Raw genomic sequence first — 43,005 nt, 5'->3', positions numbered from 1 at the left:
GTTAATTGATGTAAATCCCCGCAAGGGGACGGAAATTTTCAATGAAAACCTTACTTGCAGTATTTTGGTTTTGCTGAAATGCTCAAGCCTGCACTGTTCAGCAAAAGGGGATACAGGTTATCTGTTTTGTAATTTACTTCACGTTACTTGAATTGCGATTTCTAAATTTTCTTCTTGATATCAGATAAAGGAAGGCGTATGTTTGCCGTCCTTCATTAAAAGTGGATATAGTCTGTGCTTGCTTGTTCTGCTTCTTTATTCCAGTTTAGCTGGAAATCAACGGATGTTTTGCTTTTATCCAATTGTTGGAAGGATTTGTTGCTGCATGTTCTGTTGACGTTCCCTTTATTTTGGAAAGCAATATATTTTAATACTCCTGTTTTGACACGTGTTTCATTTATTTTTAATAATAATAGGTTTTATATCAGGTTCTTTTTGTTTTAGATTCATTTCACTTAAGCATTGCTTTATTATAAAAATTTTATTGTTTTACCCACAGCATTTTCGCATAATGAATAAACAGACAGATGTCGATAACATATATAGTAGATAGATTATTAACGGGCAAGGAAGCTGCTTGACATCAGAAGAAACCAGTAAATTACAAAAGAATAGATTTTCGAAGGAGGAAAAAATCATGTATTGTGATGCCTCATATCGTAAACTGTTACATCAGTTTATTAAAAGTAATTGTTCCGACAGGAACCAGATAAGCCAGTTCTTTTTAAACAATGTTTCACAAATCGCAGAGAAATTGAGAATTGGCAGAGTTGTGTTAAATCAGCAAGCCGTTCTGTATTCTGTAATGGAAGGTTGTGAAGCTGAAGAAGGTACGGAATTTGAATTCGGTTTAGAAAAAGGAGAAGTGAAGAAGATAAGTGTCTGGCCTGTAAAAGGATGTGTATGGACGGAAGAAGAAAAGTCTAATGTAGAACTTTTAGCAGAGACCATTTTCATTATGGGGGGGTACGTAAGACTTTTGGAAATGGTTTGTACCGCAGAAGTTACAGATACTTTGACAGGAATATCAAATGACACAGGAATTCACATTCATGCTGCAAAATTGCATGCAGCAGGAAAACTGACAAAGTATGCCTGTTTGTTTATCAACCTGAAGAATTTTAAATTTATTAACAAACAGGTTGCATTTGACGGAGGAAATAAGGCACTGAAGCAGTTTGGCGAGGCTATTGTGAAAATGGCCAACGAAGAGGATGAGTTTGCAGGCAGATTAGGTGGAGATAATTTCTTCGTTTTAGTTAAAAAAGAACGTGTGAATCAGATTGTTGAGGAGATTTTCTGCATTAAGGCATTTATTCCGATCAAGGAAAAAGAAGTTGTGATTCAGATGGAGTCTAGAGTGGGGTGTGCAGGAATCCAAGAGGGGGAAGGAGTTTCTGATACTATTAACAAAGCTTCCGTTGCCTTATTGTTTGCAAGGAAAAACGGAAGGGATTTTATGGAATTTGAACCATATATGCTGGATATAACATTACGTGCAAAAAGAGTGTCAAGCAGTTTTAATGATGCCATAGCGAAGCAGGAATTTGAGGCATATTACCAGCCAAAAGTAAATACAGAGAGTCTGGAAATATGTGGTACAGAGGCTTTGGTAAGGTGGTTTCACAATGGAAAGATGATTCCGCCAATGGAGTTTATTCCAATTTTGGAACAAGAAGGAACCATTTGCCAGTTAGATTTTTACATGTTAAATATGGCTTGCGTTCACATTCGCAGATGGATGGACGAGGGCATAGAGCCGGTTAGGGTTTCGGTGAATTTTTCAAAGAACCACTTGAATAATCCAAGACTGGTAAAGGAAATTGTTGCTGTTATAAATAAAAATAATATTCCGCCTAAGTTTATTGAGATAGAGTTGACGGAAATGTCAGATTATAACGATTATAAGGTGATGGAGGATTTTGTGGATCAGCTTAAATTTCATGGAATCGCAACTTCCATAGATGATTTTGGGACTGGATCTTCTTCCATGACATTGTTAAGAGATTTAAATGTAGATACCGTTAAGCTGGACAGGAGCTTTGTTGTAAATCTGGAAAAAGAGGAGCAAAAAGATCGTGTGATGATTGAGTCGGTTGCTTCGCTTGTGAAGGCGTTTGGCATGGAAGTTCTTGTGGAAGGGGTTGAAACAGAAGAACAGTTCCGTTATTTAAAAAGTGTTGGCTGTGATGTGATTCAAGGCTATTTCTTTGACAAACCAATGCCAGAGAAGGAATTTACAAGAAAATTAAAAGAAGAACGATGTTATATAATGGAATATGCCAGATAATAAAAAGAGATACTTTTTGCATTATAGTAGAAAGTGTCTCTTTTTAGTTTTTTTATGCGAGATTCAATCCCCTCTTGCATTCTTAGTCCTATATGGGTAAAATAGTGAAATAGAATTACAGTTTAACTAGAACGGATGAGTGTATGAAAAAAGAAATCGTAATTGTCGGAGGCGGTGCGTCAGGACTTATGGCTGCTATTACATGCCTAAGGCAAGGAAAAAAGGTGCTGATTCTGGAACAGAAGGATAAAGTGGGAAAGAAGATTCTTGCCACAGGCAATGGAAAATGTAATTTCACCAATATCTTTCAAGAGGACAGCTGTTACCGAAGCAGTCAGGCAGCATTTCCAGGGAAAGCCCTGCAGCAGTTTGGTGCCGAAGATACCGTTCGGTTTTTTGAGGATTTAGGAGTGCTGGTAAAGGAGCGCAATGGTTACCTGTATCCGTACTCGGGACAAGCATCTACCATATTAGATGCCTTATATTATGAAGCGAAACGTCTAGGCGTGGAGATAGAGTGTGGTATAAAAGTGGACCACATAAAGAAAGAAAAGGGGGCATTTAAGCTTCAATATGGAGGCAAAACCATGGAGGCGGAAACGGTGATTCTGTCAGCGGGAGGCAAGGCTTCTAAAGCCCTGGGTTCCGACGGAAGCGGGTTTGGACTTGCCAAAGAATTAGGTCATCATACTACAAAGCTATGTCCGTCATTGACAGGCTTAAAGGTGAAAGAGAATTTTTGCAAGGCATTGGCGGGAGTCAGGACCGATGCGGCAGTTTCCTTATTTATAGAGGATTCCTATGTCACAAAGGATGTAGGTGAGCTTCAGCTTACCAGTTATGGAGTATCGGGGATTCCAGTATTCCAGATATGCCGTTTTGCAGGAATGGCTTTATTAGAGAAAAAAGAAGTGGAAGTGAAGGTAGATTTCTTCCCTAACTGGAAGGAAAAACAGCTTCGTAAACTGGTATTTCGCCAGAAAGAACGCTTTGGCAAAGAGGCTGCCCAGATTGTACTGGCTGGGCTTCTTAACAAAAAGGTTCTGCTTGTGCTGTTAAAGCAGGCAGGAATTCAGCCAGAAACCATTCTTAACAAGGTTTCCGATGAGAAGCTGTTAAGTTTGTGTAAGAATGCCAAAGCATTGGCATTTCATGTAATAGAGACCAATGGATTTGAGAATGCACAGGTATGTGCAGGTGGCATTGACACAAGGGAAGTCAATGGAGATACCATGGAGTCAAAATTAGTGAAGAGACTGTATTTTGCAGGGGAAATCTTAGATGTGGATGGAATCTGCGGGGGATATAATTTGCAATGGGCATGGGCAAGCGGTTTTGTAGCTGGCAGCCATGCGGCGAAACGGTAGCAGTTTGGTTTGCAGGAAAAAATTACGGAGGCAGATATGTTAAAAATATCCCAATTAAAGCTGGATGTAAGAAAGTTGCCAGTGAATAAAGAAACGAGAAAAGTGGAGTATGGGAAAGAGAGGGAGCTTCTTTATAAGGAACTTCTGAAAATACTTCGGATTCCGGAAAGGGATCTGCTGGATTTCCATATTGTGAAGAAGTCCATTGATGCTAGAAAGAAAGAAGAGATTAAATATATTTATGTACTTGCAGCTAAGGTGAAGAAAGAAAAACAGATTCTTCGGAAACTGAAAAATCCAAATGTATGTATATATGAAAGAAAACAGTATGCATTTACTCCAGAGGGAACGAAAAAGCTTTCCCATCCGCCAGTGATTATCGGGATGGGACCGGCTGGACTGTTCTGTGCGTTGGAACTTGCCAAGGCTGGCATGAAGCCTGTTGTTTTTGAACGAGGCAAGGCAGTGGAAGAACGGCTGCAGGATGTGGAGCGTTTCTGGCAGACAGGGGAGCTTAATACAGAAAGCAATGTGCAGTTTGGAGAAGGCGGGGCAGGAACTTTCTCCGATGGAAAATTAAATACTGCGGTAAAAGATCCGACGGGGCGTATCCAGAAGGTGTTAAATACCTTTGTGGAGTATGGCGCTCCAGAAGAAGTGAAATATTTAAATAAACCACATATAGGAACAAACCGTTTGCAAGGCATTGTAAAAAACATGCGGGAAGAAATCATTTCCCTTGGGGGACAGGTGCATTTTTCTTCGAAAATGACAGACATTCTCATTGAGGATGGCAAGGTGACAGGTGTGGAAATCAATGACAAGGAGACCGTTCCATGTGAAGTGTTAGTTCTGGCTTTGGGACATAGTGCCAGAGATACGTTTTCACTAATTCTTGAGAAAGGACTTAACATGGAGAAGAAGGCATTTGCCATTGGGGTCCGTGTGGAACATCCTCAAGAAGCGATTAATAAGTCTCAGTATGGTTCGGAGTACGATTTGCTGCCAACGGCGGATTATAAAGTCACCTGTCAGGCATCCAATGGCAGGGGCGTGTATTCTTTCTGTATGTGCCCAGGTGGTTACGTGGTCAATTCTTCTTCGGAAGATGGAAGATGCGTAGTCAATGGAATGAGCAATTATGAGAGAAATTCAGCCAATTCCAACAGTGCCCTGATCGTTACCGTAACGCCAGATGATTTTGAGAACGATTCTGTGTTAGCAGGAGTCTGGTTCCAGCGGAAATGGGAAGAGGCGGCATACCAAGCAGGAGGAGGAAAAGTTCCTGTCCAGCTATATGGTGATTTTAAAGAGAACCGTGTCAGTACAGAGTTTAAGAGTGTGAAGCCATGCATTAAGGGTGAGACGGCATTTGCCAATGTAAGAGAATGCCTGCCACCATATGTAGGGGAAGCCATTATAGAGGGCATGGGAGCCTTTGATAAGAAAATCAAAGGTTATGACAATCCAGATGCCATTATTTCAGGAGTAGAGACTAGAACATCTTCTCCAGTGCGCATTACCAGAAATGAAGCTTTGGAAAGCAGTATTCAGGGAATTTTTCCTTGTGGTGAGGGTGCTGGTTACGCAGGAGGAATTACGTCAGCTGCGGTGGATGGAATTAAGGTGTATGAGGCGATACGGATGCAGTTTTGTAACTAGGATGAGGTACTAAGTATAAAGAAAGTGAAGGATACGTATGAATCGAGAATTGTTAAAGGATAAGAAAAGAATTGTTGTAAAGATTGGTTCTTCTACCATTACTCATGAAGCAACCAATAACTTAAATCTGATTAAGATGGAGAAATTAGTCCGTGTTCTGGCGGATTTGTCCAATCAGGGAAAAGAGGTCGTTGTAGTATCATCAGGAGCTGTCGCAGTAGGGAGACAGGCGGTTGGCATGAAAAAACGTCCGACAGAGGTAAAGGAAAAACAAGCTTGTGCAGCGGTAGGGCAGGCAAAACTGATGATGGTTTACCAGAAATTATTTAGTGAATACAACCAGTTGACTGCTCAGGTTCTTATGACAAAGTACACGATGATTAACGATATCAGCCGTCAGAATGCCAGAGCTACTTTCGAGGAATTGCTGGCTATGGGGGTAATTCCTATTGTAAATGAAAATGATACGGTATCAACAGATGAAGTAAAGATTGGGGACAATGATACCCTGTCTGCTATTGTATCTGCATTAATTGGGGCGGATCTGCTTATTCTGATGTCAGATATAGATGGTTTGTATACCGATGACCCTTATAAGAATCCAGATGCTGAATTTATTGATTATGTAGAGCGGATTACTCCCAAATTGGAAAGCATGGGAAAGGATTCTGCAAGTGATGTAGGAACTGGCGGCATGGCAACTAAAATTTCTGCTGCAAAGATTGCTACGGATTCCGGTGCGGATATGGTCATTGCCAATGGAGAGGACATCCGGAATATTAGCAGAATCATGCAAGGAGAGCAGATTGGAACACTGTTTAAAGCTCATAAAGATGAGGCATTTAAATTGATGGATTATTTAAAAACAGAGCAATACAGCGATTAAAGGAGATTAGTAAATCATGGATCAGGCAAAAATTAACCGTATCAATGAATTATATAAAAAATCAAAAAAGGAAGGCTTAACACCAGCGGAGAAGGAAGAGCAGGCTAAACTTCGCCAGGAATATCTAGCGGCAGTCCGTAAAAATATCAGAGGGACGTTAGACAATGTGTCTGTGTTAAATCCAGATGGTTCTGTAACAGAGCTTGCTAAAGTGGCTAAGAAAAATAGAAAGCAGAAAAGCCAGAAGTTAAAGCATTAAATGGAATGCATTTTATAAATAAAAGGGATGGGGTTTGGATGGAGAAACGTACTGCAAGGGAATTTGTCCGGAGGAAAAAGAAACAGATGACTATGGAAGAAGTGGAGGAAAAGAGTTCACAGATTCTTAGCCGTCTGCAGAAGGAGACAGTATTTTTAGAGGCAGAGGTTTTGTACTGCTATGTTTCCTATAATCAGGAAGTCAGAACGAAACCTTTGATTGAAGCTGCATTAGAGGCGGGGAAAAGAGTTGCCGTTCCGAAAGTCATTGGGCAGGAAATGGAGTTTATCTATCTGAGTTCCTTGAAAGAGTTAAGCATTGGCTATCAAGGAATTGAAGAACCTGCAGGAACTTTGGTTGCGGCGGAAAAAAAAGTGCTTATGATTATGCCTGGACTTGCCTTTGACAAAGCGGGAAACCGTGTTGGATATGGAGGCGGTTTTTACGACCGTTATCTTAATAAGAATCAGGACAAAGACTTTGTAAAGCTTGCTTTGGCATTTGATTTCCAGATAGTGGATAGCCTTACGGCAGAAGCATGCGATGAGCCAGTAGATGCAATTCTTTCCGAGTGCCAATATATACGGTTATAATGGGACTTTATGCAACATAAAATGTATAAAAAGCATTTGGTGTTTGTATGGAGAATGTAAATTGGGATCAACTGTTTTATTATGAAGATCTGGTAGCATATGCAAAATACCTGGCATGTCATTATTCGGATTTGGTGCAGTATGAGTCCATTGGACGCAGTTGGGATAATCGTGATATTTTCCTTTTGAAAGTGGGAAAAGGAAGGGATAATGTAATTGTAACTGGAGGTGTACATGGCAGGGAGTCAGTCAATCCAATGGTATTATTATGTATGGCAGAATACTACTGCGAAGAATTTCGTCCCTGCTTAGACCTTGTCTCCGTTTATGTGGTGCCAGTTCTGAATCCAGATGGCTATGCTATTGCCATTCAGGGATTTGATAGTATAAAATGCGAAAAGAACCGGAGAATGTGCGAGTTAAAACACATTCCTTATTATCTTTGGAAATACAATGGGCGGGCAGTAGACATAAACCGCAATTTTCCTTGTGTAAGCTGGAAGAAGAAAGATGTCAATGATGTGGCGGGCAGTGAACCGGAAACCATTGCCCTGATGGAACTGTTTCAAAATGTTTCCTCTATCGGCTACATAGACTATCATTCCAGAGGAAAACAGATTTATTACCATAGAAAGAGCATGTCAGAAGACTATAACCGAGATCAGTTCGGTTATGCCTGTTTGCTAAATGCCATGACAGATTATGAACTGGTTCCCCCTAAGAGGGAAATTGAAGAAAATGATTCTGGCGGCAATACGGTCCACTATTACTCGGAGCAGTTCTGCCTGCCTGCCATAACCATTGAAACGGTAGATGAGCTGGCGTGTTTTCCGCTTAGTCCTCATTACCAGAGGGAAACTTATGAGGAAATTAAATTAACGCCATTTGTGTTTTGCAAGGATAGATAGGAAACTGTGTGGAACCTCTGAAATGATTGTAAGGATGATTTTGGAGGTTCTTGTTTTATGTAGTGGAATATGGCGGTTGATGTATAATGGAATTTAAAGTATAATCAATGCAGAAATATTTGTGTTTAATGGAGGAATATTATGCGAAGGAAGTTTTTAGGGGTACTTATATCTATTTTGTTTATTATACAAATGCCGATAGAATTGAGAATCAATGCAAAAATGAATTATAGTATGCAAAAAAAGGAAGAAGTATTTTGTGATCAGACAAAAGATGAAGAAGGGCGTATTTTAAACGAAATTCATACAGATGGTGTAGCTATAGAGTACAACTGGAAAGAAGATCAGATATCAAGTTTAGTAAGCACGGAAGGTTGTAAGAGTATATACATGAATCAAGGTAATGGAGAAATTATTGAACGTAGTTATTTCAATAATAAGAAAATTTGTGATAAAAAATTTCACAGTAAAAATATTTTATCTAATTCAAATGTCCAATACATATCTACGAAGCAAAAATTGAAGGAATATAATTCAAAAGTGAAATAGATGGCTTGTACTACGAGTAATTATTATGTTAATGGAATTCGAATGAATTCTATTATGTCTAATTCAGCTCTGCTCACGCAGAGTATGACAGAATCTGAAATACAGGCATTTTTAAAACAGAAAGGATCCATTTTAAAAAATACTATTTCAATTTATGTTAAGAATTCTGACGGGAAAGTTTATGATACAGGACGGGATATTAAACCTTCTAAGGTAATTTATAATGCCGCAAAGAATCATGGGATTAATCCTAAAGTTTTGCTGGTTATACTTCAACGCGAACAAGGTCTAATTACAAGTGCAAATGCAAGTGAGAAATCAAGAGCTATGTATTTTGCAATGGGATATGGTGCTACGGATAATGGGGATAAGGTAAAGTATACAGGATTCGATACTCAAGTTGAAGGTGTAGCAGCTTTGTTAAAAAAACTGTGGATAGAAGCACCAGCGTCTGCAACATTAACAGTCAATGGTGGAATAAATCATACTAGAAATGGAGAAACTTATCCAGGAAGAATTGTAGTTGATACTTTTTCTGCATATGCTTTATATAAATATTGTCCTTGGGTTTTTTATACATTAGATACAACCACGATTTCAGGAGGACAGTATCTGTTTCTCAAAATTTATAAAGGATGGTGGAGTACATGGTCATAATACAGCGAAAAATAAAAAGAATTTTTTTCTGCATTGCAATACTTAATATCCTTGTTTGTACCGCATGTGGAAATAAAAGTATGCCACAAGCAGAGCAGATAACATATGACGAAGAAAAATCTTCGGAAGGTAATATAAAAACAAATCAGGAAGAACTTAAAAAGTTATTTCAAAAATGGAAGACGTCAGAGATTCCTGACGAAGAAAAAGAATCTATTATTACCAAGTTTACATACTATTTAAAGAACAGCAGAATAAAAAATGAAAAGGATTTAAAGGAAATATCAGATAGCTTTCGCATAAATAGAATAAAGCAGATAATAATAATTGAATACACAGAAGCACAGGAAATCTATGGAGAAAGTGGAAAAATGAGTTATGCATGGGTAATTCATAATGATTCTGTAAGTCAGATTTTTGATTGTGACAGTAAGTATATAGATGGCATTATACAAGATGAAAATGACGAAAATATATTTTACCTATACGGAATGGATTATTTAATGACAAGTTGTTCGGGCGTATTTGTATCAAGAATTGTGCTAAATGAAGATGCAATAAAATTTGATAAAGATATTATTGAGTTCGATAAAAAGAATGGTTTTAGCAAATGTGAAGGAGTTCTATATGGAAAAAGCCATCTTGTAATACAAGAAGGTAATTCGAAAGGAACAAAAATGATTGTAAAAGAGCTGAATGGCAAAGATTCTTTGGAATTAGATTTAACCGAAAAACACATTTTCAAAGGAGCGTTTTAAGATTTAAGGATTCTATATTGACTAAATCCCCCCTTTCCAGTAAAATATAACCCGTTGAATGAATTAGAGAGGATAATGTGATATGAATCGCAACATTACAGATATAGAAAACAGTAACCAGACGGAAAGACAGTTATATTTTATGGAAATGTGCAAGGAATGGGCTGCGAAACAGCAGGAAAAGCTAGGCCGTCCATTAACTGCTTGTGTGAATACATTCGGCTGCCAGATGAATGCTCATGACTCGGAGAAAATTATCGGCATTCTTGAAAAGATTGGCTATACTATGATAGAAGACGAAAAGGCAGATTTTGTTATTTACAATACCTGTACTGTTCGTGAAAATGCCAACTTAAAGGTCTATGGAAGACTAGGGTATTTAAAAAAATTAAAATCCCAGAATCCACATATGATGATTGCTTTATGTGGATGTATGATGCAGGAAACAGCAGTTGTTGAGAAAATCAAAAAAAGCTATAAATTCGTGGATATTATCTTTGGAACCCATAACATTTTCAAGCTTGCAGAGTTAATGCAGGCACGTATTGATTCCAAAGGCATGATTATTGACATATGGAAAGATACTGCCGAGATTGTAGAAGACCTTCCAAGTGAACGTAAGCATAAATTCAAAGCTGGCGTAAATATTATGTATGGATGCAACAACTTCTGTACGTACTGTATTGTTCCTTATGTTAGAGGCAGGGAAAGAAGCCGTAATCCTAAGGACATTATTCGTGAGATTGAAGCATTGGTGGCAGATGGTGTTGTAGAAATTATGTTACTGGGACAGAATGTGAATTCCTATGGCAAGAATTTAGAACATCCTGTGACATTTGCACAGCTGTTACAGGAGATTGAAAAAATTGAAGGATTGGAAAGAATCCGTTTCATGACTTCCCATCCAAAGGATTTATCCGATGAGTTAATTGCAGTAATGCGTGATTCCAAAAAAATCTGTAATCACCTTCACCTTCCCGTACAGTGTGGCAGCAGCAGGCTTTTAAAGATTATGAACCGCCGTTATACAAAAGAGCAGTATTTAGAACTTGTGGACAAGATTAAAAAAGCAGTTCCAAATATCTCTCTTACAACAGATATTATTGTCGGTTTCCCAGGGGAGACAGAAGAGGATTTTCAGGAAACATTGGATGTGGTTCGCAAAGTCCGTTACGAAAGTGCATACACATTTATTTATTCTAAGAGAACAGGTACTCCGGCAGCGAAAATGGAAGAACAGGTTCCAGAAGATGTAATCAAGGACCGTTTTGACCGTCTGCTAAAAGAAATCCAGACTATTTCTGCGGAACTTTCAGGACGTGATACTGGTAAAGTGGAAAAAGTATTGGTAGAGGAAATCAATTCACAGGATCCAGACTTTGTAACAGGTCGTTTGACTAACAATGTTTTAGTGCATTTCAAAGGTTCTAGTGATTTAATCGGTAAAATTGCAAATGTAAGACTTGCTGAGTCAAAAGGTTTCTATTACATGGGGGAATTAGCAGAAGAAGAGCAGTAAGAAAAAATACAGGTTTTCTTTTCATAAGGGTAGAGAAAACCTGTATTTTATTTTATAATATTACATAATTATACTAAATACATAAAAACACTATGAAAAGTGGAAAAATATTGAATGAAACATAAAGAGTTGTTATAATAATAAGAGGAGTATTGGAGAATAGTAAGAAGAGTCTGCGAACACAATAATATGGGGGAATAAGAGACATGAGGGGAGATAGAATGTATTATGCTGAAAATAGCTATCTGCGACAATGAACCAGTGATTATTTCCTTAATTGAAACTTTTTTGAAAGAGTTAAGTGAAGAATATGGACTTGTATTGGATGTGAGAACGTTTACAAAAGGAGAACAGCTTTGTAAAAGCAAAGAACAGTATGAAATAATTTTTCTGGACATCGGTTTGGAAGGTGAAAATGGAATTGAAGTTGCTGAAAAAATCCGATTTCTGGATATGGAAGTGAAAATTGTTTTTGTCACTGCTTTTCGTGATTTTATGAAAGATGCTTTTCGTATTCATGCCTTTGATTACATAGAAAAACCAGTTACCAAAAGCAAGATGGAAAATGTTCTATTAGAAGTATTAAAATATAGAGGGGTTAATGGAAACTGCCTGTTATCGTTACGGACCAATTCAGGAATCATAAAGAAAAAATTAGAGAATATACAGTATTTTGAATATAGTAACCGAGACGTATTGCTTTATGATAGTGAAAACCAGATAGAACGGCTTCCTAGAGAAAAGATTTCGAGTATTGCAGAACGGATGAAAATTTATTATTTCGAAGTTTCTCATAAGAGTTTTGTAGTAAACCTCTATCATGTGGAAGGGATAAAGAATTACACTGTTTATATGAAAAGCGGTATTGCGCTGCCTCTGTCACAGCGTTATTCCAAAGGGTTTCGCAAAAGCATGCATGATTATCTGAATAGGAGTATTTGAAGATGTGTAATATGGAAGGGCTAATGTTCTTTTTTTCAAATTTAGTTTGGTATTATGCTGCTTTCTCTCTTTTGGGCCATTTGCTGTGCAGTACCAATGAAAAGAAGTATCCAGACCATTTGTTCTGGTATACTGGAGGATTCTTTTTTTGTGTTGGAGTGATGGTAGGCATATGTGCGATTCCATACAGGTTTCAAGGATGTGCCAATATATGCTTGTGCTATCTTTATGCATATTTGTTTTTCAGGGATCATAAGTTTCGGAATTGCCTGACAGGAATCTGTTTTGGTGCAGTATCTACTTTGATTCATTATGGTTTTGAATGGGGTGTCAGAAGCTGGATATTACAATATGATACTGTCTGGAATGGACAGCCGAATTATACACATCCGATTTTTGCCACATGCGCAGTTGTCGTATTGTTTATCCTGTATCGCATCGTGTTAATGGTTTATTTTTTGTTTAATGGCAGAGAACTGAATATGTTTGGTGTGTTTAATTTTACTGTGACGATATTTTATAGTGGATTATTTATTTACTTTATTCTTGTGGTGAGAAACTATGTGTATCTGTTTGTTGACAATCAGATACTGATACTGGTCCTTTTATTGGGGCTTGTTATGATCAATGCTTATGCGTTGTCTTATGGAACAAGCTTATCGCAGAATTCAATATTGCGTTACAGGTTAAGGAAGGCGGAAGAAAAGAATCAGCTTACTTATGAATACTACAAAAACATGGAAAATCAGATACATGAGTGCAGAAGCATACTTCATGATGTAAAAAACCATGTACAGGTTCTGGAAGGAATGTACCATAGCGGCAATCTTGGTATTGCCAATGAGTATGCAGGAACTTTGGCAGGAGAGATAGAGGCCATTTATCCAAGGTGTTATTCTAGTAACAAAATGGTAGATATCATTTTACAGGATAAAGAGAAAAAAGCTCTGCAGAGCAATACCCGCATACATTATGAAGTGGAAGATGTGGACTGGGGGTTTATGTCAGATTATCATCTGTCGACTATATTATGCAATCTCTTTGATAATGCCATTACAGGCTGCACAAAGCTGCCAGAAGATATGAGGGAGATTACGTGCAAGATAAGAAAAGTAAACGGATTTCTTATCCTGAAGATGTCTAATCCGATAGATCCAGTTCATGTGAAGGAAATGGAGAAGAAGAACTTAAAGCATCGATTGAAAACAGGTACAGGTTTATGTAATGTACGCAAGGTAGTTGGGCTTTATGAAGGGGAATTTTCGACTGTAATAAATGACAATTTGTTTGCTGTTTCGGTATCTTTTAGTATTTAAACTATGTTTTGCGTGAAAAAACTGTATGTTATGCAAAGTGTATTGAAAAAAAACGCATTTGACAATATAATTAGTTTATATTAATAAAAAAACGGTTTGATGGAAGATTCTGAGAGATTGAGGGGTCTCTTGTATTTTGTATTTATCATTGCTCTGATAGTTCAAAAGCAGGATTGGATATTAAAGCTGTAATAGCAGTGCTTTCGGATAAATTCGAAAGCACTGTTTTATTTTGATTTTGATGGCAAAGTCTGAGTTCCTTCGAGTACATTCCAGTTGCGAAAGTCTGAGAAACTCACACTTTGTTCTTCTTTACAAAAAAGGTCTCTCTAGTTTATAAGAATTTTACGAAAATGCAAATTTAAAGTATGTTTGCCCTTTCAATTGTGTTATAATAATATGATGAAAACGAATTAGCAGAGAGAGATTACATTATGTTTAAAATTTCAAAAGACTCAATTAAACGTTTAGCGACAGATGAAGCGACTTATTTTCGCGGGCTGCGCTATTATAAAAGCAATGCAGTATCCAATGTAACGTGGTCAAAAGCACGTCAGCAGTACCGTGCTACAGTGAAAGGCAGCAATCAGTATATCGTTACAATTGAAGAGGACAAAAATTCGAAACAGTTAAAATTTAATTGCAACTGTCCAGCACATATTAAATATGATGGAGCCTGCAAACACGTAATTGCTGCACTTTTGTTTATTACGAACTATATGGAGCGGAGTGAAACCAGGAAGCCGGAAAATGAAGAAGAGAAGAGTTTATATCAGATCGTAGAGTATTTTAATAATCAGTACAAGACTCCAGCATTGGGAGAGACGTTTCATATCGAAGTGAAACTGCATTTTCCTAGTATTTTAAAAGGAAAAGATTCAAAACTGTTCTTGTCTCTAAGGGCAGGAAGCAGCAGGTTTTACAAAGTCCAGAATGTAAAGAAATTTCTACATGCTTATTCCAACGGTGAAAATATAGCCCTTGGCAAGGAATTTAGGTTTGTGGCAGGAGAAAGCCGTTTTTCAAAGAGTTCCCAACCGGTTATGACGTATCTTCAGGAAATTTATGAGATACAGGAAGCGCTAGGCAAGGTTTATTATAATAATTTGTTTAACAAGGCAGAAATGGCGATTACCAAAAACATGCTGTTTCATTTGCTTGGATATATGGGAAAAGAAGAATTTCAGATTGAGCTTGGGGATGACCTTTATGAAGGCGTAACTTTTGTAAAAGGCAATCCGCCAATTGGATTCCAGCTAGAATCCCATGAGGAATCCATTCAGATTGAATTAATGGATAAAACACCGGTAAAACCTTTGTCTGAGGACGGAAGCCTTCTTTTGCATGATAATGTGCTTTATATGCCTAGTAAAGAGTTTATTGCCAACTACCTGCCGTTCTTTAATTGTATGAATAAAAACAAAGAGAGACTTGTTTTCCAGGGAGAATTAAAGGACAGGTTTATTGATTCTGTCTTGCCCAGGATCCACGAGACAATGGAAATCAATGTTCTGGAAAGTTTGAAGGATAACTATATTAATGAAGATTTGAAAATCAGGATTTATCTTGATAAATATAGAAATTATGTAAAGGCATTACTGAAATTCCAGTATGGTGATTATGAAATCAATCCCCTTATTAATGATTTGCCAGCTGGGATTATTCTTGTGCGCCAGAAAGAAGCAGAAGAAGAGTGCTTGGATTTATTGGACAATCTGCATTTTGAACCATATAAAGATTTCTTTTTGTTAAAGAAAGATGGGGACATTTATGAATTTTTAAGCCACGATATTTACATGCTCAATGAAAAATATGAGGTATATCATTCTGAGGACTTGAAGAAAATCCGTATATCCAGTAATAGTCCGATTCATACAGCAATACATTTTAATGGGGATGTGAAACTGCTGGAAATGAATGTGTCCTATGATGTAGTGCCAAAAGAGGAACTGAAGGCATTTTTTGAGGCTTTGAAGCAGAAGAAAAAATACCATCGCCTAAAGGACGGAAGTTTTGTTAATCTGGACGGAGAGGACGTTAATCAGATTGCACAGCTTCTTGAACGGTTAGATGTGGAAGAGCATAATATTGATGAGTCAGGTGGAATTAATCTGCCTGCTTACCAGGCGTTGTATCTGGATAAGATTATGGATGATTTTAAAGGAATTGAATATGAAAGGTCTTTGGCCTATGAAAATCTGCTAGAGGAGATTATGACGCCAAAACAGGCTCATATCCAAGTGCCAGAAACGGTTCAGGCTAAGCTTAGGCCTTATCAGGCTGTAGGGTATAAGTGGATGTATTCCCTTTCGCAGAATCGGTTAGGTGGAATTCTTGCAGATGATATGGGACTTGGGAAAACACTTCAAGCTATTACGTATATAGCGGCATGTCTGGAACAGGACAAAGATGCAGTATTTTTAGTAGTTTCCCCAACCTCTCTTGTATATAACTGGCAGGAAGAATTTGAAAAGTTTGCTCCCCAGGTAACGGCGGTTATTGTAGAAGGTACTCCAGAAGAACGTATGGAACAGATTGCTCGTGCGAAAGAGAATCATGTAATGATTACTTCTTATCCATTGATACGAAGAGATATTGAACATTATGTAAAACACAAATTCCATACCATGTTTATTGATGAGGCCCAGTTTATAAAAAATCCTAGCTCCCAGAATGCCAAATCTGTAAAACAGGTTGTGGCAAAGCAGAAATTTGCTTTAACTGGAACACCGATTGAAAATTCTCTGTCCGAGTTATGGTCTTTATTTGATTTTATTCTGCCAGATTATTTATACAGCCACTCAAAGTTTGTAGAGCGGTTTGAAAAACCGATTGTAAAGGAAGGCAGCAAAGAAGTGCTGGAGGATCTGGGAAAGCACATTGAGCCATTTATCTTGCGCCGAATGAAGAAGGAAGTGCTGACGGAACTTCCAGATAAGATTGAAAGCAAAATGATGGCAGAAATGACAGAGGAGCAGGAGAAAGTGTATCAGGCATATCTGCAGAATATTCGTCAGGAGCTTACTGCTGAAATTAAGGAAAAAGGATTTGAAAAGAGCAAAATGCAGATTCTGGCTGCTTTAACGAGACTGCGTCAGATATGCTGTCATCCTTCTACCTTTATTGATAATTACTATGGGGAGAGTGGAAAGCTTAAACTGTTAAGCCAGATTTTAAATGATATTCTGGAAAATGGCCATAGAGTATTGATTTTCTCTCAGTTTACAAGTATGCTGGAGATTATCGCAGAGGAGTTAAAGAAACAGGAGATAGAGTACTTTTATCTATCAGGAAATACCAAGATACAAGATCGAAAAGATTATGTTGCCAGATTTAATGACGGAGAGGGAAGTGTGTTCCTGATTTCCTTAAAGGCTGGCGGAACAGGCTTAAATCTGGTGGGAGCCGATGTGGTCATTCATTATGATCCGTGGTGGAATCCGGCTGTTGAAGAACAGGCCGCAGATCGTGTGTACAGAATTGGCCAGAAAAAATCGGTGCAGGTAATTCGGCTGCTTACCAAGAATACTATTGAAGAAAAAATTGATAAATTGCAAAAGCGTAAAAAAGAATTGTCGGATTCAGTGATTAAATCTAAGGAAGTATTTATTAATCAGCTTAGCAGAGAGGAATTGGAGGAATTATTTTTATGAGACGGATTTTATTTGTCGTAAATCCGAAATCAGGAAAGGCCGCTGTGAAAAACAATGTGCTAGGGATTGTTGATATTTTTACGAAACATGAGTGTTTAACAACTTTGTATGTTACCCAGCGAGGAAAAGAAGCTACGGAGATTGTAGAAAAACTGGGAATGAATTATGATCTGATTGTGTGTTCTGGAGGAGATGGAACACTTGATGAGGTGGTAGATGGTGTCATGAATCTGGAAAGAAAAGTGCCAATTGGCTATATTCCTAGTGGAAGTACCAACGATTTTGCAAAGAGTATGGGGATTCCATTTGATCATATAGAAGCTGCTAAAGCCATTATGGATGGAAAAGAATTTCAATGTGATGTAGGTCTGTTTAATGGAGCTTATTTTATTTATGTGGCAGCATTTGGTGCATTTACGGAGGTATCGTATTCTACCCCGCAGCAGACGAAAAACATGTTTGGACATTTGGCTTATATTCTGGAAGGTGCCAGGAGTCTGGCAAGCATTAAGTCTTATCACGTAACAGTAACCTGTAAGGATTCTGAGACAAAGCAGAAACTGCATATTGAGGATGACATTCTTCTGGGAATGGTAACCAATGCTCTTACGGTTGGCGGCATGAAGCGTTATAAGGAAGAGGAAGTTCTGTTTGATGATGGGTATTTTGAGGTTATTCTGATTCGCATGCCAAAGAATATGATTGAGCTTAATGGAATATTAGGTGCACTGCTGACCAATGATTATAATTCTGAATGCATGTATTATTTTAAAACAGCAGAACTCACTGTTGAAAGTGAGGAGAACATAAACTGGACATTAGATGGAGAGTTTGGAGGTTCGGTAAAGGAAGCTGTTATAAAGAACCAGAAAAAAGGGTTTTCCATATATCGAAATATGGGTTTGGAATAGGAAAGGAAAAGAAAAGGTGCGGTTAGTTATTATTCGCACCTTTTTTTACTAAGTTATATATTTTGGATTTTTGCATGAAATGAAATATTGCAATTCCAATAAGCGCACCTGCCGAGTTTAGGATGATGTCATCAATATCTACAACTCTGTTAGGAAAATTAGAAGCTTCGTTTATTATTAATTGTGTTGCTTCTATAATAAATGAACTTAATGCAGATAGAAATAGTGCCTTTCTATATTTGAGTTTACCTGATTGTGAAATTAGCAGGATAAAGAAAGAAAAAGGCACAAACATAACAATATTCCCGAGTATTTGTTTTTCCCAATTTGCTGATGAAAGAGTAAGAATAATAGTTTTAAATGGGTGATAATTTACATAATAAAAGTGATTATGTTCTCCTATTAGTTCCGTTAGAGACAACTTGCTTTGAATTACAATAGGGAAAAATACAATTTTAATTAATACTAATATATATAAGAAAAATGCAAATTCAGTGAAAAGTAAAGTTAATGGTTTGGGTTTTCTTAAACGTATAATTAATGATATTATCCATATTAAGATAAAACTTGGTATAATAAACAGGTATGGAAAGTTGATACACATATGTTTAAAACTCCTTTATTTTAAGTTGAAGACCATCTGCATAGAGTAGATGATCTTGTTGGATGGAACTAACTCCAGCTTACACGGATGCTGCCTTTCCATTTTGTTCCCGTGCCACCTGAAGACATGTTGCTATAATTTCTTAGATATAATCTATATGTACCTGTTTTTGATATTTTAAATGTTATTGTGCCTCCACTAGTTGAACTAACAGAGTCTTCATCATAGTCAGCTGTCCATGATTTTCCACTCTTCTTCTCCAGATAAATCCCCATGTTGCAATCTGATGATCCTTTGGTAGGGGTTATTGTTACTGCTAAAGTGCAATTTTTATCAATTTCCATTGCTCTACAGAACAACCCTCCAGTCATCTCGTAGGTTGAAGCGTAACCCCCTTTAGCAGAGGCGAGAATATTAATAGATGATAAAAATAAGACTAGTATGACACATAATAATTTGAAAAAAATGGATTTGATATTTAATTGTTTCATTGTATTGACTCCTTTTAGAATTAATTTTAAAAATTGCGCAATTTATAAAAAATATATAACAAAATGTGGAAAATGTCAATAGAAGTGTAAAAAAGAAAAATAAATCATGAAAATGATAGGAAATCCTTGTTTTGGAAAATTCAGATATCTATTTAGTGGCTAATTGGTTGACAAAGTATTTCTTTGGATTATACTTAGCTTAAAGTTTGAATTTTTCTGTAAGAGGTGAAAACAATAATGTTAGATAGAAAAGGCTTCTTTTGTTTTCTTAGATGTTTTTTAAAAAAAGAAAAAGCAGCCACAATCTTGTTTATGGCGGGGATAATCATAAACAGTAATCTTTTAATGATTTACATAGATAGTTATTATTCCTATCAGAATCAGGTTATGACATTGAATAAAGATAGTCAATGCAGTTACTTTTATCTGAGCAGTAATGGTGAAGATTTAAATGAGAAAATACAAAAGGTTCAAAACGAAACTTTTCAAAACGAAATTTTAATATCAAGTACTGTCAGCATAGATTCAAATCAATATCAAATATATACTTCTGGAAATAAAAACAGCTCTTTCATAAAGACAGTAAAGGGCATGTCAGACACCCGAAGTATGAAAGAGGACACATTTATTTGTAACAAATGGTTTTTTACAGATATAGGCGAACGGGTATTGATAAATGGTGTGGATATGACATGCGTGGGGAAAATAAATGATAATCAAATAGATATTTTTCTTCCAGTTTCATCCTTTACAAAACTGATGCCAAGTAAACAGAGAATTACGGTTATGTGCAGTTATAGAAGCGTAATTTCAAATGCGAAGATGGAGGTATATGAGAAAAGGGTAGGAAAGATTTTAGAGGCTGAGGAGATATGCAGTGGAAAGGTGGAAGATTACACATTTTTTGATTTTTTATCCGCTTCAAGGGATTTTTTTGTTATATTAAGTTCGTCTGCACTGATTTATATAGTGTTAGTTTATTATATTTTTTGTGAAAGGAAAAAGGTATATCAGATTCTTAGAGAACAGGGAATGACAAAAAGTGGATTAGCGTTTTCTATTATTCTAGAGGATTGTATGAAGCTGTTTATTTCATTTTTGATTTCTGTATCTGTATTTTTTTTGTTGAAAAAATTTATATTAGGTGGAGTTGTAAATGGAAAAATTTCATATAAAGAAATTGGTTGTGCATTTTCTTATATTGTCTTGATGAATTGTGTTTTGGTTATCTATAAAATAAGGGAAGGAAGAAAGCTTGTCTAGTTCACAGCTATAGTAAAATTATGATAAACATTTTGTATAAATTATATTGTATAAACAGGACAGTCAATATTTTATTTATTCTAACAATTAGCTTGGTTTTTGTATCGCTAAGCCAAGCAATCTCGTCAGATATACAACCTAAACTGGATTATCCAGAAAATATGTATTATTTAGCGAAGAATGAGAATGTAAGTGAAAAGGAAATCAGGGATGTAAAGGAGATAGAGGGGGTAGAAGGTGTTGGATATGAGATGATGGGAAAGGGGTATCTGGCCTTGAAAAGGAAAAAGAACCCGATGGATATCTTATATTTAAATGACACCATGCAGTCCATTCAGTATAAGCTTGCAAGTGGAAAATGGTTTGATTCTACATCTAAGAAATGTGAAGTGATTCTTAGTGGGGATTTTTCTAGAAAATATAAAGCTGGTGATACGATAGTATTTTATACAGAAAAACAGGAAAGAAAAAAAGCAGCTATTGTTGGTAAATTACAAAATCCATCTTTCCTTATGATGCTAGACTATACAGGTTTAGGGAACTCCATGACTTTTAAAGACATGCTGGTACAAAAAAGAAATATGATTTTAACTAATAATATTGATTTGCTTTGTGAAAATGGAAGAGAATATCCATCATTAGCGCTGGTAGTAAAATTGAAAGACAATAATAAAGAAACAATCTCTCAGTTACACAAGCATGGACAGCTGATTCCTTTTGGAGAGATATCTGAAAATAGTGAAATCCATCAAAAGGAGTTAAGGAAATACGTATTCCCCCTCTTTGTTCCACAACTTGTTATCGTGATTTTTTGTATTATATGTACTACCCTTATACAGGTACATAAGTCAAAAGGCATTTTAAGGATTTTAAGGGAATGTGGGGCTTCTAAATTAAAAATTATATGTATTGTGACAACTCAGAATACTATCAATATAGCATGTTCTGCCATAGCGTATGTTTTTATGATTAAATTTTTAAATTGGAAAAATCACGAGGCATATCGTTTGAATATGGTATTTTCCATTATATTTATTTTATTTATGGTTTTTACAACGGCATTCGTTTCGATTTTATGTGTAAAAAAAAGATTTTGCATTTTTAAAGGAGAGGAAAGGCATGCAGATATTACTTGAAAATATTACAAAGCAATATAAAAGTGAATCGGGAATTTCCAATTTGGTTCTGAATGATATTTCACTTGAAATCTGGAAACGGGATATGATTGCTATTACAGGCAAATCCGGATCGGGAAAGACTTCGCTGCTTCGTATTCTTGGTTTGTTAGATCCTTTGTTTACGGGAAAATATTATTTTAATGAACGAGTGATAGTTCCTAGAAAAGACAGAGAGATGTCTAGAATCCGAAATGAGAAAATTGGTTTTGTGAGTCAGGATTTTTCTTTGATTCTGCAGATGAATGTTTACGATAATATTGCAGTACCGATTTACTTGGCGAAAAAAAAGTTCTCTTCCTTAAAAAATGGTGTGTTAGAAAAAGCATATCAGCTTGGAATAGGACATCTTTTAAAAGAGCCTGTGAAAAACTTGTCAGGTGGAGAGCAGCAGCGGGTTGCTATCGCACGTGCGCTGATTATGAATCCTGATATAATTTTGGCAGATGAACCTACAGGTGCATTAGATAGAAAGACATCAGAGAAAATAATGGAATTATTAATGGATATTAATCGTTCTGGAACTACAATTGTAATTGTGACCCATGATAGTGAAGTGGCTGCTCTTTGTAGACGTGAGTATCATCTTGAAGATGGTAAAATACTATTGGGAAGATAAAAAGGTGATGCAACGTAAAATCGGCTGCATCACCTTTTGGGTATGTTTTATTCTTAATTCATCTTCTCATCAAGTAAGCTTTCGATAAAATTCTCCTTTACATCAGGGTACTGTTTTTGTACAAGCTGTTTTGCTTCCTGATATTGTTTTAAGTAATTGGCTTCGTCTGGAAGAGAAGGATCGTTACAGTTTTCCAGAAACTCATCTGTAACATGTTCGTTAATCCAGTTCATGATTTTTTTGCGAACAGTTTCTTCTTCTGCAATTTCGCCTTTTAGTACTTTGGCCTGTCTCATGGAATAAATGCCGTAAAGGAATGCAGCAGCAAATAATGCAATATTTAATCCAAATGAGATTGTTCCGTTTAACAGATGCAAGATACCAGTTGCATTAAGAACGACATAAGCAAGACCGACAATACCGATTCCAATGAGCATAATGCCAGTGGATTTTACGTCGGAGTACTGGTCTTGTTTCTTTACATAGGTTCTGGAAGAGGAATCCGGCTCCTCGTCCGTTTCCTCATAGTTTTCTGTTTCTTCGGCTTCTTTTTTATCTTCTTCCACAGACATAAATGCACCAAATAATTTGGCGATTTCTTTCACATCTTCTTCCTGGCAGCGTATATAGTAGTTGCCTGAAGCCTCGTCCTTTTCCCAGCTTATATTTTCTAGTTTAGAATATGTAAGAAATGAGGCAAATTTATTCACTTCTTCTTCTGAGAAAAAGTCGATTTGTTTTAAAAGAATGGTTGTATCCAGCTCGTCTACTAGCGGTTCATTGCAAGTAGGGCATATGGTTATTCCATCTTGAAATTCCTGTTTGCATTTTGGACACCAAGACATAAGTAATCTTCCTCTCTTATAAGATTTTTCATACTAAAAATATGGTAACATACTAACTCTGTAAATGCAAGTTTGTAACATGAGATGATGAAAATCTGGCAGGAAAAAGAACAGATATTATTTTGCAGATGCAGTAAACTTTATGTGTGCTTTCATAATAATGCCTATAATTGGCTGGTTTATAAAGGGAAGATAATTGAAGAAAAATTAGCTCTATTGGCATATTTCCCATATCCTTCAATATAATATACAAAGAATATCTGGAGGACATAATGAGTGATCTTAGCAGCAATTCCATGTCACGTGAACAATTAATCCGAAGTGCCAGAGCTAACTGCATGAAGCAGATTGACAGCCCGCAAATTTATGCAGATGGAGAAGAAAATGTGGAAGTCCAGACAGGGATGGCATTTAAAAAGAGTACATACATCAGGCTGTTTTTTTCCTGTCTCCTTTTATTAGGAGTGGCAGCAGTCAAGCAGTCTGGATGGTCTTATAGTGGTTATGATTTTAATACCATAGTTACGCTGGTAGAAGATAACCACCACTTTGACAGAATCCAGCAGGAAGCTTCTGAAATGCTGGAAAAAGACGTAATTCCAGCATTTCAGCAAATATTAAACAGTGACAAAAAGAAGTAAGTCTGTTATAATAGCATAAGCAAATGGAAAAAGGAGTATTCAGTGATTAGTCATTGAAGCACTCCTTTATCATTTAAACAGATTTCTATGGATAAGAAACAGATTGAAAGAGGTAACAAAATGCGCAAATTGGCACTTAGTGATGAAATATTACTTACCGTGGAAAAACCAGCCAGATATATTGGCAATGAATACAATATGGTCGTGAAAGAGAAAGACAGCATCGATATTCGTTTTTGCATGTGTTTCCCGGATGTATACGAAATTGGGATGTCACATCAGGGAATCCAGATTTTATATGATATGTTTAACCGCAGGGAAGATACTTACTGTGAACGTGTGTATTCTCCCTGGAGTGATTTGGACAAGATTATGCGAGAAAAGAATATCCCTTTATTTGCATTGGAATCGCAAGATCCAGTAAAAGAATTCGATTTCTTAGGAATAACCCTGCAGTATGAAATGTGCTATACCAATATTCTTCAAGTCTTAGATTTATCCCAGATTCCACTTATTGCAGCAGAGCGTGGGGAGGATGATCCCATTGTAATTGGTGGAGGTCCATGTTCTTACAATCCAGAACCAATTAGTGATTACTTTGACTTATTCTATATGGGAGAAGGCGAAACCATTTATTATCAGCTGCTTGACACTTATAAAGCAAACAGAAAACGTGGCGGTACAAGAAAAGAATTTTTAGAAGCAGCAGCTCATATTGAAGGTATTTATGTACCGCAGTTTTATGAGCCGGAATATAAGGAAGATGGAACTATAAAAGCATTTCGTGTAATCAATGAAAATGCACCGGAAACGGTGAAGAAGCAAGTGGAAATGCAGTTAAGTGATACATTTTATATGGAAAATCCATTAGTTCCTTACATTAAGGTAACACAAGACCGTGTAGTTTTGGAAATCCAGAGAGGATGTATCCGTGGATGCCGTTTCTGTCAGGCTGGCATGATTTACCGTCCAATTCGTGAAAGAAGCATTGAGTTCTTAAAAGACCGTGCCTATACCATGTTAAAATCCACTGGTCAGGATGAGATTTCCTTAAGCTCCCTAAGTTCCAGTGACTACTCTCATTTACAGGAACTAGTGTACTTCCTGATTGATGAATTTGGTTCCAAAGGAGTCAATATTTCCCTGCCATCTCTTCGTATTGATGCATTTGCACTAGATGTTATGAGCAAAGTACAGGACGTGAAAAAGAGCAGCCTGACATTTGCGCCAGAAGCAGGTTCACAGCGTATGCGTGACGTGATTAATAAAGGCTTAACAGAAGAAGTGATTCTAAAAGGTGCTATGGATGCTTTCCGTGGTGGATGGAACCGTGTAAAACTTTACTTTATGCTAGGCCTTCCGGGGGAAACAGAAGAAGACATTGAAGGAATTGCGATTCTGTCTGACAAGATTGCAAGAGAGTATTACACAATTCCTAAGGATCAGAGAAATGGAAAAGTACAGATCGTATCCAGTACCTCCTTCTTCGTTCCAAAGCCATTTACCCCATTCCAGTGGTCAAGAATGTGTACCAGCGAAGAATTCTTAGAAAAACAGCGTTTCCTAAATGGAAAAATGCGTGAGCAGTTAAACCAGAAAAGTATTAAATACAACTGGCATGAAGCAGAAGTTACCTTGCTGGAAGGTGTACTTGCCAGAGGTGACAGAAAGTTAAATAAGCTTCTTTTGGATGTATACAAAAAAGGATGTATGTTCGACTCATGGTCAGAGCATTTCAAATATGATGCCTGGCTGGAAGCATTTGAAGAAAATAATATAGATCCTTTATTCTATACAGCAAGGGAACGTTCCTTTGATGAAGTGCTTCCTTGGGATTTCATTGATGCAGGTGTGACCAAGAAGTTCTTGTGGAGAGAGTACCAGAATGCTATGGGTGAAACTGTAACTCCAAACTGCAGGCAAAAATGTTCTGGATGTGGAGCAGCAAAATTTGGAGGTGGCGTGTGCTATGAAAGCAAGAATTAAATTTATAAAAACAGGGTCCATGAAATTCATTGGACATTTGGACGTTATGCGTTACTTCCAGAAAGCATTTCGAAGAGCTGATATTGATATTGCTTACTCACAGGGATTTAACCGCCATCAGCTGATGTCATTTGCACAGCCTCTTGGAGTTGGCCTTACAAGTGATGGAGAATATCTGGACGTGGAACTTAATTCTTCTGGTTCTGAGGAAGAAATGGCTGCAAGATTAAATGCACAGATGAATGACGAAATCCGTGTAGTAAATTTTCATGTTCTTTCGGATAAAGGACGAAATGCCATGTCTATTGTAAGTGCAGCAGATTATGAAATTGCCTTAAAAGATGGATATACACCAGTTGAAAATTTTGAAGAAAAATTTGCTGCCTTTATGGCACAAGATAAAATTGAAATTGAGAAGAAAACAAAGAAAAGTTCTTCTTTAATAGATATTAAGCCATTTGTGTATCAGTATGCATTTGACAAAGAAAGCTTTGGAAAGTTAGTAAAGAGAGATTATTCTGAAACAGTGGCACAGCAGTTTGAAGCGGAACAGAAAGTGTATGTACAGCTGGTTGCCGGAAGTGTTACTAATATTAAGCCTGACCTTGTAATGGAAGCATTTTACCAGTATCTTGGACAGGAATTAAATCCATTTTCTTATCAGTACCACCGTTTGGATTTATATGCAGATGGTGAAGATGGAACAATAATCTCTTTAGGAGAACTAAAAGAGTAGTTAGAAGGGGAATGACCATGGAGAAAGCAAACCAGTTAGTGATTTTAAAAGAAGAACAGATTGTATATTCGCTGTTGCTTTGCAAGAAGGAGCTCGTTCAGGTAAATGCAGAACAGGCTTCTTCTGGTGGTGTCCTTCTTGGTAATATCTATATTGGAAAAGTAAAAAATATTGTAAAGAATATTAATGCTGCGTTTGTGGAGATTGCAGGAGGGGTTATGTGTTATCTTCCCCTTTCCAAGCCGCAGCATCCGATTTACTGCAATGGAATGCAAAGAGAACGGATCTGTATTGGGGATGAAATCATGGTCCAGATAGAACGTGAAAATGTAAAAACCAAGTCTCCAACCGTTACCTGTAACTTAAATATTACAGGTAAATATGTGGTGCTGACCCACGGAATTACGAAAACAGGTATTTCGGCCAAAATTGTATCTAATGAAGAAAGGGCTAGATTAAAAGATATCGTAAGTCCGTATTTGCAGGATTCCTATGGATTTGTCATAAGGACCAATAGCGAAGGGGTGGAAGAAAAACGCATTCTGCAGGAAATACAAGCATTACAGTCTGTTTATCAGCGTATTACCCAGCAAGAGATTCATTTTACAAGGTTTTCACTGATCGAAAAAGGCCTGCCTAATTATTTGGCCGATATTCGAGATTTTAACCAGTGCCAGATAGATGAAATCATTACAGACCAGAAAGAAATCTACGAAGAGATTCATGCATTTTTAAGTATGTATCAGCCAGAAGATCTTTCAAAACTGGCTTTCTATCAGGATTCCATGATTTCCATGAAGAATTTATATAGCATCGAAACAAAACTTCAGAAGGCATTGCATAAAAGAGTCTGGTTAAAATCCGGCGGCTATCTGGTAATTGAGCCTACAGAAGCTTTGACTGTAATTGATGTAAATACTGGGAAAGCAGTGAAAGGCAAGAAAAATGAACAGGAAACCTATTACCGGATTAATTCTGAAGCGGCAGAAGAAATTGCAAAGCAGATACGCCTGCGTAATATGTCAGGGATTATTATAATAGATTTTATTGATTTAGAGGACGAAGAAAAAAGAAAAAGCTTAATGAATCAATTGAAACATTTATTTGCGAAAGATCCTGTGAAAACAGCTCTTATAGATATGACAAAGTTAAATCTGGTGGAAGTGACAAGAAAAAAAGTACGAAAACCATTATGGGAACAGATAAAAATAAGGAGAGATGAGGATGGCGAAAGCAGTGAAAACCAACGCTCTTAGAATGCTTGACAAAGCAAAGATTCCATATCGTACCATTGAGTATGAGGTAGATGAAAAGAATATCTGCGGGTCAGATGTGGCACGAAAGACAGGTCTGCCTCTGGAACAGGTATTTAAGACAATTGTACTAAAAGGGGAGCGGAATGGTTATGTAGTATTTTGCCTGCCAGTTAATAAGGAACTGGATTTGAAAAAGGCAGCAGCTGTAATTAAGGACAAAAGAGTGGAATTGATTGCAGTGAAAGATCTGCTGAAAATTACCGGATATATCCGGGGAGGATGTTCACCAGTAGGGATGAAAAAGAAGTTTCCGACGTATATGGATTATACGGCAGAACAGTTTGAGGAAATTAGTGTAAGCGCAGGAGTACGTGGATGCCAGATGGTTGTAAATGCAAAACAGTTAATTGCATATACAGAAAGCACGCTGGTAGATGTGACGGAATCGTAGTGGCTAGATGTTACAAAGGAAACAGGTGAGGATTTAGCAATTATCTTGGGGCAGAATATGGAGCACCAGAATAAAAGGAAGGATGATAGGGATATGAAGCAGAAAAAGCTTGCTGGCTTAAGTGGAGGGCAATTAAAGATTCTTGCACTGGTTACCATGATTATTGACCATTTTACGGCAGTATTTGTAGATTACAATAGTTATGGGAGATGGTATTGGATTGGAAGAGGGATCGGAAGGCTTTCTTTTCCTATCTACTGCTTTCTGATAGTAGAAGGTTTTTTCCATACGAGAAGCATCCGGAAATACGGTACCAGGCTTTTTCTGTTTGCCTTAATCTCTGAAGTGCCATATGATTTGGCCTTTTATGGAACTGTTTTCGAACCGCATCATCAGAATGTATTCTTTACATTAGGTTTAGGAATTGTGCTAATGTCTCTAGTACAGGTTATTCCAGAAAGGTTCGGAGAGAAGAAGGTAAAGCTGGAGAATATAGTGCTTCTTGCAGCTTACGCACTGGTCTTTCTGGTTTCTTATCTGGTTAAAGGAGATTATGAAATTAGTGGACTTGTATTAATCTATCTTATGTATCTGGTACATGGAAATCGAAAGAACGTGGCCTTTTCCAATATAGTGGTCAATGTAATGACTGGTTTTGAAGGGATTCAGATGCTGGGAGCTGTTTCTGCAGTACCTGTTTATTTTTATAATGGAAAAAAAGGGATATCCTTAAAGTATTTCTTCTATGTGATATATCCTCTTCATTTGCTTTTGTTTTACTGGATTAAAAATTTTGTTATGTAAGGTAAAATAATAAGCTAGTCAGAAAAGAAAGATATTAGATTTCTTTTTTGGCTAGCTTTTTTGATTTATAAGAAATTTCGTTATATTCTATATTTGAGCGATTTATAAAGATTGAAGCGCATTTAGAGTATTTAATTTATCTCCAGTTTCTTTGATAACAGACATGCTGCTGTTGATATCTTTGAATTTGCTGTTTTGTTCCTGGACGGAAAGATTAATGTCATTTACAATGCTGTTGTGTTTTTCAACGATTTCAGCAAATTGTTTCATGTTTTCTTGGATTTCGTTAAAAGAATTGATTACATAACGGTTGTTTTCCTGTTCGTTATGAATGTTGCCTTGTAATAAATCAATAGAGTTTTTCATGTCTTCAAAGGAAGCAGTGGTATTAGATACAAGGGTGGCACCTTCTGTTATAGCATTACGGCCTAAGGCAACCTGCTCTTTGGTTGCTTTGATGTTTTCATGAAGCAGGCTAATAACGCTGTAAATGTTTTGGACTGTCTGGTTCGTTTCTTCAGCTAGTGCCTGGACTTCAATAGCAACAACATTGAATCCAGCGCCATGTTCTCCAGCACGTGCAGCTTCGATAGAAGCATTTAAAGCCAATAAGTTGGTCTGTTTTGAAATGTTGGAAATCTGCTGTAAAAATGTATCGATCTCATTGGTATTGGCTTCAAGAGAAATGGATTTTTCAAGAGCAATTTGAACGGTATCGTCAATGATATGCATTGCATTCTGGATTTCCTTGATTCCGTTCTGGTTTACAAGAATAATTTCATCTACTTTCTGGGATGTGCTTTCCATTTCTTCGGATAATGTAACGGAGGCGGCAATCTTTTCATTAGAAGATTCTAGTAAGCCTAAAATATTGCGCATACCCTGCGTCTGTCCGGTTAAGCCTTCTGCAGTTTCTTCTATTGAACTTAAAATGATTTCGTTAGCAGCAGTTAAGGCTGACATGTTTTGGTTGGAATGATCAACTTGTTTATTTAATTCATTACAAGTTGTCTGGATTGCCTGCAATGTCTCATTTAAATTCGTAATAAGCTGTTCACTTTCTTCACTTTTTTTGTAAGCATCTTCCGCCAAGCATCGTCCAGAACGAACAAATGTGAAACATAAAGTCAGGAAGACAACGAGTCTTGCAATAGTACTTCCAATAGTAGGTAAATCGATTGGTCTGCCGAAAAGAATATTTACAATTATGATTGAAAGACAGGTTAAAATACTGTAGATAATATGACCTTTTGGATCAAAATACAGAAGAGAAAGTGTGATGGTAATCATCAGATAAGTCTGAAGCATATTTACGTCGTTTTTGTTAATAGCCATAAAAATTGTAACAACTGTCGGGACAATTGGCATAATATAGGTCTGCATCTGTGGTTTAATTAGATTGAATTTTAATCCTAATGTTAGAGATACCGCAGGAATTAAGCAGACTAGCGATTTGTAGGAAAGGCTTTTGGTTCTTGCGGTTATTCCTAACGCTAGGGCTATGTCGATAAGCCATACTATCTTCATAATAAGACGAGTGGCTTTTCGGATCGACTGATTTTGGACTTCTTTCGGCATATAACATGCTCCTTTCTGTTGCTTTGGTAATGTTACATGTGCCTTAGTGTATTACTGCTTAATTTATTTCGACATATTACGTCGAAAAAATAATACTAAATAAGAAAAAAAGAGAAAATGCTAGAAAATTGACAAATCCCATATTTATACGAAATTATTTTTTTGCTTTTGGAATAAAATTTTATAAAATGAAATCAAGCTATTGACAAAAACAAACTTATGTGTTTAAATTATCTAGTATGCCGCACAGCGAGGTAATAAGGGTGTTCTGTTTCGTCGGAATAACACCATAGCTGGCGAGTAATTGAGTAGGAGGTGCCATATGTACGCAATTATTGCAACAGGTGGTAAACAGTACAAAGTTTCTGAAGGCGACGTTATTAACGTAGAAAAGCTTTCTGGTGAAGCTGGTGCAACTGTAAAATTTGATGACGTTTTAGCTGTAAACAAAGATGGCAAATTAGCTGTCGGAAGCTCTGTTAATGGTGCAAGCGTAACAGCTACTGTTGTAAAACAGGCAAAAGCTAAAAAAATCATTGTTTACAGATATAAGAGAAAAACTGGTTATCATAAGAAAAACGGTCATAGACAGCAGTTTACACAAGTTAAGATTGAAAAAATTGAAGCTTAATCAGGATGTTATATGATTAAAGTTACGGTATTCAGAAATGATAATGGTATTTGCAAAGGATTTCAGTGCATGGGTCATGCCGGATATGCAGGCTTCGGACAGGATATTGTCTGTGCAGCTGTTTCAGTGTTAGTTGTGAATACAATTAACTCTATCGAAGAATTTACAGACGATGCAATTGCGTGTGAAGTAAAAGAAGAGAACGGTGATGTAAAGCTTGAGTTCACGGCTGATATCAGTAATGAGTCCAGACTGCTCGTGGAATCTATGCTTCTTGGTTTGAGAGGTGTGGAACAAGAGTACGGAAAAGATTTTATTGTAATAGAAGATTAATTTACTTATACTCGAGGAGGTGTAAGATATGTTAAAGATGAACCTTCAGTTATTTGCCCATAAAAAAGGTGTTGGTTCTACTAAGAACGGCAGAGACTCTGAATCTAAGAGATTAGGTGCAAAAAGAGCAGATGGCCAGTTTGTTTTAGCTGGCAATATTCTTTATAGACAGCGTGGTACAAAGATTCATCCAGGTGTTAATGTAGGACGCGGTGGCGATGATACTTTATATGCATTAGTTGATGGAGTATTAAGATTTGAAAGAAAAGGCAGAGACAAGAAACAGGCTTCTGTATATCCAAGAGAAGCAAAATAATTTTTGTTAAGCCAAGCCCCAAATTGTGAGAAATCATGTTTGGGGCTTTTCGCTTTCTATGCAGGAAATTCTGCTGTAACATGCAAAGTATAGAAGTTTGAAAAACGTGCAAGCTATTAGATAGCAGTTAATAATTAGCTTGTATTTACAGATAGATTGACAAGAAACATATTCTTAGAAAAGAGGTTACTATGTTTGCAGATCATGCGAAAATATATATACGCTCAGGAAAAGGTGGAGACGGACATGTAAGTTTCCGCCGTGAAAAATACGTTCCTGCAGGTGGTCCGGATGGTGGAGATGGAGGTCGTGGAGGCGATTTAATATTCGAAGTAGATGACGGTATGAATACGTTAAATGACTTCCGTAATATTCGTAAGTACATTGCTGGAGATGGACGGCCAGGCGGAAAGAAGAGATGTCGAGGGGCCGATGGGGAAGATAAAATCGTAAAGGTGCCAGCAGGAACCATTGTACGTGATGCAGCATCTGGTAAAGTCATCACTGACATGTCTTACGACAATAGAAGAGAAGTTATCCTTCGTGGCGGTAAAGGCGGTAAAGGGAATATGAACTTTGCTACTCCTACCATGCAGGCACCAAAGTATGCCCAGCCAGGACAGCCTTTTCAGGAACTTGAAGTATTGCTTGAATTAAAGGTAATTGCAGACGTTGGTCTTGTTGGATTCCCTAATGTGGGAAAATCAACATTTTTGTCACGTGTCACCAATGCAAAACCAAAGATTGCCAACTATCACTTTACAACACTTAATCCGAATTTAGGTGTTGTTGACTTAGAGGGTACAGATGGTTTTGTGATTGCCGATATTCCTGGATTAATCGAAGGGGCATCTGAAGGAATTGGACTTGGACATCAGTTCCTTCGACATATCGAACGTACAAAAGTTATTATTCATATGGTAGATGCAGCTTCTGTAGAAGGAAGGGATCCAGTAGAAGACATTAAAATTATCAATGCAGAATTAAGTGCATACAGTGATAAACTTACACATCTTCCACAGGTGATTGCGGCCAATAAAGCAGATGTTTTCTATGGAAACCAAGGTGAAGAAGTAATTAAAAAGCTTCGCAAAGAATTTGAGCCACATGGTATTAAAGTATTCCCTATTTCAGCTGTAAGTGGACAGGGTGTAAAAGAACTGCTTTACCATGTAAAAGGAATGTTAAATGAAATAAAGACAGATCCCGTGATATTCGAAAGAGAATTCTTCCCTGAATTTGATTTGAATTCTGAACCTGTTATCGTGAATAAGGTGAAAGAAGGATTATATACAATCGAAGGTTCTAGAGTAGATAGAATGCTTGGCTATACCAATCTGGAAACAGAAAAAGGATTTGCCTTTTTTCAGAAGTTTTTACGGGAAAATGGAATTATTGATGAGCTTGAGAAACTTGGCATTCAGGAAGGCGATACCGTTCAGATTTACGATTTGCATTTTGATTATTATAAATAGTATAAAAACAGGCAGACTAGAGATTCTCTCTTGGATAGAATGGAAAAGATATTCGAGAGAGAATTTTTTTATTTGATAAGAAAGTCCTCTGCGAATCCTTTCCTATCAAATAAAAAGTGCCCTGAAAAAGAAGGGCACGGCAAAGTCTGAGTTCCTTCGAGTACATTCCAGTTGCGAAGAGTCTGAGAAACTCAGACTTTGTTTTTCATAATAAAGAATAAAAACGTCAAATTTGTTATATTAAGAAATCAAGATGAAGAATTTGACATTATATGAAAGATGTGATATTAATAATAATTAAAAAAGGAAAGGAATTTGGGTTAAAAGAGTCCAAAGTGTGATTGTATGAATGAATTAAACGAAGCATTATTAGTAATTGATTCTCAAAAAGTATATGCGTCAGAAGGTTCAGAACTTTATGTGCAGGATTATAAGGCAGTGGTTGAAAATATAAATAAACTTATTCAGCTGTTTCAAAAGCAAGGAAAACCGATTATTTATATTAGGCATATGCATAATTCCCGAAAAGATTCAGGAAGAATGTTTGATTATGTGGGAGAAGAACTTGAGGTAGGTTTCCTCGAAGGAACAGCAGATATAGAGTACATAGAAGAATTAGAAATCGTGGATGAGATACCAGAAGTCATTAAGAGGAGATATTCCGCATTTGAAGGAACTTCTTTGGAAACGGTTTTGAAGGAAAAAGGTGCTGATTGCGTAGTAATTACAGGATTTATGACGAATTACTGCTGTGAGGCAACTGCAAGACAGGCACATGATAAGGATTATTTTGTGAAGTTTATATTAGATGCTACAGGAGCGCCAGAACTTCCAGATTTATCAGAAGAGGATATTAGAAAGAATACAGCTGCGAATATATCTTTCGGGTTTGGAAATGTAATTTCTACAGCGGAATATATACAGCAGAACATATAAAAGCCAGAAAACGGGGAGTAAAATTACATAAGGAGGGAAGAACATGAATTATGATTTATATTATCCAGTCACAATTCAAAGGCAAGAGGCTTACATTAAGGATTATTTGAAAACCAATGGCATAGAAGATTTGATTTGGATTTCGGAAAATAGAGATTTTGCAGAACAGGAAAGATATAAAGAAAAAGACGAAGTTGATGATTCATTAAAGAATTCGGTTTCCGTTTTGGAAGAAGGAAACTGGATTAAACAATTGTTTTCAGAAGAAGATTCTTTATCTGCGGCCCAAAAATATGACCAGAGGCTGAAAGAAAATCTGGAAGTGCTTACGAAATTATATCTGGAGGGACTTGAAGAAGCTGGTATCAATAATTTAAGTGAAGCTAGGGAACTATGGAAAAAAATTAAGAAGCAAAGTGATATTGATAATGCACATGCTATGTATTTATCAAGTGATAACTGGCCATTTTCGGTATTCCATAAAATAATAGATGACATATTAGAACTTTTAGATGGTGACTTTGAGATGGGCAGCAAACTGCTTACGGCTGGAATGCAGGATGTAAGAACATCTGTTTTTGCAGATTTAAGTGGAAAATACGAAGGTGCTGATCGAGAAACCTACATAAAAAGTGTATGCGAAAGTGGATTGTACATAAAAAAAGACGGGGTAATACCTTTGTTTGCTTATATTGCGGAAACGGGCAAGAAAGTTGATGTATTGAAATCGGATGAAATTAAAGAACAGTACGAGAGTGCAAAAGAAACCGTTTTAAAAACATTAAATGATGAAAAAAAAGACAAGATGAGGAAATTAATAGAGGCTTATGAATTGCTGTTTGCAGATCGGGTAACGTATGATATTTATGAGTATTATGGATTTTATGCATTTATCAGACATGCGTTAATTCGTAAGACAAAGAAGATTATTGCACTTGAAAAGAGTGAAGAAGAGGCAAGAGCATTTTGGTATCTTGCATCTACCTATCAGTTTGATAAGATTGATTTTTAATAGATTGTAATGTAGAGGGGAAAAGAAATGAATTGTGATGGATGTAAAGCAAGAAAGGAATCTGAAATCTGTAAGGGCAGAACTGCGGTATTGGGATGTGCAGAAGGAAAAGCACGTGTTATTATGAACAGCAATGAATATGCAGAGGTAGAGGAGAAAGAGATTATTATAACACCAATGACAGAACCAGATAGTATTGGTGCCATTCATAAAAGTGCAGGAGTTATAACGGACCGTGGAGGTGTTTTATGCCATGCTGCTATTGTCTGCAGAGAAATTGGCAAACCATGTATCGTTGGAACGTCAAATGCTACTAAGGTTTTAAGAAATGGAGATAACATAAAAATTTGTACGAAGTATGGGAAAGTGTATAAAATAGATTAGGGGAAAATGGATAAAATGAAAGACAGATTTAGGATTTTAGGAAATCAGGTGGAAGAACAAGTAGCTGGATTGGAAAGAATGGGAGGAAAGGCTTACGGTCTTTACGTATTAGATAAAAATGGGTTTCAGATACCAGAAACCGCAGTGATACCAGTTGGAACCAAGTTTGATTCCCAAATCCTGTTTCAGGTTTCAAATTTTGTTAAGGAGATACTGGATTCTGATTCAAATGCTTTATTCTCTGTACGCAGCAGTGGATGTATGGAAGATGGACATCAAACAAGCTTTGCAGGAATGTATGAAACATATCTGAATGTGAAACAGGAGGATATAGAAGAAGCAATAAGAAAGTGCTATCAGTCTGCCCACTCAAATCGTGTAGAAAGTTATGGCGAATTAATGGGAATAAAGAAAGAGGAACAGAAGCGAATGGCTATCGTAATACAAAAAATGGTATGTGCAGATATGTCAGGTGTTATGTTTACAAGTAATCCGATAGATGGAAATCAAAGTGAAGTAATCATTGAAGCAGTAAATGGGCTTGGAGAAAAGCTGGTAAGTGGCCAGATCACTCCTGATTATTATTGTATCAGTAAAGAAAATGGAGAATTACTGGAATTTGAGCCTGGTGACGAGGATGGAATGCATTTGGAAAAAAAAGTTTATGAAACTATGCGATTAGATGCAAAAAAGCTAGTAATGTGCTTTGCTAGTGAGATGGATATCGAGTTTTCCGTTGAGAATGGCAACATTGTCTATCTGCAGGCAAGAAGCATTACAAGTATATAGCATTATTAAAGAAAGGATAATCATGAAACGACCAATAGTTATTGCAGTATGTGGAATTGATGGCTGTGGCAAAAGCACACAAATTAATATGCTAAAGAAGTATTTAGAGGAAAAACAGAAAACAGTGAATATAACCAAAGTGAAAATGAATCGTACAAGCATTTTATTTGATGTTTCTGAAAAAGTGTTTGGTGATCCCTATGCCTATCATCCACATATCCAGCCAGAAGTAATGAATACGGTAATCGCCTGTGATGTAGCATATCACTATCGTTATGAAGTTGAGAAAGTAAAAGATTGTGATTATCTATTATGCGATAGACATAAATTATGCTATTTGGCGTATACGGACGCATTTGGTGGAGAAGTTAAATGGATAGAAGAAATCATGAAGCAGTTTCCAGATCCAGACATTACAATATACATACGTGGAAATGTAGAACTTTCTACCAAGAGACTCATGTCGAGAGCAGATAAACCTATTCGGACGGACGAAAATCCAGAGATTTTATCCAGTGCTCTTAATGCATATGAGGAAAGAATAAAAGAAGTTCCAAGCGAAACAATGATTACGGTAGGTGCAGACGATGCGGCAGAAAATATTCATGCAGCCATAATTCAGCAGTTAGAACCACTCTTAAAGAAGTTTGATAAGGAAAGAACAGAGGAGAAAAAGAAAATAAACTTTATCTGAAAATAAACTTGCAATATTGAACTTTCGCAAAGAACATGGTAAACTTATCTTTATAAAATAAACTTTTAGTTAAGATAGGAGCGTTATCCATGAAAAATTCAACTTTTGCAGAACGGCTAATTATGGCAATGAATAATAAAAATTTAAAACAAGTTGATTTAATCCGATTTGCAGAAACTAGAGGAATTAAGCTTGGAAAAAGCCAGGTAAGCCAGTATGTTGGAGGGAAAGCTGTTCCAAGAAACAACATTGCAATGTTTTTAGCAGAAACCTTAGATGTTACCATAGACTGGCTATATGGAAATCAGATTTCCGAAGAAGTGAACATACCAGATACAACAGCACATCTGAATGAAAATGAACTTAATATAAATGGGGGAGATGGCAGCATGAGAGTATTTAAAAAATCAGCCAAACTTGATAACGTATTATATGATGTCAGAGGACCAGTAGTAGAAGAAGCAGCCAGAATGGAAGAGGCTGGTATGCATGTTTTGAAACTGAACATTGGTAATCCGGCTCCATTTGGATTCCGTACTCCAGACGAAGTTATATACGACATGCAGCGTCAGCTTACAGATTGCGAAGGGTATTCAGCAGCAAAGGGTTTATTCTCAGCAAGAAAGGCAATTATGCAGTATGCCCAGTTAAAGGGGATTCCAAATCTTTCAGTAGATGATATCTATACAGGAAATGGAGTCAGCGAACTGATTAATTTAAGTATGTCTGCCCTATTAGATAATGGGGATGAAGTGTTAGTGCCATCACCAGATTATCCGCTTTGGACAGCATGCGTTACTCTGGCAGGTGGGAATCCTGTACATTACATATGCGATGAACAGGCAGAGTGGTATCCGGATATGGATGACATTCGAAAGAAAATTACAGACAAAACAAAAGCAATTGTTGTTATCAATCCGAATAATCCTACTGGTGCGTTATACCCAAGAGAAGTATTGCAGGAAATTGTGGAGATAGCAAGGGAACATCACCTTATCATTTATGCAGATGAAATTTACGACCGTCTGGTTATGGACGGAGAAGAACACATTTCCATTGCATCTCTTGCTCCGGATTTGTTCTGTGTAACTTTTAGCGGGCTGTCAAAATCCCACATGATTGCAGGATACCGAATTGGCTGGATGATACTAAGCGGCAATAAACAGGCTGCAGAAGATTATATGCAGGGGCTTAATATGTTATCCAATATGCGGTTATGTTCCAACGTACCAGCACAGTCCATTGTTCAGACAGCACTTGGCGGATACCAGAGTGTAAACAATTATATTATTCCAGGAGGAAGAATCTACGAACAGAGAGAGTTTATATATAAAGCGTTAAATGATATTCCGGGAATTAGTGCCGTTAAGCCAAAAGCAGCATTTTATATATTCCCTAAAATTGATACCAAGAAGTTCAACATTGCAGATGATGAAAAATTTGCACTGGATTTATTAAAAGAAAAGAAAATTTTACTGATTCATGGTGGCGGATTTAACTGGAAACAGCCAGATCATTTTAGAGTTGTATATTTGCCTAGAATAGAAGTATTAAAAGATGCAATAGAGAAATTAGGCAATTTCCTTTCAACATATAGACAATAAATTATTTCCATGTGGATGCTGTAAAAAACATCTTAGACAGTGTGTTTAATGGAGCATTTGTCTAGGATGTTTTTGCTTTGTACAGATTCCGCCATAGTATTTGTAATAGAGTATTGTCACATTTTTTACACAGATACTACATTTTCTATACACAAATCTTAGATATACTAAACCCATGTTAAACAAAAGCAATGAAAAATGTTATTTAACATTAGAACGAAACAGAGAGGAGGAAGGCGATGGGGGATTTAAAATTCCGTCATGAAACCAAGCATTATATTACCTATGGCGATTATCTTGCAATCAGAAGCAGGTTAAAAGTAATTGCTATGAGCGATCAACATGCCGATGAAAATGGTTTTTATCTTATCAGAAGTTTGTATTTTGACAACTATAATGACAAGGCGTTAAAAGAAAAGGTGTATGGCTGCAACAACAGAGAGAAATTCAGAATTCGCTTTTACAATGGGGATGATTCTTTTATTCATCTAGAGAAGAAAAGTAAAATAAATGGATTATGCAATAAGCTGTCTGCTTCCATTACGAGAGAAGAAGTAGAAAAGCTTATAAGAGGCGATATTGGATTCTTAAAAGAAAGTGGCAAGCCATTATTTCTTGATTTGTATACGAAAATGCAGTATCAGTGCATGAAGCCAAGAGTAATTGTAGATTATCTGAGGGAACCATTTATCTATGAGCCAGGTAATGTAAGGATTACTTTTGATACATTTATTAAAAGTGGGCTGCACAGCAAAGATTTTTTTAATATGAAAGTACCAAGAATCGAAGCAACAGAGCATGGACAGCTTCTTATGGAAGTAAAATATGATGCGTTTCTGCCAGAAATCATACAGATGGCAATTCAGGTGAAGGAAAGGCCGAAAACATCATTTTCCAAATATGAAGCATGCCGAAGATTCGGTTAATACTTAATGAATGATAAGAAAGGATGATGAAAATGACATTTTTATCAACAGGAACAGTTAATTTTTCAGATATTTTTAAATCAAAGTATATAGAGAATATTACTTCTTTTCGTTTAGTAGATACCGTAATTGCAATGATACTTGCATTTGCAATCGGATTTTTTATTTATTATGTTTACCGTAAAACCTTTAATGGTGTTATGTATTCACAGAGTTTTGGAACATCTTTAGTTGCCATGTGTGTTACTACGACGTTTGTTATTTTAGCAGTAACAAGTAATGTGGTATTGTCTTTAGGTATGGTTGGTGCATTATCCATCGTGAGATTCCGTACAGCTGTAAAAGAACCTATTGAAATTACTTATTTATTCTGGGCAATTGCAGCAGGAATTGTAGTGGGAGCTGGTATGTTCCCATTAGCTGTATTTGGTTCCGTTTTAATCGGAGTTATCTTAGTTCTTTTTGTAAATAAGAAAACATCCGATAATCCATATATTTTGGTAGTAAATTGTGAAGAGGATGAAGCAGAGAAAAAAGTGATGAATTATGTGAAGAATCAAGTGAAAAAGACGGTGATCAAATCGAAAACGGTTTCTAAAACAGGAATAGAAATAACTTTGGAAGTACGTCTAAAGGATGAAACAACAGATTTTGTAAATCAAGTTTCCTCTATCCAGAATGTAAATAGTGCCGTATTAGTAAGTTATAATGGGGATTATATGTCTTAATGGATAGATAGAATGAGAGGTTGAATGCTATGAAGAAAGAAAAGATGTGGAATGTGGCCGCTGTGGCCATAATCATTCTGGCATTAGTGTTTACTTCTGTTTTGGCATATTGTCCGAGAGTATTTCAAATGGATAGTTCAGCCACACTTTATGCATCCTCGGTATTTGATAAAACCAAGGTTATGAAGGTAAATATTATTATGGAGGAGGATGCGTGGGAGGAAATGCTTGAAAATGCTGCCTCTGAAGAATATTCTGCTTGTGACATTGAAATTAATGGAAAACGATATAATAATGTAGGAATCCGGCCTAAGGGAAATACTAGTCTGCTTAATATTGTGCAGGATGATACAACCGACAGATTTAGTTTTAAAGTTGAATTTGACCATTTTGAAAAAGGCCAGTCACTAGATGGTCTGGATAAGCTTTCACTCAATAATATAATGGCTGACGCTACTTATATGAAAGAATATATTACGTATGACATTTTGTCTTATCTTGGAGTGAATTCTTCTTTATTTTCGTATGCTTCTATTCATCATAATGGTGAGTATTGGGGATTGTATATTGCCTTTGAAGCAATTGAAGACTCCTTTCTTCAAAGAACTTATGGAGAGACAGATGGAAAACTTTATAAGCCCGAAAATATGGAGGCAGGGCAAATGGAGGGGCTTGATGACCTGCCAGATGCTATGAAAGAAAAATTGGAGAACATGTTTGAGGAAAAACAGAAATCCTTTACGGAGAAGTTCGAAGAAGGTGGGGATCGCAGCATAGCACAGGGGCAGGATAGAGCAGAGGATAGCAAGAAATCAGAAAATAATGAGAAGCCAGATAAAAAAAGTGCAGATAAAACAGAAGAGACTGGTACACAAGCGAAGAATCAGCAGGCACCACCAGACATGCCAGAAGGAATTAAAGGGCAGCAGGCACCGCCAGATATGCCAGAAGGATTTGACGGGCAGCAGGCACCGCCAGATATGCCAGAAGGAGAGCAAGGTAAGAAACAAGAAGGGACAAAAGAGAACTTAACGAAAGATGAACAGCAGAAAAAAGTTCAAGGCAATGAAAAAGAAAAAAAAGGTCCAGGAGGTGGAATGGGCTGCAGCTTAGCCTATATAGATGACAATTATGATAGTTATCAGGTAATATGGGAGGGCAGTATTGATGAAACTGTTACGGATGCAGATAAAAACAGGGTGATTACTGCATTGAAAAATATATCCAATAAGGAAAATATAGAGGAATACTTGGATGTAGATCAAATGTTACGCTTTATTGCTGCGAATGTTTTGGTTTCTAATGATGACAGTTATTTTGGTAATTTGCTGCACAATTATTATCTTTATGAACAAGATGGGAAACTTTCCATGCTTCCCTGGGATTATAACTTAGCTTTTAGCGAAATGTTTATGGAAAACAGTGGAGATGCAACACAGGTTGTAAATCGTGGAATTGATGATGTAGTATCTAGTGGTACGTTAGAAGAACGTCCTTTGCTTGCCGCAGCCTTGTCAACAGACGAAAATATGGAGAAATATCATCAATACATGAAGGAACTTATAGAGGGCTATTTTGCCAGTGGTGTTTTTGAAACAACCGTAGCCCAGATTAAAAAAATGATTGTACCTTATGTTCAGTCGGATCCTACAGCATTTTACACGTATGAGGAGTTTGAAAAAGGTTATGATACTTTAATGGAATTCATAGATGCCAGAGTAGAAAGCATACAGAAGCAGTTAGATGGCGAAATTCCAGCCAAAGCTTCTTTGAGAACCGAAAAGGATACGCTTGTAGATGGTTCTGGAATTACAATAAGCGATATGGGAACTATGTTTGGAAGCAAAGGAGTCCCTTCGTTCCTTGAGAAAGGGAAGGATAACCAGAAACAAGGAGCAGAAGGACAGAAAGGTCAAGCTCCTATGATGCCAGGTTTAAAGAATTCTAACGAACCAAGCAAAGCAGAACAAAAAAATGCATGGATCCTAACAGGCATATCCTGTGCAGTCCTCGCTGCAGCACTGGTATTTCTGAGAATTTTTAAACGGAGGAGGTATCGGGCTACATAAAAAGAAAGAAAGAATAGGGATTTCATAAATGAAAAAAACGAAGCAGATCTGTAATTTGTCAGATATGCTTCGTTTTTGTCTGTCAAGCCTGAAAGGATAGGAAGGTATATCAGGCTGGATTAGGGATATATAGGAGATATTACAGAACGGTGGAAAGTGGTTGTGCTATAATCCAGATATATTTAGGATAAAAGTGCTGGTACATTTATGTTTTATAGTGCAGATAATTGAGTTACCGATACATTTCCTAAATTATAATTCAAAACAGAAAGGAGCATACCATGAATCGAAGACACAGACAAAGAAGAATACTATCTGCCATACTGGTACTGTCAATGGTGTTAAACCTTATAGTGCCATCCAGTATACAGGCAGAGACTGCCAAAGAA

General features: G+C 36.8%; 41 protein-coding genes. 37 read left to right on the top strand and 4 right to left on the bottom strand.

Going from position 1 to position 43,005, the window contains the following annotated elements; genetic code table 11:
* Window positions 1-637: 637 nt before the first annotated feature.
* The 15 genes from BMY85_RS05330 to BMY85_RS05260 all read left to right on the top strand — a co-directional run bounded on the left by BMY85_RS05330 (window position 638) and on the right by BMY85_RS05260 (window position 18,270).
* Window positions 638-2,290 (top strand): putative bifunctional diguanylate cyclase/phosphodiesterase, encoded by a 1,653-nt coding sequence (locus tag BMY85_RS05330; RefSeq protein WP_092477235.1) that lies wholly within the window; start codon window positions 638-640, stop codon window positions 2,288-2,290.
* A 143-nt stretch (window positions 2,291-2,433) separates the two neighbouring features.
* Complete coding sequence (locus BMY85_RS05325) at window positions 2,434-3,657, top strand: BaiN/RdsA family NAD(P)/FAD-dependent oxidoreductase (RefSeq protein WP_092477234.1); 1,224 nt, start codon at window positions 2,434-2,436, stop codon at window positions 3,655-3,657.
* 36 nt (window positions 3,658-3,693) lie between these two features.
* Window positions 3,694-5,319: an NAD(P)/FAD-dependent oxidoreductase gene (locus BMY85_RS05320; RefSeq protein ID WP_092477349.1), complete on the top strand. Its 1,626-nt coding sequence runs from the start codon at window positions 3,694-3,696 to the stop codon at window positions 5,317-5,319.
* 37 nt (window positions 5,320-5,356) lie between these two features.
* Window positions 5,357-6,205, top strand: coding sequence for a glutamate 5-kinase (proB, locus tag BMY85_RS05315; RefSeq protein WP_092477233.1), 849 nt, complete (start codon window positions 5,357-5,359; stop codon window positions 6,203-6,205).
* A gap of 16 nt (window positions 6,206-6,221) precedes the next feature.
* Window positions 6,222-6,464, top strand: a complete 243-nt coding sequence (locus BMY85_RS05310) for a DUF896 domain-containing protein (RefSeq protein ID WP_092477232.1) — start codon at window positions 6,222-6,224, stop codon at window positions 6,462-6,464.
* Between the two features lie 38 nt (window positions 6,465-6,502).
* On the top strand, window positions 6,503-7,057 hold the full coding sequence (locus tag BMY85_RS05305) for a 5-formyltetrahydrofolate cyclo-ligase (RefSeq protein ID WP_177180650.1): 555 nt from the start codon (window positions 6,503-6,505) through the stop codon (window positions 7,055-7,057).
* Window positions 7,058-7,104: 47 nt separating this feature from the next.
* Window positions 7,105-7,965, top strand: a complete 861-nt coding sequence (locus BMY85_RS05300) for a M14 family zinc carboxypeptidase (protein ID WP_092477230.1) — start codon at window positions 7,105-7,107, stop codon at window positions 7,963-7,965.
* Between the two features lie 141 nt (window positions 7,966-8,106).
* Window positions 8,107-8,514, top strand: coding sequence for a hypothetical protein (locus tag BMY85_RS05295; RefSeq protein ID WP_092477229.1), 408 nt, complete (start codon window positions 8,107-8,109; stop codon window positions 8,512-8,514).
* A complete protein-coding gene (locus tag BMY85_RS05290; protein ID WP_092477228.1) occupies window positions 8,515-9,171 on the top strand; it encodes a hypothetical protein in 657 nt (218 codons plus the stop codon).
* Window positions 9,172-9,251: 80 nt separating this feature from the next.
* The gene (locus BMY85_RS05285; protein WP_143066327.1) at window positions 9,252-9,929 is read left to right on the top strand and encodes a hypothetical protein; all 678 of its coding nucleotides are present in this window, start codon (window positions 9,252-9,254) and stop codon (window positions 9,927-9,929) included.
* A gap of 82 nt (window positions 9,930-10,011) precedes the next feature.
* A complete protein-coding gene (gene miaB, locus BMY85_RS05280; protein WP_092477226.1) occupies window positions 10,012-11,448 on the top strand; it encodes a tRNA (N6-isopentenyl adenosine(37)-C2)-methylthiotransferase MiaB in 1,437 nt (478 codons plus the stop codon).
* A 228-nt stretch (window positions 11,449-11,676) separates the two neighbouring features.
* The gene (locus BMY85_RS05275) at window positions 11,677-12,390 is read left to right on the top strand and encodes a LytR/AlgR family response regulator transcription factor (protein ID WP_092477225.1); all 714 of its coding nucleotides are present in this window, start codon (window positions 11,677-11,679) and stop codon (window positions 12,388-12,390) included.
* 2 nt (window positions 12,391-12,392) lie between these two features.
* Entirely contained in the window at window positions 12,393-13,706 is a 1,314-nt protein-coding gene (locus BMY85_RS05270) for a sensor histidine kinase (RefSeq protein WP_092477223.1), read from the top strand.
* A 434-nt stretch (window positions 13,707-14,140) separates the two neighbouring features.
* On the top strand, window positions 14,141-17,359 hold the full coding sequence (locus BMY85_RS05265) for a DEAD/DEAH box helicase (protein ID WP_092477221.1): 3,219 nt from the start codon (window positions 14,141-14,143) through the stop codon (window positions 17,357-17,359).
* Window positions 17,356-18,270 carry a diacylglycerol/lipid kinase family protein gene (locus tag BMY85_RS05260; protein ID WP_092477219.1) on the top strand — a complete coding sequence of 305 codons (915 nt, stop codon included), beginning with the start codon at window positions 17,356-17,358 and terminating at the stop codon, window positions 18,268-18,270. The genes BMY85_RS05265 and BMY85_RS05260 overlap by 4 nt, the downstream gene beginning before the upstream one ends.
* A 22-nt stretch (window positions 18,271-18,292) precedes the next feature.
* Here the strand turns inward: BMY85_RS05260 and BMY85_RS05255 are convergent, their stop codons facing one another.
* Window positions 18,293-18,874 (bottom strand): VanZ family protein, encoded by a 582-nt coding sequence (locus tag BMY85_RS05255; RefSeq protein ID WP_092477217.1) that lies wholly within the window; start codon window positions 18,872-18,874, stop codon window positions 18,293-18,295.
* A gap of 68 nt (window positions 18,875-18,942) precedes the next feature.
* Window positions 18,943-19,365, bottom strand: a complete 423-nt coding sequence (locus BMY85_RS05250) for a hypothetical protein (protein ID WP_143066326.1) — start codon at window positions 19,363-19,365, stop codon at window positions 18,943-18,945.
* Window positions 19,366-19,602: 237 nt separating this feature from the next.
* On the opposite strand from BMY85_RS05250, the gene BMY85_RS05245 reads away from it, so the two are divergent.
* The 3 genes from BMY85_RS05245 to BMY85_RS05235 all read left to right on the top strand — a co-directional run bounded on the left by BMY85_RS05245 (window position 19,603) and on the right by BMY85_RS05235 (window position 22,422).
* Window positions 19,603-20,628 (top strand): hypothetical protein, encoded by a 1,026-nt coding sequence (locus BMY85_RS05245; RefSeq protein ID WP_092477213.1) that lies wholly within the window; start codon window positions 19,603-19,605, stop codon window positions 20,626-20,628.
* A 161-nt stretch (window positions 20,629-20,789) separates the two neighbouring features.
* Window positions 20,790-21,764: a hypothetical protein gene (locus tag BMY85_RS05240; protein ID WP_143066325.1), complete on the top strand. Its 975-nt coding sequence runs from the start codon at window positions 20,790-20,792 to the stop codon at window positions 21,762-21,764.
* Complete coding sequence (locus BMY85_RS05235) at window positions 21,748-22,422, top strand: ABC transporter ATP-binding protein (RefSeq protein ID WP_092477209.1); 675 nt, start codon at window positions 21,748-21,750, stop codon at window positions 22,420-22,422. The genes BMY85_RS05240 and BMY85_RS05235 overlap by 17 nt, the downstream gene beginning before the upstream one ends.
* Window positions 22,423-22,475: 53 nt before the next feature.
* Here BMY85_RS05235 and BMY85_RS05230 read toward each other — a convergent pair whose 3' ends face one another.
* A complete protein-coding gene (locus BMY85_RS05230; protein ID WP_092477207.1) occupies window positions 22,476-23,267 on the bottom strand; it encodes a hypothetical protein in 792 nt (263 codons plus the stop codon).
* 272 nt (window positions 23,268-23,539) lie between these two features.
* Here BMY85_RS05230 and BMY85_RS05225 point away from each other — a divergent pair, with 272 nt between their 5' ends.
* The 6 genes from BMY85_RS05225 to BMY85_RS05200 all read left to right on the top strand — a co-directional run bounded on the left by BMY85_RS05225 (window position 23,540) and on the right by BMY85_RS05200 (window position 29,141).
* The gene (locus BMY85_RS05225; RefSeq protein WP_092477205.1) at window positions 23,540-23,908 is read left to right on the top strand and encodes a hypothetical protein; all 369 of its coding nucleotides are present in this window, start codon (window positions 23,540-23,542) and stop codon (window positions 23,906-23,908) included.
* 120 nt (window positions 23,909-24,028) lie between these two features.
* Window positions 24,029-25,894 (top strand): TIGR03960 family B12-binding radical SAM protein, encoded by a 1,866-nt coding sequence (locus BMY85_RS05220; RefSeq protein ID WP_092477203.1) that lies wholly within the window; start codon window positions 24,029-24,031, stop codon window positions 25,892-25,894.
* A complete protein-coding gene (locus tag BMY85_RS05215; RefSeq protein ID WP_092477201.1) occupies window positions 25,878-26,630 on the top strand; it encodes a TIGR03936 family radical SAM-associated protein in 753 nt (250 codons plus the stop codon). The genes BMY85_RS05220 and BMY85_RS05215 overlap by 17 nt, the downstream gene beginning before the upstream one ends.
* Before the next feature lie 17 nt (window positions 26,631-26,647).
* Window positions 26,648-27,886 carry a ribonuclease E/G gene (locus BMY85_RS05210; RefSeq protein WP_092477199.1) on the top strand — a complete coding sequence of 413 codons (1,239 nt, stop codon included), beginning with the start codon at window positions 26,648-26,650 and terminating at the stop codon, window positions 27,884-27,886.
* Window positions 27,855-28,337, top strand: a complete 483-nt coding sequence (gene ybaK / locus BMY85_RS05205; protein ID WP_092477197.1) for a Cys-tRNA(Pro) deacylase — start codon at window positions 27,855-27,857, stop codon at window positions 28,335-28,337. Before BMY85_RS05210 ends, ybaK begins: the two co-directional genes overlap by 32 nt.
* A gap of 93 nt (window positions 28,338-28,430) precedes the next feature.
* The gene (locus BMY85_RS05200; protein ID WP_177180649.1) at window positions 28,431-29,141 is read left to right on the top strand and encodes a TraX family protein; all 711 of its coding nucleotides are present in this window, start codon (window positions 28,431-28,433) and stop codon (window positions 29,139-29,141) included.
* Between the two features lie 102 nt (window positions 29,142-29,243).
* On the opposite strand, the gene BMY85_RS05195 is transcribed toward BMY85_RS05200, so the two are convergent.
* On the bottom strand, window positions 29,244-30,719 hold the full coding sequence (locus BMY85_RS05195; protein ID WP_092477192.1) for a methyl-accepting chemotaxis protein: 1,476 nt from the start codon (window positions 30,717-30,719) through the stop codon (window positions 29,244-29,246).
* A gap of 322 nt (window positions 30,720-31,041) precedes the next feature.
* Here BMY85_RS05195 and rplU point away from each other — a divergent pair, with 322 nt between their 5' ends.
* The 13 genes from rplU (at window position 31,042) to BMY85_RS05130 (ending at window position 42,616) form a co-directional block, all read left to right on the top strand.
* Window positions 31,042-31,350, top strand: coding sequence for a 50S ribosomal protein L21 (gene rplU / locus BMY85_RS05190; RefSeq protein ID WP_092477189.1), 309 nt, complete (start codon window positions 31,042-31,044; stop codon window positions 31,348-31,350).
* A gap of 12 nt (window positions 31,351-31,362) precedes the next feature.
* Window positions 31,363-31,683: a ribosomal-processing cysteine protease Prp gene (locus BMY85_RS05185; protein ID WP_092477187.1), complete on the top strand. Its 321-nt coding sequence runs from the start codon at window positions 31,363-31,365 to the stop codon at window positions 31,681-31,683.
* Between the two features lie 28 nt (window positions 31,684-31,711).
* Window positions 31,712-31,999 carry a 50S ribosomal protein L27 gene (rpmA, locus tag BMY85_RS05180; RefSeq protein WP_092477186.1) on the top strand — a complete coding sequence of 96 codons (288 nt, stop codon included), beginning with the start codon at window positions 31,712-31,714 and terminating at the stop codon, window positions 31,997-31,999.
* A gap of 191 nt (window positions 32,000-32,190) precedes the next feature.
* Window positions 32,191-33,474, top strand: a complete 1,284-nt coding sequence (gene obgE / locus BMY85_RS05175; RefSeq protein WP_092477184.1) for a GTPase ObgE — start codon at window positions 32,191-32,193, stop codon at window positions 33,472-33,474.
* A 345-nt stretch (window positions 33,475-33,819) separates the two neighbouring features.
* On the top strand, window positions 33,820-34,410 hold the full coding sequence (locus BMY85_RS05170; RefSeq protein WP_092477182.1) for a cysteine hydrolase family protein: 591 nt from the start codon (window positions 33,820-33,822) through the stop codon (window positions 34,408-34,410).
* Between the two features lie 43 nt (window positions 34,411-34,453).
* Window positions 34,454-35,422, top strand: a complete 969-nt coding sequence (locus BMY85_RS05165) for a hypothetical protein (RefSeq protein ID WP_092477180.1) — start codon at window positions 34,454-34,456, stop codon at window positions 35,420-35,422.
* A gap of 27 nt (window positions 35,423-35,449) precedes the next feature.
* On the top strand, window positions 35,450-35,806 hold the full coding sequence (locus BMY85_RS05160) for a PEP-utilizing enzyme (protein ID WP_092477178.1): 357 nt from the start codon (window positions 35,450-35,452) through the stop codon (window positions 35,804-35,806).
* A gap of 15 nt (window positions 35,807-35,821) precedes the next feature.
* Window positions 35,822-36,595 (top strand): PEP/pyruvate-binding domain-containing protein, encoded by a 774-nt coding sequence (locus BMY85_RS05155; protein WP_177180648.1) that lies wholly within the window; start codon window positions 35,822-35,824, stop codon window positions 36,593-36,595.
* 22 nt (window positions 36,596-36,617) lie between these two features.
* The gene (locus BMY85_RS05150) at window positions 36,618-37,289 is read left to right on the top strand and encodes a dTMP kinase (RefSeq protein ID WP_177180647.1); all 672 of its coding nucleotides are present in this window, start codon (window positions 36,618-36,620) and stop codon (window positions 37,287-37,289) included.
* Between the two features lie 89 nt (window positions 37,290-37,378).
* Entirely contained in the window at window positions 37,379-38,893 is a 1,515-nt protein-coding gene (locus BMY85_RS05145) for an aminotransferase class I/II-fold pyridoxal phosphate-dependent enzyme (protein ID WP_092477172.1), read from the top strand.
* Between the two features lie 239 nt (window positions 38,894-39,132).
* Window positions 39,133-39,819 carry a polyphosphate polymerase domain-containing protein gene (locus BMY85_RS05140; protein WP_092477170.1) on the top strand — a complete coding sequence of 229 codons (687 nt, stop codon included), beginning with the start codon at window positions 39,133-39,135 and terminating at the stop codon, window positions 39,817-39,819.
* Between the two features lie 32 nt (window positions 39,820-39,851).
* Complete coding sequence (locus BMY85_RS05135) at window positions 39,852-40,547, top strand: DUF4956 domain-containing protein (RefSeq protein WP_092477168.1); 696 nt, start codon at window positions 39,852-39,854, stop codon at window positions 40,545-40,547.
* 29 nt (window positions 40,548-40,576) lie between these two features.
* Window positions 40,577-42,616, top strand: a complete 2,040-nt coding sequence (locus BMY85_RS05130; RefSeq protein WP_092477166.1) for a CotH kinase family protein — start codon at window positions 40,577-40,579, stop codon at window positions 42,614-42,616.
* Window positions 42,617-43,005 lie beyond the last annotated feature (389 nt).

It is taken from the genome of [Clostridium] polysaccharolyticum (assembly GCF_900111595.1).
Taxonomy (GTDB): domain Bacteria; phylum Bacillota; class Clostridia; order Lachnospirales; family Lachnospiraceae; genus Clostridium_AI; species Clostridium_AI polysaccharolyticum.
The sequence above is the reverse complement of the archived record's forward strand: the minus strand, read 5'-3'. Positions and strand labels throughout refer to the sequence as shown.

Excerpts from the sequence above, each read along its gene's own strand:
- BMY85_RS05185 (WP_092477187.1), top strand. The coding sequence starts at position 31,363 with ATGATTAAAGTTACGGTATTCAGAAATGATAATGGTATTTGCAAAGGA.
- BMY85_RS05325 (WP_092477234.1), top strand. The coding sequence starts at position 2,434 with ATGAAAAAAGAAATCGTAATTGTCGGAGGCGGTGCGTCAGGACTTATG.
- proB (WP_092477233.1), top strand. The coding sequence starts at position 5,357 with ATGAATCGAGAATTGTTAAAGGATAAGAAAAGAATTGTTGTAAAGATT.
- BMY85_RS05245 (WP_092477213.1), top strand. The coding sequence starts at position 19,603 with ATGTTAGATAGAAAAGGCTTCTTTTGTTTTCTTAGATGTTTTTTAAAA.
- BMY85_RS05225 (WP_092477205.1), top strand. The coding sequence starts at position 23,540 with ATGAGTGATCTTAGCAGCAATTCCATGTCACGTGAACAATTAATCCGA.
- ybaK (WP_092477197.1), top strand. The coding sequence starts at position 27,855 with ATGGCGAAAGCAGTGAAAACCAACGCTCTTAGAATGCTTGACAAAGCA.
- BMY85_RS05215 (WP_092477201.1), top strand. The coding sequence starts at position 25,878 with ATGAAAGCAAGAATTAAATTTATAAAAACAGGGTCCATGAAATTCATT.
- BMY85_RS05160 (WP_092477178.1), top strand. The coding sequence starts at position 35,450 with ATGAATTGTGATGGATGTAAAGCAAGAAAGGAATCTGAAATCTGTAAG.
- BMY85_RS05240 (WP_143066325.1), top strand. The coding sequence starts at position 20,790 with ATGTATTATTTAGCGAAGAATGAGAATGTAAGTGAAAAGGAAATCAGG.
- BMY85_RS05300 (WP_092477230.1), top strand. The coding sequence starts at position 7,105 with ATGGAGAATGTAAATTGGGATCAACTGTTTTATTATGAAGATCTGGTA.
- rpmA (WP_092477186.1), top strand. The coding sequence starts at position 31,712 with ATGTTAAAGATGAACCTTCAGTTATTTGCCCATAAAAAAGGTGTTGGT.
- rplU (WP_092477189.1), top strand. The coding sequence starts at position 31,042 with ATGTACGCAATTATTGCAACAGGTGGTAAACAGTACAAAGTTTCTGAA.
- BMY85_RS05285 (WP_143066327.1), top strand. The coding sequence starts at position 9,252 with ATGCCACAAGCAGAGCAGATAACATATGACGAAGAAAAATCTTCGGAA.
- BMY85_RS05265 (WP_092477221.1), top strand. The coding sequence starts at position 14,141 with ATGTTTAAAATTTCAAAAGACTCAATTAAACGTTTAGCGACAGATGAA.
- obgE (WP_092477184.1), top strand. The coding sequence starts at position 32,191 with ATGTTTGCAGATCATGCGAAAATATATATACGCTCAGGAAAAGGTGGA.
- BMY85_RS05130 (WP_092477166.1), top strand. The coding sequence starts at position 40,577 with ATGAAGAAAGAAAAGATGTGGAATGTGGCCGCTGTGGCCATAATCATT.
- BMY85_RS05290 (WP_092477228.1), top strand. The coding sequence starts at position 8,515 with ATGGCTTGTACTACGAGTAATTATTATGTTAATGGAATTCGAATGAAT.
- BMY85_RS05305 (WP_177180650.1), top strand. The coding sequence starts at position 6,503 with ATGGAGAAACGTACTGCAAGGGAATTTGTCCGGAGGAAAAAGAAACAG.
- BMY85_RS05200 (WP_177180649.1), top strand. The coding sequence starts at position 28,431 with ATGAAGCAGAAAAAGCTTGCTGGCTTAAGTGGAGGGCAATTAAAGATT.
- BMY85_RS05260 (WP_092477219.1), top strand. The coding sequence starts at position 17,356 with ATGAGACGGATTTTATTTGTCGTAAATCCGAAATCAGGAAAGGCCGCT.
- BMY85_RS05210 (WP_092477199.1), top strand. The coding sequence starts at position 26,648 with ATGGAGAAAGCAAACCAGTTAGTGATTTTAAAAGAAGAACAGATTGTA.
- BMY85_RS05230 (WP_092477207.1), bottom strand. The coding sequence starts at position 23,267 with ATGTCTTGGTGTCCAAAATGCAAACAGGAATTTCAAGATGGAATAACC.
- BMY85_RS05275 (WP_092477225.1), top strand. The coding sequence starts at position 11,677 with ATGCTGAAAATAGCTATCTGCGACAATGAACCAGTGATTATTTCCTTA.
- BMY85_RS05150 (WP_177180647.1), top strand. The coding sequence starts at position 36,618 with ATGAAACGACCAATAGTTATTGCAGTATGTGGAATTGATGGCTGTGGC.
- BMY85_RS05145 (WP_092477172.1), top strand. The coding sequence starts at position 37,379 with ATGAAAAATTCAACTTTTGCAGAACGGCTAATTATGGCAATGAATAAT.
- BMY85_RS05195 (WP_092477192.1), bottom strand. The coding sequence starts at position 30,719 with ATGCCGAAAGAAGTCCAAAATCAGTCGATCCGAAAAGCCACTCGTCTT.
- BMY85_RS05220 (WP_092477203.1), top strand. The coding sequence starts at position 24,029 with ATGCGCAAATTGGCACTTAGTGATGAAATATTACTTACCGTGGAAAAA.
- BMY85_RS05270 (WP_092477223.1), top strand. The coding sequence starts at position 12,393 with ATGTGTAATATGGAAGGGCTAATGTTCTTTTTTTCAAATTTAGTTTGG.
- BMY85_RS05250 (WP_143066326.1), bottom strand. The coding sequence starts at position 19,365 with ATGAAACAATTAAATATCAAATCCATTTTTTTCAAATTATTATGTGTC.
- BMY85_RS05320 (WP_092477349.1), top strand. The coding sequence starts at position 3,694 with ATGTTAAAAATATCCCAATTAAAGCTGGATGTAAGAAAGTTGCCAGTG.
- BMY85_RS05310 (WP_092477232.1), top strand. The coding sequence starts at position 6,222 with ATGGATCAGGCAAAAATTAACCGTATCAATGAATTATATAAAAAATCA.
- BMY85_RS05295 (WP_092477229.1), top strand. The coding sequence starts at position 8,107 with ATGCGAAGGAAGTTTTTAGGGGTACTTATATCTATTTTGTTTATTATA.
- BMY85_RS05255 (WP_092477217.1), bottom strand. The coding sequence starts at position 18,874 with ATGTGTATCAACTTTCCATACCTGTTTATTATACCAAGTTTTATCTTA.
- BMY85_RS05155 (WP_177180648.1), top strand. The coding sequence starts at position 35,822 with ATGAAAGACAGATTTAGGATTTTAGGAAATCAGGTGGAAGAACAAGTA.
- BMY85_RS05235 (WP_092477209.1), top strand. The coding sequence starts at position 21,748 with ATGCAGATATTACTTGAAAATATTACAAAGCAATATAAAAGTGAATCG.
- BMY85_RS05135 (WP_092477168.1), top strand. The coding sequence starts at position 39,852 with ATGACATTTTTATCAACAGGAACAGTTAATTTTTCAGATATTTTTAAA.
- BMY85_RS05170 (WP_092477182.1), top strand. The coding sequence starts at position 33,820 with ATGAATGAATTAAACGAAGCATTATTAGTAATTGATTCTCAAAAAGTA.
- BMY85_RS05165 (WP_092477180.1), top strand. The coding sequence starts at position 34,454 with ATGAATTATGATTTATATTATCCAGTCACAATTCAAAGGCAAGAGGCT.
- BMY85_RS05140 (WP_092477170.1), top strand. The coding sequence starts at position 39,133 with ATGGGGGATTTAAAATTCCGTCATGAAACCAAGCATTATATTACCTAT.
- miaB (WP_092477226.1), top strand. The coding sequence starts at position 10,012 with ATGAATCGCAACATTACAGATATAGAAAACAGTAACCAGACGGAAAGA.
- BMY85_RS05330 (WP_092477235.1), top strand. The coding sequence starts at position 638 with ATGTATTGTGATGCCTCATATCGTAAACTGTTACATCAGTTTATTAAA.